49 protein-coding genes and 1 tRNA gene are annotated in these 57,218 nt (G+C 72.8%); 20 read left to right on the top strand and 30 right to left on the bottom strand.

Annotation, left to right across the window (positions count from 1 at the left end; genetic code table 11):
- Positions 1 to 5,922: DNRLRE domain-containing protein (locus VFJ21_14175; GenBank protein HET7408267.1), on the bottom strand; the 5,922-nt coding region annotated here is incomplete at its 3' end.
- 213 nt (positions 5,923 to 6,135) lie between these two features.
- Between VFJ21_14175 and VFJ21_14170 the strand changes: the two genes are divergently transcribed.
- From VFJ21_14170 to VFJ21_14155, 4 genes are all read left to right on the top strand, one after another.
- Positions 6,136 to 6,690, top strand: coding sequence for a helix-turn-helix domain-containing protein (locus tag VFJ21_14170; GenBank protein ID HET7408266.1), 555 nt, complete (start codon positions 6,136 to 6,138; stop codon positions 6,688 to 6,690).
- Between the two features lie 1,081 nt (positions 6,691 to 7,771).
- Positions 7,772 to 10,666, top strand: a complete 2,895-nt coding sequence (gene mobF / locus VFJ21_14165; protein HET7408265.1) for a MobF family relaxase — start codon at positions 7,772 to 7,774, stop codon at positions 10,664 to 10,666.
- A gap of 9 nt (positions 10,667 to 10,675) precedes the next feature.
- The gene (locus VFJ21_14160) at positions 10,676 to 10,972 is read left to right on the top strand and encodes a helix-turn-helix domain-containing protein (GenBank protein ID HET7408264.1); all 297 of its coding nucleotides are present in this window, start codon (positions 10,676 to 10,678) and stop codon (positions 10,970 to 10,972) included.
- Positions 10,973 to 11,078: 106 nt separating this feature from the next.
- Positions 11,079 to 12,329 carry a site-specific integrase gene (locus VFJ21_14155; GenBank protein HET7408263.1) on the top strand — a complete coding sequence of 417 codons (1,251 nt, stop codon included), beginning with the start codon at positions 11,079 to 11,081 and terminating at the stop codon, positions 12,327 to 12,329.
- Positions 12,330 to 12,381: 52 nt separating this feature from the next.
- On the opposite strand, the gene VFJ21_14150 is transcribed toward VFJ21_14155, so the two are convergent.
- The 7 genes from VFJ21_14150 to VFJ21_14120 form a co-directional block, all read right to left on the bottom strand.
- Complete coding sequence (locus tag VFJ21_14150; GenBank protein ID HET7408262.1) at positions 12,382 to 12,774, bottom strand: PIN domain-containing protein; 393 nt, start codon at positions 12,772 to 12,774, stop codon at positions 12,382 to 12,384.
- On the bottom strand, positions 12,774 to 13,016 hold the full coding sequence (locus VFJ21_14145; GenBank protein HET7408261.1) for a CopG family transcriptional regulator: 243 nt from the start codon (positions 13,014 to 13,016) through the stop codon (positions 12,774 to 12,776). Before VFJ21_14145 ends, VFJ21_14150 begins: the two co-directional genes overlap by 1 nt.
- A gap of 208 nt (positions 13,017 to 13,224) precedes the next feature.
- A tRNA-Thr gene (locus VFJ21_14140) sits at positions 13,225 to 13,297 on the bottom strand.
- A 34-nt stretch (positions 13,298 to 13,331) separates the two neighbouring features.
- Complete coding sequence (gene sigH / locus VFJ21_14135) at positions 13,332 to 13,982, bottom strand: RNA polymerase sporulation sigma factor SigH (protein HET7408260.1); 651 nt, start codon at positions 13,980 to 13,982, stop codon at positions 13,332 to 13,334.
- Positions 13,983 to 14,224: 242 nt separating this feature from the next.
- Positions 14,225 to 15,139 (bottom strand): 23S rRNA (guanosine(2251)-2'-O)-methyltransferase RlmB, encoded by a 915-nt coding sequence (rlmB, locus tag VFJ21_14130; GenBank protein ID HET7408259.1) that lies wholly within the window; start codon positions 15,137 to 15,139, stop codon positions 14,225 to 14,227.
- The gene (gene cysS, locus VFJ21_14125) at positions 15,139 to 16,539 is read right to left on the bottom strand and encodes a cysteine--tRNA ligase (protein HET7408258.1); all 1,401 of its coding nucleotides are present in this window, start codon (positions 16,537 to 16,539) and stop codon (positions 15,139 to 15,141) included. Before cysS ends, rlmB begins: the two co-directional genes overlap by 1 nt.
- A 1-nt stretch (position 16,540) precedes the next feature.
- Entirely contained in the window at positions 16,541 to 17,734 is a 1,194-nt protein-coding gene (locus VFJ21_14120) for an acetyl-CoA C-acyltransferase (protein ID HET7408257.1), read from the bottom strand.
- An 83-nt stretch (positions 17,735 to 17,817) separates the two neighbouring features.
- Between VFJ21_14120 and VFJ21_14115 the strand changes: the two genes are divergently transcribed.
- Complete coding sequence (locus tag VFJ21_14115; protein ID HET7408256.1) at positions 17,818 to 18,465, top strand: VC0807 family protein; 648 nt, start codon at positions 17,818 to 17,820, stop codon at positions 18,463 to 18,465.
- A 7-nt stretch (positions 18,466 to 18,472) separates the two neighbouring features.
- Here the strand turns inward: VFJ21_14115 and VFJ21_14110 are convergent, their stop codons facing one another.
- On the bottom strand, positions 18,473 to 20,950 hold the full coding sequence (locus tag VFJ21_14110) for a GNAT family N-acetyltransferase (protein ID HET7408255.1): 2,478 nt from the start codon (positions 20,948 to 20,950) through the stop codon (positions 18,473 to 18,475).
- A 46-nt stretch (positions 20,951 to 20,996) separates the two neighbouring features.
- On the bottom strand, positions 20,997 to 22,202 hold the full coding sequence (locus VFJ21_14105; protein HET7408254.1) for an acetoin utilization protein AcuC: 1,206 nt from the start codon (positions 22,200 to 22,202) through the stop codon (positions 20,997 to 20,999).
- Positions 22,203 to 22,736: 534 nt separating this feature from the next.
- Between VFJ21_14105 and VFJ21_14100 the strand changes: the two genes are divergently transcribed.
- Together VFJ21_14100 and VFJ21_14095 are read left to right on the top strand one after the other, a co-directional pair.
- Positions 22,737 to 23,276, top strand: a complete 540-nt coding sequence (locus tag VFJ21_14100; protein ID HET7408253.1) for a hypothetical protein — start codon at positions 22,737 to 22,739, stop codon at positions 23,274 to 23,276.
- A 161-nt stretch (positions 23,277 to 23,437) separates the two neighbouring features.
- A complete protein-coding gene (locus VFJ21_14095) occupies positions 23,438 to 24,142 on the top strand; it encodes a hypothetical protein (protein HET7408252.1) in 705 nt (234 codons plus the stop codon).
- 66 nt (positions 24,143 to 24,208) lie between these two features.
- Here VFJ21_14095 and ispF read toward each other — a convergent pair whose 3' ends face one another.
- The 4 genes from ispF to VFJ21_14075 form a co-directional block, all read right to left on the bottom strand.
- Complete coding sequence (gene ispF / locus VFJ21_14090; protein ID HET7408251.1) at positions 24,209 to 24,724, bottom strand: 2-C-methyl-D-erythritol 2,4-cyclodiphosphate synthase; 516 nt, start codon at positions 24,722 to 24,724, stop codon at positions 24,209 to 24,211.
- Positions 24,714 to 25,415 carry a 2-C-methyl-D-erythritol 4-phosphate cytidylyltransferase gene (gene ispD, locus VFJ21_14085; GenBank protein HET7408250.1) on the bottom strand — a complete coding sequence of 234 codons (702 nt, stop codon included), beginning with the start codon at positions 25,413 to 25,415 and terminating at the stop codon, positions 24,714 to 24,716. The genes ispF and ispD overlap by 11 nt, the downstream gene beginning before the upstream one ends.
- On the bottom strand, positions 25,412 to 26,548 hold the full coding sequence (locus tag VFJ21_14080) for a PIN domain-containing protein (GenBank protein ID HET7408249.1): 1,137 nt from the start codon (positions 26,546 to 26,548) through the stop codon (positions 25,412 to 25,414). The genes ispD and VFJ21_14080 overlap by 4 nt, the downstream gene beginning before the upstream one ends.
- Before the next feature lie 86 nt (positions 26,549 to 26,634).
- Positions 26,635 to 27,117 (bottom strand): CarD family transcriptional regulator, encoded by a 483-nt coding sequence (locus tag VFJ21_14075; protein HET7408248.1) that lies wholly within the window; start codon positions 27,115 to 27,117, stop codon positions 26,635 to 26,637.
- Positions 27,118 to 27,310: 193 nt separating this feature from the next.
- On the opposite strand from VFJ21_14075, the gene VFJ21_14070 reads away from it, so the two are divergent.
- Together VFJ21_14070 and VFJ21_14065 are read left to right on the top strand one after the other, a co-directional pair.
- Positions 27,311 to 28,051 carry a hypothetical protein gene (locus VFJ21_14070; GenBank protein ID HET7408247.1) on the top strand — a complete coding sequence of 247 codons (741 nt, stop codon included), beginning with the start codon at positions 27,311 to 27,313 and terminating at the stop codon, positions 28,049 to 28,051.
- 61 nt (positions 28,052 to 28,112) lie between these two features.
- Positions 28,113 to 28,895, top strand: a complete 783-nt coding sequence (locus VFJ21_14065; GenBank protein HET7408246.1) for a hypothetical protein — start codon at positions 28,113 to 28,115, stop codon at positions 28,893 to 28,895.
- Positions 28,896 to 28,929: 34 nt separating this feature from the next.
- Here VFJ21_14065 and VFJ21_14060 read toward each other — a convergent pair whose 3' ends face one another.
- Genes VFJ21_14060 through mshA form a run of 3 tightly spaced genes read right to left on the bottom strand, consistent with a single transcriptional unit; the run spans position 28,930 to position 31,511 of the window.
- Positions 28,930 to 29,673, bottom strand: coding sequence for a phosphoglyceromutase (locus VFJ21_14060; protein HET7408245.1), 744 nt, complete (start codon positions 29,671 to 29,673; stop codon positions 28,930 to 28,932).
- A 25-nt stretch (positions 29,674 to 29,698) separates the two neighbouring features.
- Positions 29,699 to 30,196 carry a YbjN domain-containing protein gene (locus VFJ21_14055; GenBank protein ID HET7408244.1) on the bottom strand — a complete coding sequence of 166 codons (498 nt, stop codon included), beginning with the start codon at positions 30,194 to 30,196 and terminating at the stop codon, positions 29,699 to 29,701.
- A 25-nt stretch (positions 30,197 to 30,221) separates the two neighbouring features.
- Entirely contained in the window at positions 30,222 to 31,511 is a 1,290-nt protein-coding gene (mshA, locus tag VFJ21_14050) for a D-inositol-3-phosphate glycosyltransferase (GenBank protein HET7408243.1), read from the bottom strand.
- A 105-nt stretch (positions 31,512 to 31,616) separates the two neighbouring features.
- Between mshA and VFJ21_14045 the strand changes: the two genes are divergently transcribed.
- Positions 31,617 to 32,357, top strand: coding sequence for an SDR family NAD(P)-dependent oxidoreductase (locus VFJ21_14045; protein HET7408242.1), 741 nt, complete (start codon positions 31,617 to 31,619; stop codon positions 32,355 to 32,357).
- The gene (locus VFJ21_14040) at positions 32,354 to 32,785 is read left to right on the top strand and encodes a hypothetical protein (protein ID HET7408241.1); all 432 of its coding nucleotides are present in this window, start codon (positions 32,354 to 32,356) and stop codon (positions 32,783 to 32,785) included. Before VFJ21_14045 ends, VFJ21_14040 begins: the two co-directional genes overlap by 4 nt.
- Positions 32,786 to 32,788: 3 nt before the next feature.
- On the opposite strand, the gene VFJ21_14035 is transcribed toward VFJ21_14040, so the two are convergent.
- From VFJ21_14035 to VFJ21_14025, 3 genes are read right to left on the bottom strand one after another with little or no spacing between them, the layout of a single operon-like run.
- Positions 32,789 to 33,298 carry an O-acetyl-ADP-ribose deacetylase gene (locus VFJ21_14035; GenBank protein ID HET7408240.1) on the bottom strand — a complete coding sequence of 170 codons (510 nt, stop codon included), beginning with the start codon at positions 33,296 to 33,298 and terminating at the stop codon, positions 32,789 to 32,791.
- Positions 33,299 to 33,312: 14 nt separating this feature from the next.
- Positions 33,313 to 34,050 carry a hypothetical protein gene (locus tag VFJ21_14030; GenBank protein ID HET7408239.1) on the bottom strand — a complete coding sequence of 246 codons (738 nt, stop codon included), beginning with the start codon at positions 34,048 to 34,050 and terminating at the stop codon, positions 33,313 to 33,315.
- The gene (locus VFJ21_14025) at positions 34,047 to 34,805 is read right to left on the bottom strand and encodes a GGDEF domain-containing protein (GenBank protein ID HET7408238.1); all 759 of its coding nucleotides are present in this window, start codon (positions 34,803 to 34,805) and stop codon (positions 34,047 to 34,049) included. The genes VFJ21_14030 and VFJ21_14025 overlap by 4 nt, the downstream gene beginning before the upstream one ends.
- A 355-nt stretch (positions 34,806 to 35,160) precedes the next feature.
- Between VFJ21_14025 and VFJ21_14020 the strand changes: the two genes are divergently transcribed.
- Genes VFJ21_14020 through VFJ21_14000 form a run of 5 tightly spaced genes read left to right on the top strand, consistent with a single transcriptional unit; the run spans position 35,161 to position 42,890 of the window.
- Positions 35,161 to 38,058 (top strand): AAA family ATPase, encoded by a 2,898-nt coding sequence (locus VFJ21_14020; GenBank protein HET7408237.1) that lies wholly within the window; start codon positions 35,161 to 35,163, stop codon positions 38,056 to 38,058.
- 9 nt (positions 38,059 to 38,067) lie between these two features.
- Positions 38,068 to 38,322, top strand: a complete 255-nt coding sequence (locus tag VFJ21_14015) for a hypothetical protein (GenBank protein HET7408236.1) — start codon at positions 38,068 to 38,070, stop codon at positions 38,320 to 38,322.
- A gap of 42 nt (positions 38,323 to 38,364) precedes the next feature.
- Positions 38,365 to 39,972: a glycerol-3-phosphate dehydrogenase/oxidase gene (locus tag VFJ21_14010; GenBank protein HET7408235.1), complete on the top strand. Its 1,608-nt coding sequence runs from the start codon at positions 38,365 to 38,367 to the stop codon at positions 39,970 to 39,972.
- Positions 39,969 to 41,435: an FAD-binding oxidoreductase gene (locus tag VFJ21_14005; protein HET7408234.1), complete on the top strand. Its 1,467-nt coding sequence runs from the start codon at positions 39,969 to 39,971 to the stop codon at positions 41,433 to 41,435. The genes VFJ21_14010 and VFJ21_14005 overlap by 4 nt, the downstream gene beginning before the upstream one ends.
- A gap of 12 nt (positions 41,436 to 41,447) precedes the next feature.
- Entirely contained in the window at positions 41,448 to 42,890 is a 1,443-nt protein-coding gene (locus VFJ21_14000; GenBank protein HET7408233.1) for an FGGY family carbohydrate kinase, read from the top strand.
- A gap of 101 nt (positions 42,891 to 42,991) precedes the next feature.
- Here the strand turns inward: VFJ21_14000 and VFJ21_13995 are convergent, their stop codons facing one another.
- Positions 42,992 to 43,948, bottom strand: coding sequence for an aldo/keto reductase (locus VFJ21_13995; protein ID HET7408232.1), 957 nt, complete (start codon positions 43,946 to 43,948; stop codon positions 42,992 to 42,994).
- A 50-nt stretch (positions 43,949 to 43,998) separates the two neighbouring features.
- Here VFJ21_13995 and VFJ21_13990 point away from each other — a divergent pair, with 50 nt between their 5' ends.
- Positions 43,999 to 44,799, top strand: coding sequence for an SDR family NAD(P)-dependent oxidoreductase (locus VFJ21_13990; GenBank protein HET7408231.1), 801 nt, complete (start codon positions 43,999 to 44,001; stop codon positions 44,797 to 44,799).
- A gap of 81 nt (positions 44,800 to 44,880) precedes the next feature.
- Here VFJ21_13990 and VFJ21_13985 read toward each other — a convergent pair whose 3' ends face one another.
- From VFJ21_13985 to VFJ21_13975, 3 genes are all read right to left on the bottom strand, one after another.
- Positions 44,881 to 45,288: a hypothetical protein gene (locus VFJ21_13985; GenBank protein ID HET7408230.1), complete on the bottom strand. Its 408-nt coding sequence runs from the start codon at positions 45,286 to 45,288 to the stop codon at positions 44,881 to 44,883.
- A gap of 52 nt (positions 45,289 to 45,340) precedes the next feature.
- Positions 45,341 to 45,736 carry a helix-turn-helix transcriptional regulator gene (locus VFJ21_13980; GenBank protein HET7408229.1) on the bottom strand — a complete coding sequence of 132 codons (396 nt, stop codon included), beginning with the start codon at positions 45,734 to 45,736 and terminating at the stop codon, positions 45,341 to 45,343.
- Between the two features lie 75 nt (positions 45,737 to 45,811).
- Entirely contained in the window at positions 45,812 to 46,372 is a 561-nt protein-coding gene (locus tag VFJ21_13975) for an aerial mycelium formation protein (protein ID HET7408228.1), read from the bottom strand.
- A gap of 144 nt (positions 46,373 to 46,516) precedes the next feature.
- Between VFJ21_13975 and VFJ21_13970 the strand changes: the two genes are divergently transcribed.
- Both VFJ21_13970 and VFJ21_13965 read left to right on the top strand, forming a co-directional pair.
- Positions 46,517 to 48,628: a DUF4388 domain-containing protein gene (locus VFJ21_13970; protein ID HET7408227.1), complete on the top strand. Its 2,112-nt coding sequence runs from the start codon at positions 46,517 to 46,519 to the stop codon at positions 48,626 to 48,628.
- A gap of 73 nt (positions 48,629 to 48,701) precedes the next feature.
- Entirely contained in the window at positions 48,702 to 50,816 is a 2,115-nt protein-coding gene (locus tag VFJ21_13965; protein ID HET7408226.1) for a S53 family peptidase, read from the top strand.
- Positions 50,817 to 50,823: 7 nt separating this feature from the next.
- On the opposite strand, the gene VFJ21_13960 is transcribed toward VFJ21_13965, so the two are convergent.
- Positions 50,824 to 51,456 (bottom strand): CoA pyrophosphatase, encoded by a 633-nt coding sequence (locus VFJ21_13960; GenBank protein ID HET7408225.1) that lies wholly within the window; start codon positions 51,454 to 51,456, stop codon positions 50,824 to 50,826.
- 16 nt (positions 51,457 to 51,472) lie between these two features.
- Here VFJ21_13960 and VFJ21_13955 point away from each other — a divergent pair, with 16 nt between their 5' ends.
- Entirely contained in the window at positions 51,473 to 52,174 is a 702-nt protein-coding gene (locus VFJ21_13955; protein HET7408224.1) for a phosphotransferase, read from the top strand.
- 7 nt (positions 52,175 to 52,181) lie between these two features.
- On the opposite strand, the gene VFJ21_13950 is transcribed toward VFJ21_13955, so the two are convergent.
- The 5 genes from VFJ21_13950 to VFJ21_13930 all read right to left on the bottom strand — a co-directional run.
- Positions 52,182 to 53,126, bottom strand: a complete 945-nt coding sequence (locus VFJ21_13950) for a folate-binding protein (GenBank protein HET7408223.1) — start codon at positions 53,124 to 53,126, stop codon at positions 52,182 to 52,184.
- 122 nt (positions 53,127 to 53,248) lie between these two features.
- Positions 53,249 to 53,992 (bottom strand): hypothetical protein, encoded by a 744-nt coding sequence (locus tag VFJ21_13945; GenBank protein HET7408222.1) that lies wholly within the window; start codon positions 53,990 to 53,992, stop codon positions 53,249 to 53,251.
- Positions 53,993 to 54,003: 11 nt separating this feature from the next.
- The gene (locus VFJ21_13940; protein HET7408221.1) at positions 54,004 to 54,609 is read right to left on the bottom strand and encodes an RNA polymerase sigma factor; all 606 of its coding nucleotides are present in this window, start codon (positions 54,607 to 54,609) and stop codon (positions 54,004 to 54,006) included.
- A gap of 32 nt (positions 54,610 to 54,641) precedes the next feature.
- On the bottom strand, positions 54,642 to 55,670 hold the full coding sequence (locus tag VFJ21_13935; protein ID HET7408220.1) for a phosphotransferase family protein: 1,029 nt from the start codon (positions 55,668 to 55,670) through the stop codon (positions 54,642 to 54,644).
- A gap of 30 nt (positions 55,671 to 55,700) precedes the next feature.
- Positions 55,701 to 57,218 (bottom strand): ATP-binding protein (locus tag VFJ21_13930; GenBank protein HET7408219.1); only part of this gene is annotated, 1,518 nt, incomplete at its 5' end.

Genomic DNA, 57,218 nt, shown 5'->3' with positions numbered 1-57,218 from the left:
CAGACCGCCGGCGTCATCGCCCGAGCGGCGTTTGCCGCCGAGCCAGCCGTAGCGGCTGCTGGTGCCGGTGGGGTTGTTGCCAAATTCGTCGTAGTCGGGCTGGATGGTGGGCGTGGCCGCGCCGGCTGCGGCGGTGGCGGTGATGTCGCCGTGCAGGTTGGCGTACTGGTAGGTGGTGGTGCCGGTCTGGTCGACGGTGACGGCGAGGCTGCCCAGGAGATCGCTGATGTTGGCGTCCCAGCTGGTGGAGTCGCTGCTTTCGGCGGTCCAGGCGGGTGAGTCGCTGCTGGCGTCGTCGTAGTGGTTTGTATTGGTGATGCCGGTGGTGCTGTTGGTCCAGCTGGCGAGCCGGTTGTTCGCGTCCAGATTCCAGGTGCGGGTGGTGCCGGCCTGAGTCTGGGAGTGGACGAGGTCGTTGGCGTAGTAGTCAGCTGTGAGGGCGGCGCCGCCGCTGACGTCGGCGGCCGGGAGGGTGGTGATGCGGCCGAACGTGTCGTAGGTGATCCCGGTGTCGGCGTTGGCGGGCAGGAGCCGGTCGGCGGTGTCGTAGCTGTGGCTGGTGGTGCTGCCGCCGCTGAGCGCGGTCGGGCAGCTGCCGTCGCCCGCCGGCCCGTAGCTGGTGGAGCTGAGCCGGTTGCTGTCGGCGTCGTAGCTGTAAGTGCGGGTGGTGCAGGTGCCGCCGGTGGGAGTGTCGGCGGTCTTGGTGAGCCGCCCGGCAGCGTCGTAGGTGTAGGTCTGGGACCCAGCCGGGCCGGTGTGGCTGAGCCACTGGCTGTGAATGGAGGGGGTGCCCCGGTCGTCAAGCCAGCTGCCGGTTCCGTTGGTGTCGTTGAGGTCGACGAGCTGTCCGTCTTCGTTGCGGGTCAGCGCGGTGGTGACGTTGTTGGGGTCGGTTTGGCTGACGAGTTGGCCGTCGGGGTCGTAGTTGGCGGTGAAGTTGCCGGTGTAGCCGGGGGTGCTGGTCACGGTGACGGTCAGTCCGGTGGGCAGGCCGCGGTGTTCGCCGCTGCCGTTGTAGGTGTAGCTGTTGGTGGTGTGGGCGTCGCTGCTGCTGGTGATCCAGCCGTGGGTCGGGTCGTAGTGGGTGCTGACGGCGTTCGCCGCGGCCCCGGTGGCGGCGGTGTTCTCGTTGTAGCTGACGATGCGGCCGAAGTCGTCGTAGCCGGTGGCGTCGCTGCTGGTGCCGTTGCTGACCGCGGTGGGCAGTCCGGTGTTCGGGTCGTAGCTGGTGGTTTGGGCGGGGACGGTGGTGCCGGTGCCGCCGCCGGTCTGGGTTTGTTGAACGGTGGTGGCGTAGGGGTTGGCGGTGCCGCTGGTGGGACTGTTGAACCCGTAGAGGGTGCTGGTCGTGCGCAGGATGCTGACGCTGCTGGAGGCGGCGACGCTTTCGCTGATCTGGGTGGGCCGGTTGAGATAGTCGTAGCTCGCGTCGCGGGTGGCGGCCAGGGCGGGTAGCCCGTCTGTCGGTGCTGTGCTGGCGGGGCTTGTGGTGCAGAGCAGCCCGTCCCACGCCGGCTTGTTGCCGCAGGTGGAGTCGCTGCTGTTGGCGCCGGCGGTCCAGTAGACGTTGTTGGTGGTGCCGGCGGTGGTTCCGCTGCTGTCGTTGGGCATCCGGGTTTGGGTGACCCGTCCGGTGGCCGGGTCGTACAGGGTCGTCGTGGTGATGGCCAGCCCGTTCGGGTCGGTGATGACCTGCATGGGGGCGCGGTAGGTCCATCCCGTGGAGTCGGTGCTGGCGCCGGTCGTCAGGTAGTACAGGGTCTTGGTTTCGCGTACGTCGCTGTCGCCGTTGCTGGCCGGGTCCGGGGAGACGCTGGCGCCGGTCTTGGTGTCGGTGAGCAGGTGGTAGGAGACCTGGTTGCCGGCGGCGTCGAGGGGGTGGCCGGGTTCGCTGCCGATGTCGTAGCTGTTCACGGTGTGTTCGCGGGCCTGCACGATCGACCCGTCGGGGAGCTGGATCCGGTGGTAAGGGCCGAAGGTTTCGGTCAGGTCGGGCTGCTTGTCGGTCGGGTTGGCCGTGTAGAGGTTGATGGTGGACAGCTCGAGGGCGGCCTGCGCGGTGTTGGCGGGCAGGCCCAGGGCACCACCGGCGCCGCTGGTCGGGGCGAGGGCTTCTTCCCGGTCGGCCGCGGTCAGGCTGCGGACCTGATGCCCGCCGCTGTCGTATTCGCTGGTGGTGATGTGCCAGCCGGCGGCGCCGCTGCCGGCGTAGCTGGCGGTGTTGACCCCCCGGCCGTTGGCGTCCAGATAGGTCAGGGTGCAGTCGCGCAGGTCGCCGCTGCTGTCCGCGGGGACGCTGGCGCCGGGTGGGCAGATCGCGGTGGCGCCCACCGTCGGATCCGGGGTGTCCTGTTGGGCCCAGCCGGCGGCGGTGGCGGCGGTCAGGTCGGGCCGATACTCGGGGTGGGTGGCGTCGGGTGCCACCGGGACCCGGTACAGCACGGTTTGGGTTTCGGTGCCGCTGCCGTCCAAGTGCGCGCGGCTCACGTTGCTGACCCTGCCCGTGACAGGGTCGTAGCCGATGGTCCAGCCGGCCAGGCTGTTGGTGCCGGCGGACGGGGTGATGCCGGTGATCCGTCCGCTGTTGTCGTAGTCGTAGTGGGTGGGCCGCAGCGGGCTGGCGCAGCTGATCGGGTGGCTGCCGGTGCCGGCGGTCGGGATGTTGCGCGGGTCCCAGGTGCCGGCGAGCCGGCCGGTCGCGTTGTAGTCGTAGCAGGCGACGTCGACCTGCAGCGGGTTGCTGCCGTCGCTGGTCAGGTAGGTGACCGCGGTCAGGTGGCCGTGGGTGTCGTAGGCCAGGGACAGGCCGCGGCAGCCCGGCATCCAGGTCGCGGCCGCGGTCGGGTCGGTGCAGGTGGCGCCGGCCGGGACGGGGGCGGTGATCCGGGTGGGACGGCCGGCGGTGTAGGTGAAGCTGGTGGCGGTGGGGGTGCCGGGTTCGATGACCTGGACCACCTGGTAGGCGACCGGGGCGGTGAGGCTGCCGGTCGGGGTGGGGGCGACGGTGGCCTGGAAGATGACCCTGTTGCCGTCGAGGTCGTCGAGTTCGTAGCAGCGGTAGCCGGCCGCGCAGCCAGTGCCGGTGGTGGTGGTGATCTTCAGGCCGGAGTCGGCGTCGTCGCCGGTGGGGGCGTAGCTGCCGTCGGGTTGGGCGGTGAAGCTGGTGGTGGACTGGTCCGCGTGGGTGGCGGTGAGCACGCTGCCGGTGTCGGTCAGGCCGGTCCAGTCCGCGCCGGCGGAGTCGACCGGCAGGCTTGCCGTCCAGCCGGGGCCGAAGATGCCGTCGACGCCGGTGTTGGTGCTGGTCAGGCTGCGCCCAACCGTGAGCGTGGTGTCGCTGCTGCCGGGGACGCTGACGTCGCTGGCCTGCACCTGGTAGGCGCCGGTGAGCAGGTTGATGCTGCCCGGGGTCAGGTCGTCGGTGGCGGCGATGTTGAACGCCTTCGTGTCCAGGGTCAGGGGCACGCCGGTGGTGGAGGAGCTGCCGGTGGGCAGGCTGCTGGCCGGGCCGGTGGGGCAGCCGGCGGCGAAGCAGACGGCGAGCTGCGCGGGTCCGTCGGTGCCGGCCAGGGTGGCGGCGGTGTTCCAGGTCAGCGACGGTGGGCTGGTGTTGCCGCTGCCCGCGCTGAACGTGTACGGCCAGCCGCCCACGGCGGCGCCGCTGGAGGTGACGGTGACGTCGGGCGGCGGCAGCGGCGTCCACGGGTCGGTGGCGGCGCGGCGGTAGTAGTAGGTGACCGCGGTGTTGGCGGGTGGGGCGATGGAGCCGAGCAGCACCGACTGCTGGGTGCTGGCACCGGCCGTGGGGCTGGTCAACCCGGGGGTGGTGCCGAACGCGAAGGTGGTGATCGCCGACTTGTTGCCGGCCTTGTCCACCGCCTGCACGAGGAACTGGTGCCAGCCGTCGCCGGGGTAAAGCGTGGGGGTGACGATCGCGCCGCTGCCCATCGCGGTGTTCGGCACCGCCACGTCCAGGCCGTAGACGTAGTGGTCGACGCCACTGCCGGTGTCGCTGCCGGCCAGGGTGAACGAACCCTGCGCCAAGGCCTTCCAGCCGCCCTGCACGTAGGTGGCGCTGCTGGCCGTGGGCGCCGCCGGGGCGACGGTGTCTACCGTGAACGACGCCCAGCCGGTGGACCAGGGTCCGTAGTCCGTGCCGTCGTAGGCGCGAACCCGGTAGCTGTAGGTCTGCCCGTCGCCCAGCGGGGTCGTGACCTTCCAGCCCACCCGCTGCCCGGAGGGGGCGTTGGCCACGCTGCCGGAGGCGGTCAGCGGGGTCGTGCCCGGGGTGGGGCTGGTGCCGGGGTAGACCTCGAAGTCATACCGCAGGGTGCCGCCGTCGGGGTCGGTGGTGTTCGCGGTCAGCGTCGGGGTGGCGCTGTTGGTGATCACGGTGCCGGCGCAGACCGACGCGCACGGGGTGATGGACCGGCCGGCGGGGGTGCCGGGGTAGGAGTTGTAGGAGACGGTGAGCTTTTCCGGGTTGTTGAGGTCGTTGAACCCGGCGGCCTTCTTGCCGCAGCACGTGGAGGACTCGTCCGCGGCGTACTCGATGCCGTAGTTCGCCGTGCTGCCCTTGACCCAGCCGTCGACCAGCTGTGCCAGGTTGCCCGACCCGCCCAGGCTGAGCCAGCTCGCCGCCGAACAGGTGCCGCCGGCGCTGTTCGTGCCGTAGGCGGCGGACCCGGTCGCCTTCACCGAGCTGGTGTTCACCGTCGGCTGGGTGTTCCACGTCATGCTGCTGCCCGACCAGCTGGAGGTGACCTGGTAGACGTTCACCGGCTGCGCGGTGCAGGTGTAGGAGAAGGTGTTGTAGATCGAGGTGGTGGCCCACAGGATGTGCTTGCCGGCGAGCAGAGAACTCAGGTTGGTCCACTGGGCGTAGGAGCGGTCGGACTCGGTGGAGAGCACCTTGCCGACGAACGTCTGCCCCCAGGACTGGAAGTTCGTCGTGGGGTAGGAGGAGCGCACCATCGTGCCCTGCCCGCCGGCGCCGAGCACCGACGGGTCGATGGTGACCGGGAAGGTGGTGGCCGGGTCGGCCAGGTACGCCGCGTCGGGGGTGAGGTCCAGCTCGTAGCCGCCGTTGCCGGTGGGGGTCAGTGCGGTGGCGACCTGACCCAGATGGGTCGGCTCACCGCTGCGGTCGCGGGCCGCGTCGAACATGACCGGCGGGGACACGGTGAACGCCCGCCCGCTGCGGGCGTCGGTCAGCGTCAGCGCGCCGCTGCCCGCGTCGCGCTGCACTGCCAAGCCCTTCAGGTGCAGAGGCAGGCGGACCGTCGCCGGCGTCGACGGGCGGTTCTTGAGCACCGCGGACAGCTCGAAACCGGTCGTCGTCGCGGTCACGTGCAGGTCGACGCCGGGGGCGACGTCGGCGTAGGTCGCGGTGGCGCCGGTCACCGTCGGGGCGGGCAGGTTGCCCAGCCAGCCCAACCCGAAGGAGCTGTCCCCGGCGGTCAGCGACGCGACCGGGGACCCGCTGCCGCCGGTCGCGAGCTGCGTCGCCACCGGGGTGGCCCGCGGGTGCAGCCCGGCACTGTCGCTCACCAGGGCAGTGTCGACCGCCACCAGATCCGCGCCGCGGCGCACCCGGATCGGCGCGGCGTAAAAGTCGGTCTGGAAGGTGCCGTCCGGCTCCACGAAGGTGGTCGTGTCCTGCGAGCGGGCGCCGGTCACCTCCACCTGATGCCCGCCCCGGCGGGCGGCCAGCTGCGCGGAAGCGACGTCCGGCTCCTGATCCGGCGGGGCCGGTGCGGGCTTGACCGCCGCGTGCGCAGGGGCCGGAGCCACCGCGGCCTCCGCGATCTGCAGTCCGCCGGCGAGCACCGCCGCCGCGCAGCCGAACGCGACCACCCTGGCGCGGGGCGAGTTGGAGGAGAACCAGGACAGCAGCGAACCACGAACCGCGGCAGCGGACACCAAAGCCCCTCAAAGGCAAACGCGCCAGGGCGCGGGAAATGGAAAGGGAGGTGAGCGCGCGACTCCGGACGGGTCGAGCGCGCAGGCAGAAACTAACGAGCGTTAGCCGCCTCGCGCATCGGCCGAACGGGCGATTCGTCCCTCGGATGATCCGGTCGACTGTTTCCTGACGACCAACCGTTCGTAGGGTGCTCGGGAGGGGCGGTGGTGGCCATGGCCGGTGCGGCCCGGCAGCGGATCATCGACGCGGCGATCGGCCTGTTCGCCGAACACGGCTACGCCGCCACCTCGATGCGGGACCTGGCCACACACCTGCACATCAAGGCCGGCTCGCTCTACACCCACTTCGCCAGCAAGGAAGAGATCCTCACGGCCGGCGTCGCACCCGTCCTCGACTGGATCGACGACCTGCTCACCCGGCCGCCGACCAGCCCGCCCGCCGTGCGCGACTGGCTGTCGGCCTACCTGGAGGCGCTGTGCCGGCATCCCGACGTCGTGCGCATCCTCGCCGCCGAGCTCGCGGTCAGCCCGCACAGCCGCGTCGGGCAGCGGCTGCGCGACCAAGATGCCCGCGTCCGCCGCATGCTCGGCGGGTTCGCGGTCGATGATGTGCATGCCGCCGCGAGCCTCGGCATCCTGTGGTGGCCGCTGCTGTGCCGTCCCCAGTTACCGACTACCGCGGAAGCCGCCGCACTAGTCGAATCGGCGCTCACTGTCGGCCCCATCCCGGCGCGGGCAGCTGTCGCCGCGAGCAGAGCGAGGAGGTAGAAATGCCAGGTGTAACGGTGAAATGCGCAGGATACGGCGCCCATCAGACTGTTGCGCGCCGGGAGCTTGCCGGCTTCGAGAACGCCCACGCACCTTGCGCGGCCGGCATCCAGCTCGAGGGGACATTGGAGGACCTGGAGGGTCTCCCCAGAAGTAGCCCAACCGGAGCGCCGACTGTGACCGCCTTTCACTGTGGGGCGCGTGGGCGACTGGGGGCTCGGCGACGTGGCCGGCGACGCCCGAGCAAACGGCATGACTAGCGCCTCCGGATCATTGATCCCACTGTGTCTGGTGGATTGCTGTTGACGTTGATCTTGTCTCCGTGGTCTATCTAATGCTTCGTTGTTGATCTTGCCCATCGCTGTTTTGATCGTTGTTCTGATCGCTGCTTTCGAGTTGTGGGTCGGGATCGTGATCATGCGCTGGCCCCCTCGGTGTCGTCACGGGCAACCGCGGCGCGCGGCGGTCATCGAGCCTTCGGCAGGGCGAGCCCTGCGGCGGCTGAGGGTCTGGATCAGGTGCGCCGGCGGCAGCACCCCTGACCCGCTCGCGTCACGCGAGCCCGGCCGTCGTGGACGAGGTTCTGGCTGAGGATCCGGATCAGGGCTCCGGCGCAGCCTGACCGGCATGAGCGGCACCGGCAACCGGCGCAGGCGGGGACGCCGGCGGGGACGCCCGTCCCGGGGTTGGGGCGCCGGTGGGGACGCGTGTCGCGCCCGTGTCCCCACGGCTGGGGCGCCCGTGGGGACGCGTGTCGTACCTGCCGGCTGGACCGTCGGTCTCTGTCTCGCCGGTGCTGGTGCCGGGGGCTGGGGACGCGGGTGGGGACGTCGGCGGGGACGCCCCGGCCGGCCGGCGTCGATCGTGGGGCGCGCGCGGGGACGGTGGTGGGGACGCCCCGGGACTGTGCTGCCGCCATGAACCGAGACAAGGACCTGTCCGCGCCGGCGCCGGCGTCCTGTGCGGCGCGCGTGGTGACGTTGGTGGTGACGGTCCGGCGCTGTGCTGCCGGCGTGACTGACAGGAGACAGGTCTACGTGACCGCCGCCCCGCCGGCTGGCCCCGGCGGGGGGTGGTGGCAGTGATCTCGGTGGCGATGCTGTCCGGGGGGACGTCGGGTGGCTACTACCTGGACCGGGGGGCGGACTGCGGCGCGGAGTACTACACCGACGAACGGGAGACGGCCGGCTGTTGGTGCGGTTCGGGTGCGGCGGCCGCCGGCTTGACCGGCGCGGTGGAGGGCGCGGCGCGGGAGGTGTTTGCCGGGCTCTTGGCGGGCCGGCTGCCGGATGGCACCCAGGTCGGCCGGCCGGTCCTGCGCGCCGACCCCCGGGGTCTGCTGCCGGCGCGGCTGCTGGTCGACGCGGTCCGCGTCCAGGCGGCCGGTCACGGGCTGGAGCCGGCGGCGGTCTTCCTCGACCCGACGGCCCGGGCCGCGTTCATCGCCTTGGCGGCGGAGGTGGACGCCTCGACCCGGCGGGCCGAGGTGAGCGTCGATGCCCGCACCGCTGGCGAGCTGGCGGCGGCGGCCGGCCTGGACCCGCACCTGATCTACACGACGGGCGGTGCGGACCGGTACACCGCCGCCCTGCCACATGCGCGGGGGAAGGTGGATCGGCGCCGTGCCGGGATCGACCTGACGGTCAGCCCGCCGAAGTCGGTGTCGCTGCTGCACGCCTTCGGTAACGCCCATGTCCGCGGTCAGGTGCGGGCGGCGCACGACACGGCCGTCGGCCACGCGCTGGCCTACCTGGAGACGCACACGGCGCACGGGATGCGCGGGCATCAGGGTCACGGGCAGCGGGCCACCCGGATCTCCACCCGCGGGTTCGTGGCAGCCGGGTTCACCCATCTGACGTCGCGGGCGGACGACCCGCAGCTGCACACCCATCTGGTGATCGCGAACCTGGTGCGGGGGGTGGACGGGGCCTGGTCGGCGGTCGACTCGTGGGCGGTGTTCCGCCAGGCCCGCACCGCGGGTGCGGTCTACCAGGCGAGCCTGCGCGGGGAGCTGACCCGCCGGCTCGGCGTGGCCTGGGAGCCGGTGCACCAAAGTGTGGCCGAGATCAGCGGCATCCCCCAGCCGGTGCTGCGGGCGTTCTCCACCCGCCGCCGGCACATCGAACGGGAATGCCAACAGGCCGGGGCGGAGTCCCGGGCGGCGCGGCAGCGCGCCGCCTACCTCACCCGACCGGCCAAGTCCCACACCAGCACGGCCGAGCTGCGGGCCGGCTGGCAGGAACGGCTCCACGACCAGGGCCATGAACCCGACCGGCTGGTCGCCGGCGCGGTCGACCGGGCTGTGCCGCCCGCGCTGCCGGACGTGGAGGTGCTGGCGGAACGGCTGTTCGGCCCGGACGGCGTCACCGCCCGGCAGACATCGTTCATCCGCCGGGAGCTGACCCGTGCGCTCGCCGACACCCTGCCGACCGGCGCGCCGGTGACCGCTGACCTGCTGGAAGGGCTGACGGACCGGCTGCTCACTCATCCCGCCGCCATCCCCCTTCTCACCCCTGCGGCCGGCGGGGAGTGGCAGTGGACCACCGCCGACCTGCTCGCCACCGAGCAGCGCGCCCTCACCCACGCCGGGCGGATGCTGAGTGCACCGCTGCCGGCAGCGGAGCTGGTCAGTCGCACCGTCGCCGCGACCGGCGCCGACCTCAGCCGCGGGCAGCGCCGGGCGGTGGTCAACCTGGCGTTCACCGCGTGGGCGGTGCAGGTGCTCATCGGCCCGGCCGGCTCCGGCAAGACCACCGTCCTGGCCACCGCGGCGGCCTGCTGGCAGGCCGACGGCCGCCCGGTGCTCGGTGCCGCGCTCGCCGCGGCCACCGCTGAGCGGCTGCAGACCGCGACCGGCATCCCGTCGGCGTCGCTGGCCCGGCTGCTCGCGTCTGCCGACCGGCCCGACCCGGCCACCGGCCGGGCGCGCGGCCTGCCGGCGGCGGTGGTCGTGGTCGTGGACGAGGCCAGCATGGTCGGCACCCGCCAGCTCACCCGCCTGCTCGACCACGTCGCCGCGGCCAACGGGCAGACGATCCTGGTCGGCGACCCGGCGCAGCTGCCCGAGGTCGAGGCCGGCGGGCTGTTCGCCGCCCTGGCCGCGGATCCGCTGCGCAGTCACGTGCTGCACGGCAACGCCCGCCAGCACCACGACTGGGAACGCGACGCCCTGGCCGCGCTGCGCGACGGGTCGATCGACGAGGCACTGGACGCCTACCTGGATAACGACCGCATCCACGTCCTGGACAGCCCGGCCGAACTGAGCTGGCGGATGGCCGTCGACTACACCACCAGCCGCGCCGCGCACGGCCCCTACGGTGTGGTCGCGCTCGCCTCCCGCCGCGCCGACGTGCACCGGCTCAACCAGAGCATCCGCGGCCGGCTGCAAGCCGACGGCACCATCGGACCGGACACGGTCAGCGTGCACGGCGGGGACCGGCAGCCGATCCCGCTCGCGGCCGGGGACCTGGTCATGGTCACCCGCAACGACCCGGCCACTGGCCTGTTCAACGGCACCCGCGCCCAGCTCACCACCGCCGACCCCCACGTGCTGGGCCTGCGGACCGAGGACGGCCGGGCCTTCACCGTGCCGACCGGCTGGGCGTCCGGCCGGCTGGTCCACGCCTACGCGCTCACCGTGCACAAGGCCCAAGGACTGACCACCACCGACTGCCTGCTCTACGGCACCGGCGCGCTGTGCCAGCAAGCCGGCTATGTCGCCCTGTCCCGAGGCCGGGAAGCCAACCACCTCTACACCACCCTGTCCGGCCTGGACGCCGACCGCAGCCCCGACCAGCCCGGCTTCCAACTCCTCGGCGGACCCGACCCGGCCTACGTCCTCGACGCCCTCGCCGACCGGCTCACCCGCGCCCACGCCCACACCCTCGCCAGCCAGCAGCAACCCGCCTTCACCGACGAGTGGCTGCACCGGATCGTCCTCGAACCACCCGCCAGGGGCTACGGAATCGAGAGGTGAAGGAGCGCCATGCCTTACCAACCGCTGTGTCTGCCGTTCGATGACGACGCCCCCGTCGCGCCCGTTCTCGCCGTGGGCCGCAGGGCAACTCCGGCTGACCGGTCCCCCACTCGGGCGGAGTTGCGCCGGCTGCCGCCGGTCATTGACCTCGTCACCGCCGCCCGGATTCTCGGCGTCGGTCGCACGAAGGCGTACGAGCTGGTGCGGACGGGCCGGTGGCCGACGCGGGTGCTGCGGCTGGACCGGCGGATCCGGATTCCCACGGCCGCGCTGCTTGAGCTGCTGGGCGAGGCCAGACCCCGGTGAGCAGCTTGCTCGCTGCGCCTGTCCACAGATTCCCGTTTACGACTGGGGTGGCCGCGGATCGGCACGAAGAATCGGCAGAAACCCGGCGAGCGGAGGGAGGCGATCGATGACCGGTTCGACGTACAAGCGCTGCGGCTGCACCGACGCGCGAACGGGCCGCCGGCTCGACCAGCGCTGCCCCCGGCTGCGCAACGCTCGACATGGATCCTGGTTCTACGTCCTGGAGTTGCCGCCCGGTCCAGACGGCAAGAGGCGGCAGCGACGACGCGGCGGCTTCGCCAGCCAGCGGGAGGCGCAGGAGGCGCTCGACGCTGCCCGGCGGCAGGTGCTCGACGGTGAGCCTGATGCCGACGGTCTCACGGTGGGCCGGTGGCTGGACGAGTGGATCGCCGGGAAGCGGCAACTGCGCGCCAACACGGCGCGCTCCTACCGCGGCTACATCACGCGGTACCTGAAGCCGCACCTGGGCGAGGTCCCGCTCGCGCAGCTACGCAGCGGTCACGTCGCGGCGATGTTCGCCGCGATCGAGGCGGCCAACGTCGACCGTCGCCGGCCGGTGGGTGCGGCCAGCCTGCAACGGATTCGGGCCACGCTGCGGGCGGCGTTGAATGCGGCCATCCGCGAGCGCTACGTCACCGTGAACGTCGCGTCGTTCGTGGAATTGCCCCGCGGCGACCGGCCGCCGGTCGAGGTCTGGACCGTCGACCAGTTGCGGCGCTTTCTCGCGGCGTCGGCTGACGACCGTCTGTTCGCCATCTACCACCTCATTGCTGCGGTCGGCCTGCGCCGGGGTGAGGCATGCGGCTTGCCGTGGGCCGACACGGATCTGGAGACCGCCAGACTGCGGGTGTCGCAGCAGCTCGTCAGTGTGGGCGGTCATCTCAGCATCGGCAGACCGAAGAGCGCCTACGGCTCTCGAGTGGTCGCGTTGGACACCCACACGGTGACCGTGCTCCGCAAGCATCAGCAACGGCAGCAGGAGGAGCAGGAGTTGTGGGGGGAGGGCTGGTCGGACAGCGGACTGGTGTTCACCCGCGAGGACGGCCGTCCGCTCGACCCGGCGTTCGTCACCCGCCGGTTCGCCACGTTGGCCCGCGCCGCCGGCGTTCCGGTGATCCGGCTGCATGCCCTTCGGCATACGTCGGCGAGCGTGGGCCTGCTCGCCGGGGAGTCGATGAAGGAGATCAGCGAGCGGCTCGGGCATAGCAGCATCACCATCACCGCTGACACCTACACCCACGTCAGTCCCGCGCTGGCGCAGGAGTCCGCCGAGCGCCGGGCGGCACTGCTACGTGCCGGCGACGTGACCGCTGGTGAGTCTCTCGAGAGCCTCGATGCGGGAACGCAGAAGGGGTAGCGACCGTACCTAAGGCGTCTGACAAGTCACGCCGTCACGGGGGGCCACGGGACTAGCGAAGCTCCGTAAAGCCAGCGGCACTGAAATCACCGTCGAAGGCAAGCGCCGTGTCGACCGCGAAGTGCCGCATGGTGGCGAAGCTGGTCGCGTCGACGAAGGAGAACTCCCGGTCGTCGCGTTGCCGTAGCCAGTCGAGGGCCTCGCGCTCGAGGCGCGGGTCGACATGGTGAACGCGCAGGCGTGGGGACCGAGCAAGCGCGTCCAGCACGGCCACCGCCGCGGCGTGTCCTTCTCGTCGGTTGACCAGCGTCCAGGTCTCGCCACGGACGTGGTTGGTGGTGAGCAGCGGATCAGCCGCGTGCGCGGCCAAGAGCTTCACCGCGCGCTCATGGTTCGGGTCCCGGCGCCGGCGCAGGGCGAACCAGAAGGACGTGTCGACGAAGATCAGTGCCGGTCCCCGTAGACGACCGCGTCGATGTCGACCGGCTTGCCGGCGTCCCCGGGATCGTCATCAGCGCCGACCAACTGCCACAACGGGTCATCTTCCACGGGCGGCAGCCGCTGCAGCCGTTCCCGCGCGTAGCGACGAAGCAGCTCCGCCTTCGACACCGACTCGCGGGCCGCCTGCCGCTCCAGGGCGTCGTCCAGCTCTTCGTCGAGCAAGATCTGGAACCGTCGCATTCCCATGAGACCGACCATACATCATCTAGCCAGAGTTGTGTATGGATGCGTTGGCGAGGCTAGTCGCGCAACACGATCACCGTGAAGTTCGCGGTGCGTCTCGCCAGCCTCTCCGAGTGCCTCTCTGAGCAGTTCCGTGACCACGCCGTGACCACGCCCGATCTTGTGGCGAGCCATGAAACCGTGATCATGCCTCTGACCAGGCACTTCGTAGAGCCGACGCCCGGACTCGAACCGGGAACCTGCCGATTACAAGTCGGCTGCGCTGCCAGTTGCGCCACGCCGGCGAGGCGACCCCGCCATCGTAGGTGGCAGCACGCGTCAGATGGCTTCGGCCTCGCGGCGGGCCTGCAGGTGCGCGTCGAGCTTACGCTTGATGCGCTGCAGCGCATTGTCGATCGACTTGACGTGCCGCTGCAGCATCTCGGCGATCTCCTGGTAGCTCTTGCCGTCGACGTACAGCGCCAGCACCTCCGCCTCGAGGTCGGACAGCGCCTCGTCGAAGTGCTCCTGCAGCGCGCGGATGCGCTCGGCCGACACGACGAGCTCGGCCGGGTCGCTGATCTGGATCGACGGCAGCACGTCGGCCAGGCAGCGCTCGCCCTCGTCGTCGGCGAGCACCGGGCGGTGGAAGGACACGTAGTTGTTGAGCGGCCCGTGCTTCTGCCGCGTCGCCGTCTTGATCGCGGTGATGATCTGGCGGCTCACGCAGAGCTCGGCGAAGCCGCGGAACGTCGACTGGCGGTCGGGGTTGTAGTCGCGGATGGCCTTGTAGAGGCCGATCATGCCTTCCTGCACGACGTCCTCGCGGTCGGCGCCGACGAGGAAGTAGGAGCGAGCCTTCGACCGGGCGAAACCGCGGTAGCGGTCGAGCAGGGCACCGAGGGCCTCGTCGTCGCCCTCCCGGGCCAGCGCGACCAGCTGCTCGTCGGACGCATCCGCGCTGGCGTCGTCACGCCGGGGGCGTCGCAAGCGCACAGCCTTCCGCCTTCCGTCGGATGCATCGTTCGTCACGATTCGCTCCCAACTGTACGGCGATGTCCGACCTGCGGGCTATCGGGCTACGTCACAACAACGACGCGACGGCACCCCTGGTTACGGGCGCCCACGCATGTCGTCCGAAGTGGTGTACGAGCATAGAAGTCGGACCTTTCGGCTCGAGCGGGGGTGGTGACCGACTTGTGCTCGGTCACGAAAGAGCGGTCCGACGGGCCTCAGCGACGGCGGCGGCGCGCGATCTCCGCGAGCGCGACGCCGGCCGCGACCGAGGCGTTGAGCGACTCGGTGCCGGCGGCCATCGGGATCGCCACCCTCAGGTCGCAACGCTCCGCGACCAGCCGCGACAGGCCGCGACCCTCGGAGCCGACGACGAGGACCAGCGGGTCGGTCGCCGCCTCGAAGTCGTCGAGCGTGACGTCACCACCCGCGGCCAGCCCGACCACGAGCAGGCCGGCGTCGGCGTACGACGTGAGCGCACGCACGAGGTTCGTCGCCCGGGCCACCGGCAGGCGCGCCGCCGCTCCCGCGCTGGCCTTCCAGGCGACGGCGGTCATGCCGGCCGCCCGTCGCTCGGGCACGACGACGCCCTGCGCGCCGAAGGCCGCCGCCGAGCGCACGACCGCGCCGAGGTTGTGCGGGTCGGTGACGCCGTCGAGCGCCACGAGCAGCGGCGCGGGCGACTCGAGCGCGCGCGCGAGCAGGTCGGCCGGATCGGCGTAGGAGTACGGCGGGACCGCGAGCGCGAGCCCCTGGTGCACCGCTCGGCCGGACAGCCGGTCGAGCTCGGGCTTGCCGACCTCGAGCAGCGGGATGCCGAGGTCCCCTGCGGCGCGGACCGCCTCGACCACCCGGTCGTCGGTGTCGATGCTGGCGAGGACGTACATCGCGGTCGCGGGCACCCTGGCGCGCAGCGCCTCCACGACCGGGTTGCGGCCGACGACGACGTCGGGCCGCTCGTCGCGACGGCCCCGGGCCCCTCGGGCGCTGACGTTGCGCCGTGCTGCCGCGGCCGCCCGGCGCTGGGCCGGATGGCCGGTGCGCTCCTTGGCCGGCGGTGTCGGGCCCTTGCCCTCCAGCCGGCGCCGGCCGTGCCCGCCGGTGCCCTTGCCGGCGCCCTTCTTCGTCGCCATCAGGAGATGCGCCAGCGGGGGCCCTGGGCGGTGTCCTCGACCACGATCCCCGCGGCGGTCAGCGCGTCGCGGACGCGGTCGGCCTCGGCGAAGTCCTTGCGTTCGCGGGCCGCCTGCCGGGCCTGCAACGCAACCCCGACCAGCGCGTCGACCACGGGCGTCAGGTCGGAGCCGGCGGCCGGCCACTGGGAGACCGGGTCCAGGCCGAGGACGGCGAGCATCCGGCGTACGACGGCGAGGACGGCGGCCAACGCCTTGCGGTCGCCGCCGGCGAGCAGCCCGTTGCCGTCGCGAACGGCGCCGTGCAGCACGCCGAGGGCGCGGGGCACGGCCAGGTCGTCGTCCATGGCCTCGGCGAACGCCTGCCAGGTCTCGGTCGCCTCGCCGGCTTCGAGCGCGAGCGCCTCGGCGTCACCGGGGCCGTCGAGCAGGTCGAGCGCGTTGCGCACGAACGTCTCGAGCCGGGCGTAGGCAGCGTCGGCGTCGGCCAGCCCCTCGGGCGTCCAGTCGATGATCGACCGGTAGTGCGCGGCGCCGAGGACGTAGCGCACCGCCTGCGGCCGGACACGTTCGAGGACGTCGGCGACGACGAGGGAGTTGCCGAGCGACTTGCTCATCTTCTCGCCGCCGGTGTTGACCAGGCCGTTGTGCAGCCAGAACCGGGCGAAGCCGTCACCGGCGGCGCACGACTGCGCGATCTCGTTCTCGTGGTGGGGGAAGACGAGGTCGAGCCCGCCGCCGTGGATGTCGAAGGTCGGTCCGAGGTACTTCGTCGCCATGGCCGAGCACTCGAGGTGCCAGCCCGTCCGGCCCGGCCCCCATGGCGTCTCCCAGGTGGGCTCGCCCGGCTTGGCGGCCTTCCACAGTGCGAAGTCGAGCGCGTCGCGCTTGTCGCCCGGGTCCTCGGACGCCTGCATGGCGTCGATCCGCTGCCCGGACAGCTCGCCGTAGGACGGGAACGACCGGACGTCGAAGTAGACGCTGCCACCGGCGGGGTAGGCGTGCCCGGCATCGATCAGCCGCTGCATCAGCACGATCATCTCCGGCACGTGGCCGGTCGCCCGGGGCTCGACCGTGGGCGGGAGTACGCCGAGCGCGTCGTAGGCGGCCGTGAACGCGCGGGTGTTGCGCTCGGCCAGCGCCCACCACGAGATCTCCTCGTGGCCGGCGTTGTGCAGGATCTTGTCGTCGATGTCGGTGACGTTGCGGGCGAAGACGACCTCGTGGCCGGAGGCGAGCAGCCAGCGGCGCAGGAGGTCGAAGGCCACCGCGCTGCGGGCGTGCCCGACGTGCGGCGGCGACTGCACGGTGGGCCCGCAGACGTAGACCGTGACGACGCCGCGGGTGAGCGGCTCGAACGGCCGCACCGACCGGGTGCGGGTGTCGTGGAGGCGGAGCACGTCAGACGGTCTCGACGACCATCGAGTTGCCCTGCCCGACACCGACGCACAGGGTCGCCAGCCCGCGCCTCAGGCCACCCCGCTCCAGCCGGCCGAGGAGGGTCACGACGAGGCGGGTGCCGGAGCAGCCGAGCGGGTGGCCGAGGGCGATAGCGCCGCCGTCGGCGTTGACGGTCTCGGGGTCGAGCCCGAGCCGGCGCTGGCAGGCCAGGGCCTGCGGGGCGAAGGCCTCGTTGAGCTCGACGGCCTCCAGGTCGCCGACGCTCCAGCCGGTGCGGCCGAGCAGCTTCTGGGTGGCCGGCACCGGGCCGAGGCCCATCGTCGACGGGGCGACGCCCGCGCTGGCGGACCCGACGACACGGGCGCGTGCCGTCAGCCCGTGCCGCTCGACGGCGGCCTCGCTGGCGACCACGACGGCGGCCGCCCCGTCGGTGAGGGGTGAGCTCGACCCGGCAGTCACGATGCCGTCCGCGGTGAAGACCGGCTTGAGCTTGGCGAGGCGCTCGGGGGAGGTGTCGGCGCGCGGCCCCTCGTCGACGGTCACCTCGCCACCGCCGGTCGGGACGGCAACGATCTCCGCGTCGAAGTAGCCGTCCTTCTGCGCCGCCGTCGCCCGCTCGTGCGAACGCAGCGCGAAGGAGTCGGACTCCTCGCGGGTGATGCCGTCGAGGCGGGCGACCTTCTCCGCGGTCTCACCCATCGACAGCGTCGCCTCGCCGCCGTCGACCTCGCGCATCCGCGGGTTGACCAGCCGCCAGCCGAGCGCGGTGTCGGCGACCTCGCCCGGTCGGGCGAAGGCGCGCTCAGGCTTGGCCATCACCCACGGGGCGCGGCTCATCGACTCCACACCGCCGGCGACGACGAGGTCGGCCTCGCCGGCGCGCACCATCTGGGCGGCCGTCGCCACGGCGGTCAGGCCGGAGGCGCACAACCGGTTGACCGTGAAGCCGGGCACCGAGTGCGGCAGGCCGGCGAGCAGGACCGCCATGCGCGCGACGTTGCGGTTGTCCTCGCCCGCCTGGTTGGCCCCGCCGAAGACGACCTCGTCGATCGCCTCGAGGTCGGTGACCCCGGCACGGTCGAGCGCCGTGCGGAGAACGAGCGCGGCGAGGTCGTCGGGACGGACGCCGGCAAGGGCGCCGCCGTACTTCCCCATCGGAGTGCGCACCCCGCCGACCAGGAATGCCTCGCCCATAATCGCCTCCGCTGCTCCGTTTGCCTCTTCAACCGTAGCGACCGGCACTCCAGCAGCGGGGGTCGTCGACCGAGACAGAACCCGTGCACCTCGCCGAGCAGGTCGTCCACCTGCCGTCCGCGCGCGTGATCGCCCGCCGCACCACGGCAACCCTGATCGAGTCGACCATCATTCCGCTCGCACTCTTCTACGCGGTGCTCGCGACCGCCGGCACCCGCTGCGGGATCATCGCGGGCCTGTCCTGGTCCTACGCCGCAGTGCTGCGCCGCATCGTCTCCGGACGTTCGGTGCCCGGCATGCTGATCCTGGCCACGATGCTCGTGACGGCCCGGGCGGCGATCGCGTTCGCGACCGGCAGCGCGTTCGTCTACTTCCTGCAGCCGACGCTCGGCACGTTCGTCATCGCCGGGCTCTTCCTGCTCTCGGTGCCGATGGGCCGGCCGATCGTCGCCAAGCTGGCCGACGACTTCTGCCCCCTGCCCGAGTCGATGCGCACGCACCCGCACGTCGAACGGTTCTTCCTTCGGCTGTCGGTGCTGTGGGGGTTCGTGCACCTGATCAACGCGACCGTGACGCTGTGGCTGCTGTTCCACGAGCGGATCGGCACGTTCCTCGTGGTGAAGAGCATCGGCTCGATGGCGCTGACCTGCCTGGCCGCCCTGGGGTCGTTCGTGTGGTTCCGGGTGAGCATGCGCCGCGGCGGTCTCGTGCTGCGCTGGTCGCTGGGCTGACCCAGGCCTAACCCTCTTCGTCCGGCGGCCGCAGCCGACGCGGCCCGGTGTCGAACCGTTCGCCGGGTGGCGCGACCTCCACCGCCGCCTGCCGGACCGCGACCCCACGCTCGGCCACGAGCACCGGGTCGAGCGACAACCCGCACACCTCCGGCAGGTGGTCGGCGAGCCGCCCGATGCGAAGGATCAGGTCCTCCAGCGCCGCGACGTCGGCGAGTGGTGCCCCGTGCCAACCGAAGAGGAGTGGCGCGGCTCGCGGCGCCCGCACCAGGTCGGCCGCGTCCACGTCGGTGAGCGGCACCGCGCGGTAGGCCCGATCCCCCATCAGCTCCGTCGCCACGCCCCCGATCCCGAGCGACACCAGCGCGCCGAACGACGGGTCCTCCGTGACGGCGACGACCGCCTCGACCCCGTCGGCGCCGCCGTCGCCGTCAGGGACCAGCGGCACGCCGTACGCCGCGAGCAGCTCCGCGACCTCGTCGGCGGCGAGCGGCCCGGCGCCGCCCAGCCGGGCGAGCGCGGTTTCGACGACGTGCCGGCCGGCCGCATGGTCGACGCCCTCGAGCGGTGGGAGATGGCCGCCCGGACGCCGCCGCCACTCGGCGTACGCCGCCGCGCGGGCCAAGGCCAGCACGGCCGTCTCCGGCGACCGGTAGGACGGGACCGAGCCGCGCGCCGGCATGCCCTGCTCACCCGTGCGCCGCAGCTGCTCGGGTACACCCTCGAAGGCGAGGAACGTCGCCACGACCGGCTTCGTGGTGCCGGTGATCGCCTCGGCGATCGCCTGGCCGACGTCGTGCTGGCGGGTGACCAGCGGCGGGATGAAGACGGTGACGACCGCGTCGACGTCGTCATCGGCGAGAGCGGCGGCGAGCTCGCTGCCCACCTCCTCGGCCGTGCCGGTGGCGCCGACGTCGACGCTTCGGGTGACGGTCAGCCCACTGGTCTCGCAGGCGTCGGCGGCGAGCACCGCCAGCGCCGCGGAGTTGCCGACGATCCCGACCCTGCGGCCCTCGGGCAGCGGCTGGTAGGCGAGCACCTGGGCGACGTCGAAGAGCTGGGCCAAGGTGTCGACCCGGATGACCCCGGCCTGGCCGAACAGCGCGTCGACCGCGGTCTCGGGGAGGTCGACCGCGTAGCCGGCGTGGCCCGGCGGCAGGCCGGCCAGCGACCGGCCGCTCTTGACCGCGACGACCGGCTTGACCCGCGCAAGCCGCCGGGCGAGCCGCCCGAACTTACGCGGGTTGCCGAACGACTCCAGGTAGAGGAGCACGACCTCGGTGGGGGCGTCGTCCTGCCAGTACTGCAGGAGGTCGTTGCCGGACACGTCGGCCCGGTTGCCCGCGGAGACGAACGTCGACAGGCCGATCCCGCGTCGGGCGACCGACTCGAGGATCGCGATGCCGAGCGCCCCGGACTGGCAGAAGAAGCCGACGTTGCCCCGGCCCGGAGCGACCGGCGCGAGGGTAGCGTTGAGCGCGACGGCGGTGTCGGTGTTGATGATGCCGAGGCAGTTCGGACCGATGACGCGCATGCCGCTGGCCCGCGCGTCGGTCACCAGGTCTCGCTGGGCCGCCGCACCTTCGGGCCCGGTCTCGGCGAACCCGCTGGAGACGACGACCAGACCGCGCACGCCCTTCTGCGTGCACTGGTGCACCACGTCGCGCACGGTGTCGGCCGGGGTGGCGACGACCGCCAGGTCTACGTCGTCGGGGATGTCGAGCACGGTCGGGTAGGCCCGGATGCTCGCCACATAGGGATGGTGCGGGTGCACCGGGTAGACCGGGCCCTGGAAGCCGGCGGCGAGGATGTTGTCGAGCAGCACCCGGCCGACGCTCTGCTTGTCCTGACCCGCACCGATCACGGCGACCGAGCGGGGCGTGAGCAGCCGCTGGATCGACCGGGCCTCGGCCCGCTGCTCGCGCGCTTGCATGACCCGGAGCGACTCCTCGGTCTCCTCGATCGGGAACTCCAGGTGCACGACTCCGTCGGCGAAGGACCGCTTCGCCTCGTAGCCCGCGTCGACGAAGACGCCGACCATGGCCCGGTTGCCGGGCAGCACGTCGGCGACGAACTTGTGCAGGCCGCGCTCCCGCCCCGCCGCCGCGAGGTGCTCGAGCAGGACCGATCCCATGCCGCGCCCCTGGTGGCGGTCCTCGACGACGAAGGCGACCTCGGCCTCGTTGGTGCCGGGTGCCCGGTCGTAGCGGCCGATCGCCGCGAGCTCGCCGCCGATCGTGCAGACCAGCGCGACCCGGTCGCGATAGTCGACGGTGGTGAACCGCTCGACCTCGCGATCGGACAGCTGCGGGCGGTGGCTGAAGAACCGGAGATATATCGTCTCGCGGGACAGCCGGCTGTGAAACGCCCGCAGCCCGTCGGCGTCGTCGGGCCGGATCGGCCGCAGGTGCGCGGTGCCGCCGTCGGCGAGGACGACGTCGGCTTCCCAGTGCGCGGGGTAGCTCGCAGGCGCCGGCTCGGTCACGGGCGGCGGCTCCGATCCCGGCGTCGGCTCGGTCACAGGCGTCGGCTCAGTCACGGGCGTCCAACGGGTCGAGGCCGTACAACGGCCAGATCGCGGTGCGGGTGGCGGCGATGGCCCGGTCGACTGGGTCGTCGGGATCGCCGGTCCCCCCGTGCCATGGATTCCACACCGCCGGGGCACCGTCCGTCATCACCGTCGGGGGCTCCTCGTAAGGAACGTGCGAGCGAGCCTCCGCGCGCCAGGTCTCGGGGACCTCGGTGTGAGCGTCGAGCGGGCGGCCGGCCATCTCGGCGACGAGCCGGGTCCAGGCGCGCGGCACGACGTCGGCGTGCACGTAGCCCCCGCCGCCGGTCGCCACCCAGCGCCCGTCGCAGATCTCGTGGGCGAGCGCGTGCAGCGCGGCGTACACCTCCGCCATCGCGTCGACGGAAACCAGGAGGTCCGCCAGCGGGTCGCGGCGGTGCGCGTCGGTGCCGCACTGCGACACGAGGACCTGCGGCCGGACGGCACGCAGCAGCGGGGGTACGACGGCATGGAAGGCGCGCAGCCAGCCCGCGTCCCCGGTGCCCGGCGGGAGCGCCACGTTGACGGCAGCACCCTGCCCGCCATCGCGGCCGATCTCCGTCGGGGCCCCGGTGCCCGGGAACAGCGCCTCGCCCGACTCGTGCAGGCTGATCGTGACGACGCGAGGGTCCGCGTCGAACGCGGCTTGTACGCCGTCGCCGTGGTGCGCATCGACGTCGACGTACGCGACGCATCTCGCGCCCTGGTCGAGCAGATCGGCGATCGCGACCGCCAGGTCGTTGTAGAGGCAGAAGCCAGAGGCCCGGTCACGCATCGCGTGGTGCAACCCGCCGGCCAGGTTGACCGCATGGTCCACCTCGCCCTGCCAGACGGCCCGCGCGGCGGTCACCGTGCCGCCAACGATGAGGGCCGCGGCCTCGTGCATGCCGGGAAACGGCGGGTTGTCGGGCGGGCCCACTCCAGCGGCGAATACCGGGTCATCGCGCAGCGTGTTGACGTAGCGAAGGTCGTGGACGAGGCCGAGCAGCCGATCGTCCGCAGGTGTCGGCGCAGGTTGCCGCATGCCGTCGAGGACGCCGAGGCACGCGGCCAGATCTCTCGCGAGCAGCGCGCGCACCTGCCGCATCGGGTGCTGTCGGCCGAAGTCGTAGCGGACGTAGGCGTCGTCCCACACGAACATCGCCCGGCCGCCCATGACGGCCAGCCTTCCACCGGACCGATCCGCCACTCACGCGCAACCTGGGACCGCGAAGGCAAGCGCCGCCGTCATGGCCTCTCCCGCCACGTCCCGCGTCCGCCACCGCCGGCACGCCCCGCGTCGCCCGCTGCCCGCATGTCCCGCATCGCCGTTGCCCGCACGTCCCGCGTCGCCGCTCCGGCCTGCCCCTCATCACCATTGCCCGCACGTCCCACGTCGCCGTTGCCCGCACGTCCCACATCACCGTTGCCCGCACGTCCCGCGTCGCCGTTGCCCGCATGTCCCACATCACCGTTGCCCGCATGTCCCGCGTCGCCGTTGCCCGCATGTCCCGCGTCGCCGCTCCGGCCTGCCCCCCATCACCACTACTGCCGCGGTGTGGGGCCAAATGGAGATCGTTTGACCCCCACACGGCGGCAGAAGACGAGCACCTGAGCCAGGTCTTGCAGCAGCCGGCGCCGCCGGGCGGCGAGCTAGAGACTGGGCCGACTGTCGAAGGGCGGTGACGGCCGCCTGTGGAACGGCGGTTTCGCTCCGGGCGTGACGCCCATATGCTCCCCCGGCATGACGAACCGGACGCGCTCGGCCACACTGCTCGGCGCCGCCTGCCTCGTAGCCGTCGCGGGTTGCGGCTCGGATCCCAAGCCGAAGGTCTTGCCCTCCCTGTCGTCGACGCCATCCACTACGGCGACATCGACGACATCGCCCGGCTCAGTAGAGGCGGAGGTAGAAGCCGCCGTCCGCCACTACTTCGACGTCGCGCAAAAGGCCGCCAACACCGGCAACACAACCGAGCTCGAGTCGTTATCGACGCCCACTTGCGGCTGCCGCCAACTAGTCCAATCGATTAAGAAGACCTACGCCCACGGCCGATCCCTAGGGGTCCAATTCCTCGTGCATTCGACTCAAGTGCACGATGTGCGTAATAGAACCGCAGGAGCGATAGTCGAATTTTCAGTGTCGGCCTACCGCGACGTGGATGAGAGCGGTCGAGTAGTGCAGACCTATGAGCCGGTCATTGGTCGCGATGACATGTCATGGGTTTCCTCGCAGGGCCGCTGGCTTCTCACAAATGAGGTGCGCCTCGAAGGACCGGGCACGTGAGGACAAAGCGCTGGCTACTCCTTCTCGTCTCGCCACTGTTCTTCACCATTCTCCCCGAGACTCACGCGATTGGTGAACCTCCGGCATTTGCCTGCGGCTATGGCTGCGACACCGGCGTGAACGCGGATGCCGACGACACGGGTGTTGGCGTTTCGAGACATGTGCCTGGGGAGCACTCGGGTGAGCTTGCGGGCTTCGGCGGCTCGGCCTCGGGCAGCTCGTGCACGAACTGCGAGTGGGCGGCGGTCCCGGCGTGCGCCACCTCCGGCCAGGTCGGCTCCGCCAACGGCGACCTTTGCTCCACCTCGGTGACCGGCTGCCCGACGGGCCAGGTGCTCTACCGGGTCTACTTCCGCCAAGAGCCGGCCGCACCGTGGACAGTCGTCGGCACCCAGTGCGTCGGACAGGGCCGGCAGCCGACCCTCACTGCGAACGTCGCCACCTTGGCCGCGGACTTCTTCCGGCACATGCCGTTGCCGGCACCCGGCCCGTCGTTCCAGCCGGCCGACGGCGCGGTCGTCAACCAGGCCACGATCTTCAGTGCGGGCAGCCCGGACGGCCAGCAGGCGACCTTCAACCTGGGCGGCGTCGCCGTGACGGTCTCGGCCACGCCGGCGTACTGGGAGTGGTCCTTCGAGCCGGGCGTGACGATGCGCTTCACCACGCCCGGCGGCCCATATCCGGACAAGGGCGTGACCTACACCTACCGGTCGCCCGGCGAGCGGATGGTCACGGTCACGACCGTGTGGACGGCGACCTACACCGGGCCGACCGGCACCGCGGCCGTCGACGGCGTGGTCAGCCGCACGTCGGCGCCGATGCGCGTCCCGGTCTACGAGGCTCGCTCGGAACTCGTCAGTCCATGATCAGGGTCGTTTCTGCAACGTTCGAACGCAGCAGAAGTGACCCTGCCGACGGCACGGGGCCCAGCTTCAGCGGCGGATGACCAGCGCGGTCGCTATCGCCGCCACGCCCTCCCCGCGCCCGGTCAGCCCGAGCCCGTCGGTCGTGGTGGCGCTCACCGTCACCAACGCGCCGGCCGCGGCCGTCAGCGCGGCCTCCGCCTCGGCCCGACGCGGCCCGATACGGGGCCGGTTGCCGATCACCTGGATCGCGATGTTGCCGACCGCCCAGCCGGCGCCGCCCAGCCGGCGCACCGTCTCGCCGAGCAGCTGTGCACCGGACGCGCCCCGCCAGGCCGGGTCCGACGTGCCGAACTGACCGCCCAGGTCCCCGAGCCCCACGGCCGACAGCAGCGCGTCGCAGGCCGCGTGCGCGGCGACGTCGCCGTCCGAGTGCCCGGACAGCCCGGTCTCGTCCGGCCAGTGCAGCCCGGCGAGCCACAGCTCGCGCCCGTCCGCGAACGGGTGTACGTCGACGCCGACGCCGACGCGCGGCAGCACCGGCAGGCCCTGCGCCAGCGGCACGACCCGGTCGTCAGCGGACACCGGCCGCCCTCCGCCGAGACACCACGGCCTCGGCCAGCACCAGGTCGAGCGGCCGGGTCACCTTGAACGCCTCCGGGTGCCCCGGCACGACCCGCACCTGCAGGCCGAGAGCCTCGACCAGCCCGGCGTCGTCGGTCGCGTCGAGGGTGCCGGCATGCGCGTGTGCACGAGCGAGGACCGTACGCCGGAAACCCTGCGGCGTCTGCACCGCCCGCAGCACCCCCCGGTCGACGGTCTCGAGGACCACGTCGGTGTCGGGATCGACCCGCTTCACCGTGTCGACGACCGGCAGCACCGGGACGACCGCGTCGGCGCCGCCGCGGACCGCGGTGACCACGCTGTCGGCCAGCTCGCTCGGCGCGAGCGGCCTGGCCGCGTCGTGCACGAGCACGACGTCGACGTCGTCGGGCAACGCGGCCAACGCCCGGAAGACCGACTGCTGACGGGTGTCCCCGCCGGCGACGACCTCCACCTGGGCAGGCACGTCGAACGACGCCAGCAACGAGCGCACGTCACCGAGCTCCGACGGCGGCGCGGCCACCACGACGAGGTCGACACTGCGCGCCTGGGCCAGTGCACGGACGGCGTGCACGAGCATCGGGGTGCCGCCGACCTCGCGCAGCGCCTTGGGCGCGCCTGGCCCCAGGCGTTCACCGCGACCGGCCGCGGGGACGACCGCGGCCGCTCTCATGCCGGCGACCGGCGCGGCGGGATCGAGAGCGGCGACGGCGCCGACGGGGTGAGCAGCTGGCCGAACACCATCCGCCCGTTGGCGGTGGTCAGCACACTGCTGACACGGACATGGGCTTCGCCGCCGACGCGGTCACGGGCACGTTCCACGACCACCATGGTGCCGTCGTCGAGATAGCCGACCGCCTGCCCGGGCTCCTTGCCGGGCTTGAGCAGCAGCACGCTGATGTCGTCACCGGCACTCACGGGCGGCCGAAGGGCCAGCGCCAGCGCGTGCAGGTTGAGGACCGAGGCGCCGGCGAGCGACGCCGCCTTCGCGAGGTTGGTGTCGAGAGTCAGCAGCGAGCCCTCGTGGTCGAGAGCCAGCCGCACCAGCTTGGCGTCGACCTCGGGCACCTCCGGGTGCTCGTCGTCGACGACGTCGAGCTCGACGGCAGGCTCCCGCCGGAGCGCGTCGAGCATCTCGAGGCCACGCCGACCCCGGGCCCGCCGGGTGTCGTCGGCGGCGTCGGCCAGACCTTGCAGCTCGTCGAGCACCGCCGTGCTCACGAGGAACGTGCCGTGCAGGAAGCCGGCGCGCACCACGTCGAGCACGCGCCCGTCGATCGCGACCGACGTGTCGAGCACCCGCAGCCGCGCCGACGGCGCCTGGCGACGGGGCGACACCCCGGCCCGGCCGCCGAAGATCGTGAGGACGCCGTCGCGCTTGCTGGCCCCGACGCGGAAGCCGACGTAGCCGAGGATCGCGACGACGAAGCCGAACAGCGGCACGGCGACCATCGGCTCGGGCACCAGGAACAGCGGCCAGGCGATGCCCGCACCGACCAGCACGCCGACGACGGTGCCGATGGCGCCGGCGACCAGGGTGTCGGCGGGGACCTCGTGGAGTGCCGCCTCGGTGCGGTCGGCCGCCTGCAGGGCGCTGCGGCCGAGCATGCCGCCGACGACGTAGCCGATGCCCGACCCGACGATCACGCCAGCGGCCGCGCCGTTGAGCGCGCCGAGGACGTTGTGGTCGCGGCTGCCGATCACGCCGGCGACCTGGTAGCCCACCCCCGCGAAGAACAGCACGACGAGCAGCCGCAACAGCTCGACCAAGCCCTGCGGCGGCGTACGCCTGCGGGTGTCGCCCACCGTGACTGCACCAGCCCCTCTGTCCGGCCGACGGCCGGGGACCGGTCGCGGCGCGCTGCTCTGCCAGGCGCCGCCCCTAGCGGGCGCTAGGAGGAGAGCACCTCGTCGAGGATGGCCTCAGCCTTGTCCTCATTGGTTCCTTCGGCCAGAGCGAGCTCCGACACAAGGATTTGACGGGCTTTCGACAGCATTCGCTTCTCGCCGGCGGACAGGCCGCGCTCCCTGTCGCGCCGCCACAGGTCGCGCACGACCTCGGCGACCTTGTTGACGTCGCCCGACGCGAGCTTCTCGAGGTTGGCCTTGTAGCGCCGCGACCAGTTGGTCGGCTCCTCGGTGTGGGGGGCACGCAGGACCTCGAAAACCTTCTCCAAGCCGTCCTGGCCCACCACGTCGCGGACGCCCACGAGCTCGACGTTGTCCGCGGGGACGCGCACGGTGAGGTCACCCTGGGAGACCTTGAGGACGAGGTAGGTCTTCTCCTCGCCCTTGATCGTGCGCTGCTCGATCGCTTCGATGAGTGCGGCCCCGTGGTGGGGGTAGACGACGGTCTCGCCGACCTCGAAAGTCATGTGCCTCGTACCCCTTCCGACGGCCTCCAGGGTAACACGCGATATCCGCCTCCGGCACGGGGTCCTCCCGCATTCTCGCAGGTCAGAGGCCATATTCGGGCCGAATGCAACCCGACGGAACCCTTGACAAGCCGCCCGATCGATGCATGCCGGCAACCTCTGGACCACCCGCGGGAAGTGGCCATACTGGGGTATGCGGACCGATGGGCCGGACCACGACGCGGGCGACCTGCCCGACTGGGCCGCCGGTCTACGGGTCCCCGACGACGCCCGCGAGCTCGACGCGGACCTCTACCGCTGGCGCCGCGAGCAGCAGGCGATCCACCGCCGCGCACGGTCGCTGCGCCGCCGCCGGCCGATCGCCTTCGCCGCCGGCGTCTGCCTGCTGAGCCTGCTCGTCGCGACCGGCACCGGACTGATCGCGACGATGCTGCCCTCGGCCCCCGACACCACCCGGCACGCCGCCGCGCTGGCAACCGTGACCCGTGCCGCTCCCGGCGACGTCGGCGGCCTCCTCCCCGACGTCACGCTGCGCCTCGGCGACCGGCCGGTCCGGGCCCGGGCCGTGCGGCCGGCGCTGCTCGGGCTGCTGCCCGCTCACTGCGGTTGCCAGCGGATCGTCAACGACCTGGCCGCGCAGGCAGCGGAGTTCGGCGTGCCCCTGGTCCTCGTCACGTCCGGCAACCCGGGCAGCGACCTGGCCGGCGACCCCGCCGAAGGGCAAACCCTGGCAGCCGCGACGCACCGCGGCACGGTGGAGGCCGCCTACGACGAGCAGGCTGCGCTGTCCACGGGCTACGGCGCGCGCGGGGTGACGGCCGTCGTCGTCGCGGACGACGGCGTGGTGACCGCGGTCGCGCGCAGCCTCGCGCCGCCGCTGCGCCTGGAGCCCCTGCTCACCCGGGCATACCTGGGCCAGGCCACCTCCGCCTGAGCGCGAGGCCGGTCAGTACGCTGTCCCCCGCTGCGCAGCCACACGGAGGAGTGAACGACGCGTGACCAGGTTCCGGGGGACGGCGCTGACCGTCACTGGCCTTCTCCTCGTCGTCGGTGCCGCGGCCGGCTGCGCCGACGGGCAAGGATCCGAGACCTCCGTGATGTTCAGCCGCACGTCGGGTGTGTCGGCCGACCTCGGTGACATCGCCATGCGCGACGTCTACGTCTACTCCGACGACGCGTCGGGCATCGAGCCGGGCAAGACGGCCTACCTGCGGATGACGATCGTCAACGGTGGCATCCAGGCCGACGAGCTGGTCGGTGCCGACCCGGCATCGGGAAGCATCTCGATCAGTGCGGCCGGCGCGACGCCGTCATCGACGGCCTCGCCGACGCTCGACCTCTCCCGCTCCCCGAAGCCGGCCGAGACCGTGCAGGCCGCGCCGACCAACGGCGCACCGCCGCCGACCACCGGCTCCACCCCGGTGACCCTGGCGCCGTCCCAGGTGGTGCGGTTCGACGACCCGGCCACGGGGACGTCCGGACCGTTCATGCAGTTCACCAACACGACCGGGCGGTTGCTGCGCACCGGCAGCACACTGACGGTGACCTTCACGTTCCGCGACGCCGGCTCCGTGTCGGTGCTGGTGCCGGTCGAGAACCCGCTCGACACGACGCTCACGGCCACACCGGTGCCGAGCCCGACGTCCGAGACGCCGACGCTGCTGGTGCCGCCGGGCGGATCTCCGACGCCGTCGCCGACCGAGACACCCGCCGAGATCAACATCTCGACGTCGCCCTCGCCGTTCACGACGATCGTCCCGGCCACGCCCACGCCGTGATTCGTCGGCGGGTTCAGCCGGCTGGCCCGCCGCCCTAGCGGCCCTGGTTCTTCACGGCTTCGATCGCCGCGGCCGCCGCCTCCGGGTCGAGGTAGGCACCACCGCGCTGCGTCGGCCGGAAGTCGTCGTCGAGCTCGTAGCGCAGCGGGATCCCGGTCGGGATGTTCAGCCCGGGGATCTCCTCGTCGCTGATGCCGTCGAGATGCTTGACGATCGCGCGCAGCGAGTTGCCGTGAGCGGCCACCAGCACGGTCAGCCCCGCGGCGAGGTCGGGCACGATCGCGTCGTACCAGTAGGGCAGCAGCCGGGCGACGACGTCCTTCAGGCACTCGGTGCGGGGCACCAGCTCGGTCGGCAGGGTCGCGTAGCGCGGGTCACCGACCTGTGACCACTCGGCGTCGTCGGCGAGCGGCGGGGGCGGCACGTCGTAGGAGCGCCGCCAGACCATGAACTGCTCGTCGCCGAACTGCTCGCGGATCTGCGTCTTGTCCTTGCCCTGCAGGTCGCCGTAATGCCGCTCGTTGAGCCGCCATGACCGCCGTACCGGCACCCACATCCGGTCGCACGCCTCCAGCGACAGCTGGGCGGTGCGGATCGCCCGCGTCAGCAGAGAGGTGTGTACGACGTCGGGCAGCAGACCCGCCTCGGCAAGCCGCTCCCCGCCACGGCGCGACTCCTCGCGGCCCTGCGACGTCAGGTCGACGTCGACCCAGCCGGTGAAGAGGTTCTTGGAGTTCCATTCGCTCTCGCCGTGGCGGAGCAGGACAAGCGTGCCGATCACCCGGACAGTCTCCCAGGCGGGATCAGGGCCGCCGGTCGGGGTCGGCGAACCGCGCGAAGGCCTGCAGGTTGCGCAGGCTCTCGCCGCGCTTGACCCGCCACTCCCACTCGCGGCGGATCGAGCTGCCGAAGCCGAGCTCGAGCGCGCGGTCGAAGTTGTCGTCGGAGTAGGTGAGGACGCTGCCCAGCAAGGTGTCGATCTCGTCGGGGCTCACTGCGCACAGCGGCAGCCGGCCCACGAGGTAGACGTCGCCGAGGTTGTCGACGGCGAAGGCGACGGCGTACATCCGCGCGTTGCGCTCGAGCAGGAACCGGTAGAACTCCGCGTGGTTCTCGTCCGGGCGGCGGCAGAAGAACGCCTCGACCAGCAGGCTGTGCGCGCCGACGACCAGCCAGCACATCGTCGCGAGCTTGTGCCGACCCTCGAGCTTGACGAGGTAGGAGCCGGGGGCGGTGCGATCGTAGCCGAGCTCGCGCTCATCGAGCGTCTCGCGCAGAACGGCGTCGAGGTCGGCGCTCATCGCGCCCCGCCGCAGCCGTGGCCGGTCATGCCGAGCGGGCGGCGTCCTCGTCACCGGCCTCGGCGATCGCCGACTCGTAGGTCGCGAGCACCTTCGCCGCCGTCACCGACCAGCCGAAGCGGGCGGCGTGCTCGACCGCTCCCCTGGACATCCGGGCCCGGCGCGACGGGTCGGTGATCAGCGGCAGCAGCGCGTCGGCGTAGGCGTCGGGCTCGTGCTCGTCGACGAGCAGACCCGAGAGGCCGTGGGCGACGGCGGTGCGCAGGCCACCGACCGCTGCCGCCACCACCGGCGTCCCGCACGCCGCCGCCTCGACCGCGACGAGTCCGAAGGACTCGTTGTAGGACGGCATGACGACGGCGGTCGCCGCGCGGTACCAGTCGGCGAGCATAGGTTGCGGCACCGGGGGCACCAGGCGCAGCGAGACCCCCAGCCGGTCGGCGAGCTGGTGCAGGTGCCTCGGGTAGTCGACGTCACCCGACGGGCCGCCGACGATGGTCACGACGAGCCGGTCACGCAGGGACGGGTCTCGCTCCACGAGCCGGGCCGCCGTGCGCAGCAGGACGTCGGGTGCCTTGAGCGGTTGCAGCCGCCCCGCGAACAGCAGCACGACCGCGTCACCGGCCAGGCCCAGCCGGGCGCGAGCCGCACGTCCGTCACCGGGACGGAACACCTCGAGGTCGACACCCGGCGCCACCGTGACCACCCGGTCGGGGTCGGCGTCGTAGAGGTCGACGAGCTCACGCGCCTCCTCGTCGGTCGACGCGACCAGCCGGTCGGCGGCGTCGACCACCTGCTCCTCGCCGATGACGCGGGCCGGCGGTTCGGGGGCGTCGCCGTCGGCGAGCAACGCGTTCTTGACCTTGGCCAACGTGTGCGCCGAGTGCACGAGCGGCACACCCCAGCGTTCCTTGACCAGCCAGCCGACCTGTCCGGACAGCCAGTAGTGGGAGTGCACGACGTCGTAGTAGCCGGGATCGTGGGCGGCCTCGGCGCGCAGCACGCCGGTGGCGAACGCGCACAGCTGGCCGGGCAGGTCGCCCTTCGCCAGGCCTTCGTAGGGGCCGGCCGTGATGTGCCGCACGACAACTCCGGGGGCCAGCTCGACGACCGGTGGGAGGTCGCTGCTCGTCGCCCGGGTGAAGACCTCGACCTCGATGCCGAGTGCCGCGAGCCGCCGGGAGAGCTCGACGACGTAGACGTTCATGCCGCCGGCGTCACCGGTGCCCGGCTGGTCGAGCGGCGAGGTGTGCAGCGAAAGCGTCGCGACGCGGCGGACGGCGGCGCGCGCGGGGAAGACGAGCGGCAGCGACACCTGCCCGTCACCTCCTCGCGCCCGGCGGTCCGCCGTCCAATCCTGCCGGATCACCCGGCGACGGCGCACATCGGCCGTCAACGCCTCGCACTACCCTCGGATTCCATGGGCAGGACGGCGGTGGTCACCGGGGCGAGCAGCGGCATCGGCGCGGCGACCGCCCGGCGGTTGGCCGCCGAGGGCTTCGACGTCGTGGCCGCCGCCCGGCGGCGCGACCGGCTCGAGACCCTCGCCGCCGAGATCGGCTGCCGAGCGCTCGCCCTCGACGTGACCGACCCGTCGTCGGTCGCGGCGCTGGCGACCGAGGTCGGCGACTGCGCGGTCCTCGTCAACAACGCGGGCGGCGCCATCGGGCTGGAAGCGATCGCGGAGGCCGACGAGGACGCCTGGCGGCAGATGTACGACGTCAACGTGCTCGGCACCATGCGGGTCACGAAGGCCCTGCTGCCGGCGCTGATCACCGGTGGCGACGGGCTGATCGTCAACGTCACGTCGACCGCAGGGCACGCGGTCTACGAGGGTGGCGGCGGCTACACGGCCGCCAAGCACGCTGAGGCCGCGGTGACCGAGACCCTGCGGCTCGAGCTGTGCGGGCAGCCGGTCCGGATCACCGAGGTCGCGCCCGGCATGGTGCACACCGAGGAGTTCTCGCTGGTGCGCTTCCACGGCGACCAAGCGCGCGCGGACGCCGTCTACCGCGGGGTGCCCGACCCGTTGACCGCCGACGACGTGGCCGACTGCATCGCGTGGGTGGCCACACGGCCGGCGTACGTCAACATCGACCTGCTCGTGGTGAAGCCGCGCGCGCAGGCGTCGGTCTCCAAGGTGCACCGGGTCTCGACGTGACCGACCACACCCATGTCGTCAACAACGGCAAGCGTGACCTGACCCTCGACGAGCTCGCGACGATGCAGCCCGGCTTGGACCGGCTGATGGCCGAGCTGACGCCGCGGATGCAAGGGCTTTACCACGCGGCCGGCGCGGGCAACTGGCCGCTCGCCGCCTACTTCTACAAGTCGGTGGTCAAGCAGCTGCGGCTGTGCGTGCAGTCGAGGCCGAAGTACGACCCGGAGATGACCGCCTACATCGCCGAGGACTGCGACCCCGTGCGGCAGGCCATCAAGGCCTGCGACGCAGCTGCGTTCGAGGCGGCGTACGCCGTCATGGTGGAGCGGGCCAACGACTACCACGTGCACTTCGGCAAGGCGTTCATCCGCTGGGTGACACCGCCCGAACCGCCGCCCGGGCTCGACCTGGCCGCAGGCGTCGACTGAGCCCTAGGCCGTCAACGCGGTAGCGAACGCCGTGTAGGCCTCGGCACTGAACAGCACGAAGCGGGCCTCCTCGACCCGCGTCGCCGTTGCGCGCACGGTGTGCACCGCGACCCGGGCCGCGTCGCCCATCGGCCAGCCGTAGACGCCCGCCGACACCGCGGGAAACGCGACGCTGCGGCAGCCGAGCTCGTCGGCGACCCGCAGGGCCTCGCGGTAGCAGGACACCAGGAGGTGCGACCTGTCCTCGCGGGTCGAGTGGACCGGACCCACGACGTGGATGACCCAGCGGGCGGCCAGGTCGCCCGCCTCGGACGCCGCCGCCTGCCCGGTCGGCAGGCCGTCGGGCCAGTCGGTCTCACGCAGCCGCAGCCGGCCCTGCATCTGCACGTCGCCGCCGGCCCGTAGGAGGGCCCCGTCGACACCGCCGCCGCCCAGCAGCGAGTTGTTGGCCGCGTTGACCACGGCGTCGACCTGCTGGTCGACGATGTCGCCCTGGACGAGCCGGATCTGCACGCGCCCAGTGTGCGTCAGGAACCGACGACGCCGCCGAGCACTCCGTCGACAGCGCCGAGCGGCAGGCCGAGCAGCGGGTCGAGCGACGGGGACGGCAGTGGCAACGACGGCACCAGGGTCGACGGCAGCACCGACGGCAGCGCCGAGGGGAGCACGGACGACGGCGCCGGCAGCGACGGCAGGACGCTGGGCAGCGTGGACAGCGCCGGGAGCCCGCCTCCGTCGGTGGTCAGCGGCGCGTCGAGCGTCCCTCCCAGCTGATCGGTCAGCGGCTTGGCGGCGGGCGTCGGCGAGGCGGTCGGTGCGACGCTCGGGAGGTACGACGGAGCGGCCGACGGGACCAGCGTCGTGGGGATCGCCCCGACGTTGCCGGCGTCAACGGTCGGAGTGGCCCCGGAGGTCGCGCGCTGCACCGGCGCCCGGTGGTGGTGGGCCGGCGACGACACCGCGCCGTCGACGGCAGCGACCCCGCCCGCGGCGGCGACCGCCCCGATCGCGAGCGCGATGCCCGCCTTGGCCGCTGTGCTCGCAGCAGCACCGGTCAGCAGGGACACCCCGGTGCCCGCACCTGCGCCGGACACCGCGACCGAGGCGCCGGCGGCAGCCGCCCGACGGGCGCGCCGCTCGGCCGCCAGCTCGGGCCCGCACTGCGTGCAGAGGACGAGATGCCGCTGCGCCGCGGCCTGCTCGTCGGGCGCGAGTCGGCCGGCCAGCCGCACCAGCAGCCAGCCACGACAGCGCTGGCGGCTCACCGCTGCTCCGGGATGGGGACGTCGATGGCTCGGTCCGAGGTCCGGCCCACCCCGAGGTCGTCTCCGCCCGCGTCCTTGACCCGGTAGAGCGCGGCGTCGGCGACGGCGATGAGCTCGGCCGGGTCGACGGGGTCACGCAGCCACGCGACACCGAGGCTGAACGTCACCCGAGCGTGCTCGCTCGCAAGCCCCGGCGCCGTCCGCGACGCGTCGACGATGCGGCGGGCCACGCCTGTCGCCCGGCGCCGGCCGGTGCGGGGCAGCACGATCGCGAACTCGTCGCCGCCGAGCCGGGCGACAACGTCGCCCTTGCGCACCGCGCCGGTCAGCACCTCGGCGACGGCGACCAGAACCGCGTCGCCGGCGAGGTGCCCGTCGGTGTCGTTAACGGCCTTGAACGCGTCGAGGTCAACCAGCAGCAGCGCCGGCGCCGTGCCGCGCGCAGCCGCGTCGACCTCGTGCCGAAGCGCCTCGGTGAAGGCCGCGCGATTGGGCAGTCCGGTGAGCGGGTCGCGGGTCGCCTGCTGCTGCAGGATCGCCGTGAGCTCGTCGACGTACGCCTCGATCGCGGCCAGCGTCGCGACATCGGCGGCTGCCTCCTCCGCGACGCCCCGGAGGGCGAGCAGCTGCTCGACCAGGCCGGTGACCGCGTGGCCCTGCTGGGCCCGCAGGACGCCGAGCGCCGCGGCCGCCTCCCGCACGGCGGGAAGCCCACTGCCGCCCATCCGCTGGAACAACACCTGGGCGAGTGCCATAGGTCTGGACTCGGCACGTTGCGCGCGCACTCAAGGGCCGAACGGCGGTGACATCCGGCGCGTTCACGTGCCTCTCACCACAAATAAGGACCAACCCAATTGGCCTAGTCCGCCGAGAAATAAGGACTCTGCCCGATGTGCGGGGCCCCACCTCAGATCGAACCTGGACACAGAGGCAAGGACGACCGGGAGGCAGCCATGTACGACGTCGGCGCAGTCGTTGACCAGCGACGCAGCCAGCTGATGCGGGAGGCAGCGCGCCATCGGCAGGTCCGCAAGGCGCGGCTGGCCCGTCGCGAAGCTCGCCGCGCAGCAGCCGCTGCGTGCAACGATCGAACGGATGGATGGTCGCTTGGTGAGCCCGGTGTTCGTGGGGCGTCGCGAGCAGCTGGCTGCACTGCGTGACGCCCTGGCCGACGCTGCCGCCGGCCTGCCCTCCACCGTGCTCGTCGGCGGGGAGGCCGGCGTCGGGAAGAGCCGGTTGGTCGAGGAGTTCCTCGCCGGGCTGACCGGCTCCGACGTGCAGGTGCTCCGCGGCGGCTGCGTGGAGTTCGGCGGCGACGGCGTGCCGTTCGCGCCCGCCGTCGCCGCCCTGCGCGGCCTGGCCCGCGGGCGCGGTCTCGACGCGGTCGCCGAGCTGGCCGGCACCCGGCGGGCGGAGCTCGCCCGGCTTCTGCCTGAGATCGGTGACGGCGCCGCCGCCGCGCCGTCACCGGCCGACCCTTCGGGCGGCACCGCCGGGCTGTACGACGCGCTGCTGCAGCTGCTCGCCCACCTCGCCGACGAGCGACCCGTGGTGCTGGCGGTCGAGGACCTGCACTGGGCGGACGGCGCGACCCGCGACCTGCTCTCCTACCTCGCGCGGGCGGCGGGCGACATCCGCCTGCTGGTGGTCGCCACCTACCGGACCGACGAGCTGGGCCGAGGCCACCCGCTGCGGCGGTTCGTCGCCGAGATGGACCGGCTGCGCGGCATCCGTCGGATGCAGCTCGAGCGGTTCACGCGGGCAGAGGTCACCGAGCTCCTGCGCGGCATCAACGGCACCCTCCCGAGCGCGGCGGCCGTCGAGCAGATCTACCAGCGGTCCGAGGGCAACGCGTTCTTCGTCGAGGAGCTCGTCTGCTGTCGGGACGAGGCGGCCGACTGCGTGCCCGAGACGTTGCGCGAGGTGCTGCTCGCCCGCGTCGACCGGCTGCCCGACCGCACCCAGCAGGTGCTGCGCGTCGCGTCGGTCGGCAGCCGGCTCATCGGCTACCAGCTGCTCGCCCGGGTCGCCGGGCTGCCCCACGACGACCTCACCGCCGACCTGCGCGAGGCGGTGTCCGCCGGCGTGCTGCGCATCGACGACGACAACGACGGCTACACGTTCCGCCACGCGCTGGTGGGCGAGGCGCTGCACCAGGAGCTGCTGCCAGGCGAGCACGCCCGCCTGCACACGGCCTACGCCGACGCGTTGCAGGACGACCCGGCGCTGGCGGGCCGCACGCGGGTCGCGATCGAGATCGCCCACCACCGCTACGCCGCCCACGACACCGCCCGCGCGCTACCCGCGCTTCTCACCGCTGCCGACGAGGCGCACGACGTGTTCGCCCACGCCGAGGAGCACAAAGCGCTCGAACGCGCCCTCGAGCTGTGGGACGCCGCGCCGCACGGCGACACCGCGCGGTCCGACCTGGTCGACCGAGCTGCCCAGGCGGCGATGCGCGCGGGTGTCCACGACCGGGCGCTCGCACTGACCGACGCCGCGCTCGCGGACGTCGACCCCGCTGCAGACCCCGCCTGCGCGGCGCTGCTGACGGCCCGCCGCGGCTGGTTGCTCAACGCGCTGGGCCGCCCCGACGCACTCGATGCCATCCGGGCCGCCGAGCGGTTGATGCCCGCGACCCCGCCGACCGCCGAACGCGCGGATGTGCTGGCGCGGCTGGCGGCGGCACTCATGCAGGCCTCCGACTTCGAGGAGTCGCGGGACGTCGCGGCGCGGGCGCTCGCGGTCGCCCGCGAGGTCGGTGACGTGCGCACCCAGATCGATGCGCTGGTCACGCAGGGCCTCGACGTGGGTGTGCTCGGCGACAGCGAGGCAGGCCTCGCGGCCTTCGACGAGGCGCGACGATTGCTGCCCGAGGTCGACGACCCGTGGCTGCACACCCGGGTGCTCACCAACCTCGGTGCGCTGCACTCGGCTCTCGGTCGCTACGAGGACGCGGCCGCGGCGACCCGGCAGAGCATGGCGGTCGCCCGCAGCGTCGGCTACATCCGCACCCACGTGGCGTTCGCGGCCGGCAACCTCGCCGGGTGCCTCTTCGCGCTCGGCCACTGGGATGCCGCCGCCGAGGTGATCGACGACGCGTTGTCGCAGGACCCGCCCGGCATCAACGCGCTGACGCTGCTCGAGGTCTCCGCACAGCTCGCGCTCGCTCGCGGCGACGACGACACCGCCCGCGAGCGCATCGCGGCGACCCGCCCGCTGCTGGCCCGGGCCTACCGCGGCCGTCAGTTCCTGCTGCCGCTGGCGGCGGTGACGGCGGAGCTCACGGCCCGCACCGACCCGGCGGCGGCACTCGCCCAGCTACGACCGGTCTACGCCGACCTCGACCGGCCGGTCGGCCTCGACGGGTGGGCACTGCTCGCCGCCGCCGCCGGAATCGTCACCGACCTGCCGCCGGGCGAGGTCGCGGCGGCGGGCGCCACCGAGATCCGCACCGCCGCCGCCGGGCTGCGCTGCCTCACGGCCCCGGGCCACGCCTATGCCGCGTTGCTCGAGGCGCAGCTGGCGCTTGCGGCCGGTGACCACCGCGACGAACCTTGGGCCGCAGCGGTCGGCGCCTGGGCGATCGTCGACCAGCCCTACCTGCGGGCGCAGGTCCTCTACGGGCGCGCCCGCGCCGCCGCCTTCGACGGTCGCCGCGGCGAGGTCGGCCCGCTGCTCGAGCAGGCCACCACGCTGGCCGAACCGCTGCAGGCTCGGGTGCTGCTCGACCGCATCCGTGCGCTGGCCCGGCGGACGGGCGTGCTCGCGACGCTGCCCGCCAGCCGGGCGCCGGCCGACGACCCGCTGACCCCGCGCGAGCACGAGGTGCTGCTGCTGGTCGCGGCCGGACGCAGCAACCGGCAGATCGCGGAGGAGCTGTTCATCTCCGCCAAGACCGCCAGCGTGCACGTCTCCAACATCCTGGCCAAGCTCGGCGTCGCAGGCCGGGGCGAGGCCGCGGCCTACGCCCACCGGCATGGACTGGTAGCCGCCGACCGCGGGTAGGTGGGCCTCATGGCAGATCGCATCGTGGTGCTGCGCGGCGGCGCGCGAGACGGCAACACCCTCACGGTGGCGCCGGAGGTGACCCGGGTCATCGTCGCCTCCGAGGCGCCGGGGCTCGTCGACATCTACGAGGACACCGGCGAGCAGACCCAGGTGCGCGGCAACGACCAGCCCGGCGTCGTCTACGACTTCGTCGGGCAGGAAGCAGCCAGCGACGAGCACCTGCAGGTGCTCCGCCGGCCGATGACCGGCCGGCCGCAGTAGGTCTGGGGCGGCCCGCCTCCTCGATGCGGGAGGATGCCGCCCGTGACGTTCGACCGGACCATTGCGCTGCGCCGTCTCGCCGACGAGCAGTTCGACGTGCTCGTCGTCGGTGGCGGCATCACCGGCGTCGGCTGCGCACTCGACGCGGCGGCCCGCGGGCTGCGCACCGCCCTCGTGGAGAAGGACGACTTCGCCTCGGGCACGTCGTCGCGGTCGTCGAAGTTCGTGCACGGCGGGCTGCGCTACCTGCAGCAGGGCGACGTCCGTCTGGTCTACGAGGCGTTGCGCGAACGCCGCCGGCTCATGCGCAACGCCCCGCACCTGGTGCAGGTGCTGCCGTTCCTGCTGCCGATGTTCGGCAAGGGCGGCATCGTGCCGGCCAAGGTCGCCCGGGTGCTCGGTACCTCGATGTGGATGTACGACGTCACCGGCGGCGCCCGCATCGGCAAGGTGCACAAGCGGCTGTCCGCCGCCGAGGCGCACGCCCACATGCCGACGCTGCGGCGCGGCCGGCTGGTCTCGGCGTACCTCTACTACGACGCGGCCGCTGACGACGCTCGGCTGACGCTGACGATCGCGCGCACCGCGGCGCTGGAGCACGGCGCCGTGCTCGCCAACGGCTGCCGGCTGGTCGCAGTGCGCAAGGACGCGGCCGGCCGGGTGTGCGGCGCGGTCGTCGAGGCCGACGGCGAGCGCATCGACGTGACCTGCCGCGCGATCGTCAATGCCGCCGGGGTCTGGGCCGACGAGGTGCGGACCCTCGACGAGGGGCACGATCCCGACACGATCCGGCAGGCCAAGGGGGTGCACGTGGTGCTGCCCCGACGGCTGCTCGGCAACGACATCGCGGTGATCCTGCCGGTACCCGGCGACCGGCGCTCGATCTTCGTCGCCCCGTGGGGCGACCACGCCTACATCGGCACCACCGACACCGACGACGACGGCCCGCCCGACACGCCCCGGACGACGAGCGAGGAGGTCGACTACCTGCTCGGGGCGGTCAACGCGTCCCTCGCCGAGCCGGTGTCATCGCAGGACGTCGTCGGCACGTGGGCCGGGCTTCGGCCGCTGGTGCGCGGCAGCACGGCCCGCACTGCGGACCTGTCACGGCGGCACCAGGTCGTGACCTCGCCGTCCGGGGTGGTCACGGTCATCGGCGGCAAGCTCACCACCTACCGGCAGATGGCGGAGGACACGATCGACGCGGTGCAGAGGTCGCTGGGAGTGCGCCGAGGACGATGCCCGACGGTGCGGCTGCGCCTGGTGGGCGCCGGCGGCCACGAGCCGTTCGCGCGGTCCGGGGACCCGGTGCGCACCCATCTCGCCGGTCGTTACGGCGGGGAGGCCGCGGCTGTGCTCGGGCTGACCTACGAAGACGCGACGCTCGCCGAGCCTCTGGTGCCGGGCCTGCCCTACCTGAAGGCGGAGGCCGTCTACGCCGTGCGCGCCGAGATGGCCCGCAGCGTCGATGACGTGCTGTCGCGGCGCACCCGCGCCCGGCTGCTCGACCGCGCCGCGGCAGTGGCCGCTGCCGACGCGGTGGCCGACCTCGTCGGGCCAATTCTCGGCTGGTCGGAGGACGAGAAGGCCAAGCAGGTCAAGGATTTCCGAGCGACGGTGGCCGCCGACCACGACCTGGTCCGCGCATGAGGGAGCTGCCGATCGGGCTCGCCGACCCGGCAGCCGCACCGGCCCGGCTGCCCGCCGGCGTCGACGTGCCCGACCCGGTCCTGCAGCGCTTGCGCGACGGCTGCGCGACCGTGCTTGTCGACGGCATCGACGAGGCCGGCCGCGACTGGTGGCCGCTGTCGCTGATCTGGGCCGCGCAGGGCAGGACGACCGCGCGACCGGCAGCGGTGGCCGTCCCCACGTCGGCCCAGGAGGTCGCGGCCGTCCTGCGCGTCTGCGACGACGCGCGCATCCCGGTCACGCCCGCGGCCGGCCGCAGCGGCGTGTGCGGCGCGGCGGTCCCGGCGTACGGCGGGGTGCTCCTCGACCTCCAGCAGCTCGCCGGCATCCGCGACGTCGACGACGCGTCACTGCTCGTCGACGTGCTGCCCGGCACCTACGGCGACGTGTTCGAGGACGAGCTGCGCAGCGAGCACCGGCTGACCGTCGGGCACTGGCCGCAGTCGGTGGCGATCTCGACAGTCGGCGGCTGGCTGGCGTGCCGCGGTGCGGGGCAGTACTCCACCCGCTACGGCAAGATCGAGGACATCGTGGCCGGCCTGGACGTCGTCCTGGCCGACGGGCGCCACATCACGACCGGTGACCAGCCCAGGCAGGCGGTCGGGCCGGACCTGACCCAGCTGTTCGTCGGCTCGGAGGGGACGCTCGGCGTCATCGTCGGGGCACGGCTGCGCGCCCACCCGCTGCCGACGGCGGAGCGCCGGGGCGCGTGGGGCTTCCCGTCGTTCATCGCAGCACTCGACGCGATGCGCCGGGTGCTGCGACGCGGCGCGACGCCGGCGGTCTTCCGGCTCTACGACGAGGTCGAGTCGAAGCGGTCGTTCGACGTCGAGACCAACGTGCTGCTCGCCCTCGACGAGGGCGACCCGAGGCTGGTCGACGCGGTGCTGCACGTCGTCGGCGAGGAGTGCGCGCAGGCGCAGCGGCTCGACGACGCGCTGGTCGACCGGTGGCTTACCCACCGCAACGACGTCTCCGCCCTCGAGGCCCTCATCAGCCGCGGTTACGTCGTCGACACCATGGAGGTCACCGGCCCCTGGTCGGCGCTGCCGGCGATCTACGAGCGGACGGTCGCCGCGATGCTCGCGGTCAAGGGCACGGCGGCGGCCTCGGCGCACCAGTCGCACTCCTACGTCGACGGCGGCTGCCTCTACTTCACGTTCGGGGCCATGGTCGAGCCCGACGCGCGCGAGGACTACTACCGTGCCGTGTGGGACGCCGGCACCCGCGCCGTCCTCGAAGCGGGCGGGTCGCTGTCGCACCACCACGGGGTCGGTCTCAACCGGTCCCGGTTCGTGGGCGAGGCGCTGGGCCCTGCCTACGACATGCTCGTCGCCGTCAAGCAGGCACTGGACCCGCACGGCATCCTCAACCCCGGCAAGCTCGGACTGCCCTCGCCGTTCGGCGAGGTGCCCTGGCCCTAGGAGCCTCCGCACATGAGCGTCCTCGTCGTCGACGTCGGCACCAGCGGGCTGCGTGCAGCCGTCGTCCGTCCCGACGCGACGATCGCCGTCGAGCACTACCGCGAGCTGCTGCCGGACTCGCCGGCACCAGGCATGGTCGAGTTCGACGCCGCCGCGATGGCCCGGGCGGTGCTCGACGTCGCGCACCGGGCTCTCGACGACGCCGGGCCGGTCGACGCCGTCGGCATCACCAACCAGCGCGCGTCGACGATCCTGTGGGACCGGGCTACCGGCGAGCCCGTCGGTCCCGGCATCGGCTGGCAGGACCTGCGCACGGTGTTCACCTGTCTCGAGCTGCGCGGCCAGGGCATCCTGCTGGCGCCCAACGAGTCGGCCACGAAGCTGGCCGCGCTGCTCGACGCGGCCGACCCGGGCCGGACCCGCGACCTCGCGTTCGGCACCGTCGACACGTGGGTCGCCTGGACGCTCTCCGGCGGCGCGGTGCACGCGACCGACCACACCAACGCCGGCGTCACCGGCCTGCGCACCCCGGACGGGACCGGCTGGAACGACAAGGTGCTCGCCGCGCTGAACATCCCCGTGTCGTACCTGCCAACCGTGCAGGACTCCGCGTCGGCGTACGGCGCAGCGCTCGCCCTGCCCGGCGCACCGCCGATCACCGCCCTCGTCGGCGACCAGCAGGGCTCGCTGGTGGGGCAGGGCTGCCTGCACCCGGGCCTGGCCAAGGCGACGTTCGGCACCGGCGCGATGCTCGACGTCTGCGTCGGCCCGGAGCGGCCGACCTTCGACCGCCGCGGGGGGCAGGGCTGCTTCCCGGTCGTGGCCTGGTCCCGGGACGGCCGGCTGACCTGGGGCACGGAGGCGGTGATGCTCGCCGCCGGCACCTGCGTCTCGTGGCTGCGCGACGACCTCGGCCTCATCGACACACCGGCGCAGTCGCACGACGTGGCCGCTCGCTGCGAGACCTCGGAAGGCGTCGTCTTCGTCCCGGCACTGCTCGGGCTCGGCGCACCGGCGTGGGACTACGGCGCCCGTGGCGCGCTGCTCGGGCTCAGCCGCGGGTCGGGCCGGCCGCAGGTCGTGCGGGCCGTGCTCGAGGGCATCGCGCTGCGGGGCGCCGAGCTGGCCGACGCGGCCGAGGCCGACGGCCAGATCGAGATCCGCAGCCTGCGCGTCGACGGCGGGATGTCGCAGAACCCGACGTTCGTGCGGGCGCTGGCCGACGCGACGCAGCGGCCGATAGAGCTCTCACCGGTGCGCGACGCGACGACGCTCGGGGCCGGGTTCCTGGCCGGGTTGTCGACCGGGGCCTGGAAGGACGAGGACGACATCGCCGCCGCCTGGAAGCCCCGCGCCGTGGTCGAGCCGGCAGGGAGCCTCGACCGTGACCAGTGGAAGGAAGCCGTACGCCGCGCCGGCGGTTGGCTGCCCGACCTGTCCGCCCTGGAGTTCTGACCGCTGCGCCACCCCGAACTTGTCCGCCGGTAAGGGGGTCACAAGGGCCCGCGCAGGCCCGCTACCGACGGACAAGTGGGCGCCGGGTGGACCGGTAGGGCTCAGGTGCCGACCAGGTTCGCCGGCAAGTGGGACGGGACGATCTTGTGCAGGGCGGCGAGGTCCTCGTCGGTCGGGATCCACTCGCCCGCGCGGCAGTTGTCACGCACCTGGTCCGGCTTCGTCGCGCCCGCGATGACGCTGCCGACGGTCGGCTGCGCGGCCAGCCCGCCGATCGCGACGTCGAGGATCGTCACGCCCCGGGCGGACGCGTAGTCGTCCAACGCCTCGATCGTGTCGAAGGTCTTGTCGTTGAAGGCCTCGGGCCGGTCGGCCAGGCGGGTCCCGGGTGGCGGGGTCTCACCGCGGTGGTACTTGCCGGTCAGCAAGCCGTTGGCCAGCGGGAAGAACGGCAGCATCCCGACGCCGAACCGTGCGCAGGCCGGGATCAGCTCGCGCTCGGCGTTGCGCTGCAGCAGGCTGTAGTGGTTCTGCGCGCTGACGAAGCGGGTCAGCCCACCGGCCTGCGCGGTCCAGTCGGCGTCGGCGACCTGCCAGGCGGTGAAGTTGGACGAGCCGACGTAGCGCACCTTGCCCTCGCGCACGAGGTCATCGAGGGCCGACAGCGTCTCCTCGATCGGCGTGATGCCGTCGGGACGGTGCAGCTGGTAGAGGTCGATGTAGTCGGTGCGCAGCCGCCGCAACGACGACTCGACGGCGCTGCGGATGTAGCGCCGGGACGCCCGCGCCTCCCGGTCCGGGCCGAGCCGCCCGCCCAGGTAGGACCCGAACTTCGTCGCCAGCACCACCTGGTCGCGGCGGCCCTCGAGCACCTCGCCGAGCAGCGTCTCGGACTCCCCGTAGGAGTCCGACGTGTCGAGCAGCGTCACGCCCTCCTCGAGCGCCGCGTCGACGACCGCGTGCGTCGCGTCGAGGCCGATGCGGCGGCCGAAGTTGTTGCAGCCGAGACCGACGACGGAGACGGTCAGGCCGGAGTCACCGAGCTGGCGGTAGCGCATACGCCGACCTTAGAGGCCCGACCGGCCGCCGCTGCCGTAGCGTGCGCCGGGTGACGGACCGGTTGGCGGGCAAGGTGGCGGTGGTCGTCGGCGCGGGCCAGACACCCGGTGCGACGATCGGCAACGGACGGGCGACCTCGATGCTGTTCGCCCGCGAGGGCGCGTCGGTGGTCTGCGTCGACCGGCACGGCGACAGTGCCGCGGAGACCGTGCGGATGGTGGCCGGCGAGGGCGGCACGGCGTACGCCGTCACCGCCGACATCACCCGCGAGGACGACTGCCGGCGGATCGCCGCCGAGTCGGTCGAGCGGTTCGGTCGCATCGACGTGCTGCACAACAACGTCGGCATCGGTGCGGGCGACAACAGCGCGGTGAAGCTCAGCGAGGACAACTGGCGGCGGATCGTCGACACCAACCTGACCGGCATGTGGCTGACCTGCAAGCACGTGCTGCCGGTGATGCGGGAGCAGCAGGTCGGCGCGGTCGTCAACGTCTCGTCGCTGGCCGCCATCGCGGCCACGCCGCTGTTCGCCTACAAGGTGACGAAGGCGGCGGTCAACGCGATGACCCAGCAGCTGGCGATCAGCAACGCGCGCCACGGCATCCGGGTCAACGCCATCATGCCGGGGCTCATGGACACCCCGATGGCCGTCGACGCGCCGGCCGCGGCGCTCGGCGTCGACCGGGAGGACTACGCCTCACGACGGGCCGCGATGGTGCCGCTCGGCCACCGGCAGGGCACCGCCTGGGACGTCGCCTACGCGGCCCTCTACCTGGCGAGCGACGAAGCCGGCTTCGTGACCGGCGCGCTGCTGCCGGTCGACGGGGGCCAGGGCGTCAACGTCGGGTAGCAGCGAGCCGCTCGCAGCCCAGGAAACGGACGAGGCTCCCCGGGAGCTGGTCCCGGAGAGCCTCGCGCGAGGGGTGGCCCGTCAGCTGGCCTGGGCCCGCTCGGCCGCCGACTTCGTGGTGTTCTTGGCGGCGGTCTTCGCCCGACCCTTGGCCTCGCGGCGCAGCTGGCCGATCGCCTTCTCGCCGCGGGTCGCGAGCTCGCCGTAGAGACCGGTCGCGATCGCCTGGACGACGGTGGCGCGGTTCTGGACCTGGCCCGGCAGCTTCTGGCCCTCGGCGAAGCGCTGCTGCACGGTCTTCTGGACCTGTGCGGCACCCTGCTGCACCTGAGCGGGCAGCTTCGCCAGCTCGACCGGGACCTTGGCCAGCTGCTTCTGCAGCTCGACCGGCAGGTCACGCAGCTTCGCGACGGCGAGGTCGCCGGCGCCGGCCAGGGCGTAGAACGGCTTGCGCTCGGCCGGGATGGTCTTCTTGGTGGCGGTTGCCATGTGGTGCTCCTTCACTGTGGTCTTTCGACAGGGGGGTCTGAGGTGGCCGCGGTCAGCCGGCCTGCGTGTCTGCGTGGGGCGATGTCGCGGGCGGCTCGGCCGCACGGGCGTCGTTCTCCTTGCGGAACGACTCGTAGATCTCGATCAGCACCTGCTTCTGCCGCTCGGTGATCTGCGGGTCGCTGAGGACGGCGACCGGCACGTCGCTGTCGACGAAGCGCTCCTCGAGGATGCCGGCCTGCACGTAGAGCGCCTCGGCGGAGATGCGCAACGCCTTGGCGATCTGCTGCAGAATCTCGGCGCTCGGCTTGCGGACGCCCCGCTCGATCTGCGACAGGTACGGGTTCGACACGCCGGCGAGCTTCGCCAGCTGGCGCAGCGAGATCTGAGCGTTGTTGCGCTGCTCGCGGATGTACTCCCCGAGGTCGCGCACGTTCAGAGTCGCCATACGGCAACCGTACGCCGAAGTGCTAGCAGTTGCAAGCGTGCAGCAAGCACCTGGGGCGTGACGTGTCTCACTCCGTCAGGAGCGCTCCCTGAGCAGCTGCGAGACATCGGCCTCGCCGTCGCGGTAACGGCGCGCGATCTCCGCCGTGCACGCGTCCATCACCTGCTGCACCCGCCGCCGCTGGTCGGAGACGTCCCGCTCCTCGCGCTCGAAGAGGCCGAGCGCGCGCTCGAGCTCCTCGACCGGGAGGGCCGCCACGTCGGAGAGCTCGACGTCGGCGACCAGCGCCTCCACGTAGCGGCGGTGGGCGTCGGCGCGCGAGGGTTCGAGTGCTGCGTGACGGCCCATGCCACGAGCCCCCCCACGGCCATCGTCGGCGAGGATCTTCGGCAGGTCCTCGACGAGGCTGCTGGTGGAGGTGCCGGCGCGGCGGGCGAGCTCCGCACGCAGGATGTCGACCCGGCCTTGCAGCAAACGGCGCAGGTAGGAGAGATCGACCTCTTCCTGCTCGGCGTCGGCGCGCATGGCGCGCACCTCCTCGAGCGTCCGGGCGGACAGCCCCTTGAGGTAGCCCGCGGACAGCACCCGGTCGATCCGGCGGTTGCCCGCCGGCTGCCCAGTCGTGTCGTCTGCCACGTCGCTCCCTCCGGTCCGCTGCCGCACAGCGTAGGCCCCAGGACGCTCAACACCCGACCGGTTGCTGCCGATGCCTCACCTACATCCACCGTGATACGTCCCGCCCGCGTCCGGGACGTGCGTGAGCCGGCGAGGAGGCCGTACGTGCGGAAGGGCGAGCTGACGACCGCACCCCTCCTGCCGGTGCTGCGGTCGCTCGCCGACGACGCCGTCACGGGCTGCCTGCACGTGGTCGACCCGGAGGACCGGGAGGCTCGCGTCTACCTGCGCTCGGGCTGCATCTACTCGGTGAACGTGCCCGGACGCTGGCGCCGGCTGGGCGCCCGCCTGGTCTCCTCCGGAGAGCTCGCGCCCGACGCGCTCGCCGAGGCCCTGGAGGTGCAGCGCACCGAGCTGCAGGGCTGGCGGCTGGGCGAGCTGCTGGTCTACCTGGGCTTCATCGACCAGGGCGTCATCGAACGGATCGTCGGCGAGCAGCTGCGCGACGCGGTCTGGGACCTGCTCGGCTGGCAGTCGGGCACCTGGCGCTTCCGCCAGGAGGAGGCGACGCGCGACGAGCTCGTACCGCCGACCTCGGTGGAGGAGCTGGTCGACTCGCTCCAGCAGCGGTCGACGACCTGGGGCGAGATCTGCACGGTGGTGCCCGGCCCGTGGGTCGTGCCCATGCTCGCCACCCGTGGCGGCGCGGCCGAGATGGCGCTCGACGCCGACGCCTGGTCGTTGCTGTGCAAGGTGGACGGCCGGCGGACGGTGGGCGAGCTCGCCTACGAGTGCGGGCACACGCTCTTCGAGGCCGGCCGGGTGCTGCTGCGGCTGATGGAAGCGGGCCTCGTCGAGTTCTCCGACGGCCGGCCCCGCGAGGAGGACACCGACTTCGGTACGTCGCTGGCCCGGGTCTCCCAGGCGCTGGCCAACGTGCTGGGCCCGGCACCCGACGCCTCACCCGACCCCTACGCCGTACCGGCGGAGCTGCGCCGCCAACCGGCGGCAGCGGCGACCGTCTCCGACGACGAGGACCGGCGCCGCCAACAGCAGATCCGTGCGGCTGCGGCAGCCGAGCTCGCGGCCGCCCATGCGATGGCCGAGGCGATGCACCACCAGGCGCTGGAGGAAGTGGCCGCCCACCGGGTGGACACGGAACCCCTGGCGCCGGTGATCTCGCTCGTGCCCGGCCAGGCAGCCGGCGCCGAGGAGCCGACCGACGTCGCAGCCGACCGGATTCCCGAGCCGTTCGACGACGAGGCTCCGGCAGAGCCGGCGGGTGCCGCTCTGGACGAGGTGGCCGAGGAGACGTCCCGCGCCGCCACCGGCGATGTCACCGACGACGTCGCGCGGGAGTCCGGCCAGGAGGCCACGGACGAGCCGCCGACGTTCGATTCCTTCGAGGTCGAGGACTCGTGGGCGACCGAGCTGGTCGAGCCCGTGGACCCGGTCGAGCCCGTGGACACGGTCGAAGACGTGGACACGGTCGAAGACGTGGACCTGGTCGAGCCCGTGGACACGGCCGACGATGCTGACTGGGGCGAAGATGTGGACCCGGTCGAGTCCGTGGACACGGTCGAAGACATGGACCCGGACGCGTCCTTGGCGGCCGTCCAGGACTTCTTCGACGACACCGCCCTCGAGGACGACCCGTCGAACGACAGCGCCGCCGAGAACGACGACGACGGCGCCGTCTTCGACCTCGCTGCGTTCCAGGAGGCCGCGGTCGAGGACATGACCGTGGCCGAGTTCGCGGACACGTACTTCACGGTCGGGACGCCGGCGCCCGCGCCGAATCCTTCGGCACTCGCGGAGTTCGCCGCCCTCGCCGCCCTCGACGAACCGCTCGTGGCGGCACAGTCCGAGGAGCACAGCGAGCCGGAGACCGCGGCCGAGCTCGTCCTCGACGAGCCGCAGCTGTCACCCGACGACCTGCGCCAACGGGCCGAGCAGCAGAGCGCCGCCGCGGCACTGCTGTCGGAGCTGGCCGCCCGCGAACCCGTGGACGAGCCGACCCCGGCTCCCGAGCACGACGCGCACGACGCGCACGACGAGTTCGAGCCGTCCGCCGCCCGGACCGTCGAGCCGCCGCCGGCGCGCCCGGCGGTCGACCGCGAGCACACCGACACGGCTGCCCTGCTGCGGGAGCTCTCGTCGCTCGGCATCGACGATGAGCCCGCGCCCGCACCGACTCCGGCACGGGTCGCGCCGCAGCAGCGGACCGCCACCACCGCCGATCGCAAGACGAAGAAGCGCGGCTTCTTCGGGCTGTGACCGGAACGCCGCGACGTGCGGTGGTTTCGCGGAAACGCGTAATAACGGGCGGTCCACCCCCGATAGTCGGTGTGTGCATCCGCTCCACCGTGTCGCCGGCGCGCTGCTGTCCGGACTCCTGGCCGCGCCCCTCACGCTGAGCGCGCTGCCCGCGCACGCCGACCCCGGCCCCGACGTCGATGTGACGATCGCCCTGACGCCGAGCAACCCGGCCGGGCTCGACGCCCTCGCCACCCACGGCCCCCACGCGCTGGCCGAAAGGATCGCCGCCCTGCAACACGTCGCCCCGTCGAGCGCGGCCCGCGACCGTGTCACCCGGTGGCTGCGCGCGCACGGCCTGGCCGTGACCAGCTCCAGCCCGTGGACGGTCACCGCGTCGGGCGGCGCCGAGCAGGCGGCCGCGGTGTTCCCGCACGGGCAGCTCCCCGCAGCGCTCGTCGCGGACGCGCGCGCGGTGATCGGCCTCCAGCAGCGGCCACTGTTCCGGCACCGCGCGACGGCCGACGGGCCGCTCGGGCCGCGCCTGTCGAGCACGCTCGCGCCGACCCAGATCAACGCGGCCTACGGCTCGTTCGCCCCGGCGGCGGCGGGCACCGGCGCGACCGTCGCCAGCGTGCAGTTCAGCGGCTGGCCGCAGCTCGCCGGTACGGCGAACGGCGGCGACCTGGTCAACTACGCCAACGCCAACGGGCTGCCGGTGCCGACCTTGACCGCGATCTCCGTCAACGGCGCCTCGGTCACCCGACCGGCTGCTGCCGGCGACGACTTCGAGGTCGCCCTCGACCAGGAGGCCATCACCTCGGCGGCCCCCGGAGCGGCGCAGCGCGTCTACGTGAGCACGAACGACGCCACGGGCGGGGTGCTCGTCTGGAAGCGGATCGCCGACGACGTGCAGGCCGGAGTGCCGATCAGCGTCGTGACGACGTCGTGGGGCGACTGCGAGCAGGACCTCGGGCGCACGCAGATCCTCGCCATGAACGACCAGATCGCCCGGCTCGCCGCGCTCGGCGTGACGGTGTTCGCCGCCTCCGGCGACGCGTCGGTCTGGGACTGCCCGGCCGGCACGCCGTACGCGGACGCCGTGTCCGTGGACTTCCCGGCATCCTCGCCGTACGTAGTCGGCGTCGGCGGCACCACGCTGCGCCAGTCGAGCACGGGCTGGGCGGAGACGGCGTGGGGGCCGAGCCTGCTCAGCGCGACGCCGGTCGCCGGCAGTGGCGGCGGCGTGTCGGCCCTGTTCACGAGGCCCGCCTGGCAGCGCGGCGTGCCCGGCCTGCCGGACCGGCGGCTCGTGCCGGACATCTCCGCCGTCGCCGACCCGCAGAACGGCTTCGCGGTCTACTGGTCGGGCGGCGGCCCGGGCAGCGAGCTGTGGTGGGCGGCCGGCGGGACCAGCCTGGGTGCACCGCTGCAGGCGGGCATGTTCGCCGGTGCGCTCGCCGCGCGCGGCGTGACGACGGGGATCGGTGACGTGCACCCGGCGCTCTACGCGCACCCGGAGGCCTTCCGTGACGTGGTCACCGGGAGCAACGGGCTGTTCCCGGCGGGTCTCGGCTACGACCTGGTGACCGGGCTCGGCAGCCCGCAGTGGGACACACTGACCGGCGATCTCCTGCAGCCGGCGATCGTCGCGCCGTCCGGCACCCGCGCGAGCACGGTCAGCGTGGCGCTCGGTGTGCCGACGACGGTCGGCGGCACGGGCTATGCGGTCGGTCAGGGAGTGACCGACTGCACGTCCGCGGCCGCGGGTTCGCCTCCGCAGACGGCATCGACGACCGTGTCGCCGGGCGGGCAGCCGATCGGCTTCGCGCTGCGCACGTCCGGCGGTTGCGACGTGACGACGGCGCCGGTCGTGCTCGACACCACCACGCCCGTCGGCACGGCAACGCTCAGCAGGTACGCCGACGGCCTGCTGACCGCCGGTTGGAGCGCGACCGACGGCGGCACGCCGTCGGGGCTCGGTTACACGATCGTGCTGCTGCGCAACGGCTCGCCGTGGTTGACGACCTACGCGAGCGACAGCCGCTCGCTGCTGGTGGGCGTGCCGCCGAGCGGTATCTACCAGCTGCAGGTGCAGGCGGCCGACGGCGCCGGCAACACCGACGTGTGGCGCACCAGCGAGGCGGTCGGCCCGCGCGGCACCTGTCCGGTGCTGCTCGACGGGCAACCTCGGTGCTGGGCGCGCTGACCGCCGGTCAGCGCCAGGTGAAGCGGGGCTGGCCGAGGTGCGCGACCCGCGTCGCCCGCCCGCACAGGCAGACCTCGGCGAACTGGTAGAGGACCGCCGCCGTCGGCGCGTGGATGAAGCGGTTCTGCAGGCGTAGCCGCATGACCGGGTCGGGGTTGCCCGGCTCGTCGACGATGATCGGGTTCTCCGGCCGGGTGATGTGGTCGAGCGGCACGTAGTGGACCGACGCCACCTCGTCGGGGTTGGGCACCGGGTGCCCAGCGCCCGCTCCCCAGACGACGACCGGCGTCATGACGTAGCCGGACCGAGTCACGTAGTCGTCGAGCAGGCCGAGCACGCAGTCGACCGGCAGCGCGATGCCGAGCTCCTCGTGCAGCTCCCGCAGCGCCGCCTGCACCGCTGTCTCGCCCTCGTCGAGCCGCCCGCCGGGCAGCGCCCACTGGCCGGAGTGGCGGCGCAGCCTGGTCGAGCGGTGCGTCAGCAGGAACGCCGCCCGTCCGGTGCGGGCGCGCACCACGGTGATCGCGACGGCCGCCTGCTTGAGGTCGCCGGCATCGGACGCGGGGCGTCGCTCGAAGCCCTGCAGCGCCCGCGCCACCTGCGCACGCAGCTCGTCGTCGAGGGCCCACACCGGGCCCATCCTGCATGATGCTCGCGTGGATCTGCTTGCCTCCGGCCGCGCCGCCGACGTCTACGACCTCGGTGACGGGACGGTGCTGCGCCGCTACCGCGACGACTTCCTCGCCCGATGGCAAGGCACACCGGACTGCGCCCGCGAGGCGGAGGCGATGCTGTGGGCGGCCCGGCACGGAGTGGCGGTGCCGCACGTGGTGCACGCCGAAGGCGGCGACATCGTCATGGAGAAGGTCTCGGGGCCCACACTGCTCGACGACGTCGCCCGTCGCCCGTGGCGCGTGCGGGCGGGCGGGCGGCTGCTCGCTCAGCTGCACCGCCAGCTCGACGCGGTGCCGGTGCCGGAGGGAGCGCCGTTGCCCGCGCCGTACGGCATCGGCACCGGCCTGCTGCACCGCGACCTGCATCCGGGCAACGTGATCCTCAGCGACCGGGGGCCGGTGCTCATCGACTGGAGCGGCCTGGCAAAGGGGCCGAGAGACGCTGACGTCGCGGAGTCCTGGGTGATCCTCGCCTGCTTCTCCCCGCCGCCGGCGCAGCTGGCGCAGCGCCTGGTGACGGCGGCGGGACGGTCGCTGTTCCTCAACGCGTTCCTGGGCGCGGTCGACCGGCAAGGTGCGGCGCGCTGGCTGGGGCCGGTGGCGGCGCTGCGCGAGGGCGACGTGAACGCCTCGGCACGGGAGCGGGCAGCGATGCGGGCGCTCGTGGCGCAGGCCGCCGGCTGAGCGCCGGTCAGACGTCGACGACGCGCTCCACCTTGGCCGGGACGCCGCCGGCGATCAGCTCCGCGTCGTCGGGGGTGTTGCGCTTCACGACCGCGAGCGCCACCGGACCCAGCTCGTAATGGCGTACGGCGGTGCCGACGTAACCGACCTGGCGATCGTCCGACGACACCGGGTCGCCGGTCGCGGGCAGGGTCGAGTCACTGCCGTCGAGGTGGAGGAAGACCAGACGCCGGGGCGGGCGGCCGAGGTTGTGCACCCGGGCGACGGTCTCCTGCCCGCGGTAGCAGCCCTTGTCGAGGTGGACGGCGGTGCCGATCCAGCCGAGCTCGTGCGGGATCGTGCGGTGGTCGGTCTCCTTGCCGAGCCGGGGCCGATGCGCGGCGACGCGCAACGCCTCGAACGCGTCCATGCCGGCGACCGGCAGACCGAGGTCTTCCTGGAACCGGCGCATCTCTGCGCGTGGCACCAGAACGTCGCTGCCCCACGGCAGGTGGCGAGCTCCCTCGATCGCGGGCGACTCGGGCCCACCGACGGTGAGCAGCGCCCATGCGTCGGTCACGTCCGCCGGCTCGACCCGCAGCATGAACACCATCGACTTCAGGTAGCCGAGCAGTGACTCGGCCGTGCCTGGCTCGACGTCGAGCCAGGTGGACGTGCCGTCGTCGTACGCCGTGAAGTGGTGCTCCACGTGGCCGTGCGGGTCGAGGACGAGCCCCTGCACCGGCTCGTGCGGCGGCAGGTGGCTGAGGTGCTGGCTGGTCAGCGAGTGCAACCAGGACAACCGGTCGGGGCCGCTGACCCGCAGGATGCCCCGGTTGCTGCGATCGACGAGTGCCGCATGCTCGGCGAGCTGACGCTGCTCGCGGTAGGGGTCGCCGTAGTGCGCGGCGACACCGCGGTCAGGCGGGTCCGCCTCGACCGCGCCGGCTAGCTCGAGCAGCGGGCTGATCACGCCACCAGGCTACGTCGGACCGGCAGGTCCTCGATCCGACAGTTACCCCGACGGTGCGGGGGTGCCGGGGCGAGTCGGCACCCCCACAGCGTCGAGGTTGCGGTGAGGCGGGCAGTCCGTGATCAGCCGTGCGAGCCGGGCGCGTGGCCGGAACCGAGCCCCGACGGAGCACCGGACGTGTCGGTCTCCGGCGCCTCGGAGGTCTCGTTCTCCTGGGGCTCGGGGGCGCCGTCCCCGGCCTGGGACTGGTTGGTCGCGCCGTGGTCGGTGGCGTTGGCGTCAGGGCCGTGGCTCTGTGCCGGCGTCGGCTTGCCGTCCTGGCTGTGCGCCGCGTCAGAGACCGTCTTTCCGTGGCCCGGGCCAGGGGAGGCGCTACGGGCGACACCGGAGACGTAGGCACCGTGGTTGTCGGGCTGGTTGCCGTTGTCCTTGTTGCCGTTGTCGGTGCCCTGGTTGTCGTTGCCGTTGCCTTGGTGGTGCGGGTTGTTGCTGTTCTGCCAGCCGTGGTGGTTGCCCTGGGCATGGCTCGGGAAGTCGAGCCCGACGTGGCTGGCTGCGCCCGAGATCGCATTCTGGGCGGGTACCGGGAGAGTGTCGGCGGCAGCGGCCGCGGCGACACCTCCGCCGAGGACCAACGTGCCGGCGCCGAGCATGGCGAGAGTCTTTGCGGCCAGGGCCTTACCGAGCATGCGCTTCCTACGCGGGGGGGCGGCCACCCCGCCGGCGCGGAAGGCGGCGAGCGCCGCCTCCTGACCGGCAACGGGACCGAGGTCGGTCGGGTAGGTCGATGCGGCGGCGAGCAGCATGGCCAGCTCCGGCGCCTCCTCGGCGGCCGTCGCGGGCGAGGCCAGAAGGCGCTCGATCATCTCGTCGTCCATCACACCCGTCCAACCGTCGGGTGGTTGCGCTGCGTTACAACGTGGCCCGACCCGGCGGGATCTTGCACGAGCACGGCGAGACGCTTCAGCCCCCGGTGGGACAGCACGCGGACGTGGCCGGGACGCTTGCCCATGATCGCGGCGACGCGGTCGACGTCGAGCCCGCCGACGACCCGCAGCAGCACGGCCTCGGCCTGGTCCGGCGGAAGCGTGGCGATCAGCTGAAGCGCTGCTTCCGTGGACATCGCCTCCTCCACGGCGTCGGCCACGACCTCGCTCGACGGGATCTCGGCGAGGGCCTCGCCCCCGTCGTACACCTCCGGCGGACGGCGCGCAGCGGCGCGGCGCGCATCGAGCCAGCGGTGCCGGGCGATCGTGAACACCCAGGCGCGGAAACCGTCCTCGTCGCCCTCGAACCGCGCGAGGTCGTGTACGACGCGTAACCAGGTTTCCGCCGCGACGTCCTCGGCGAGCGGGCCGGCGAGCGCGCCGAGGTAACGCAGCAACGCCGGTTGCACCGAGCGGAACAGCTCGACGAAGCCCCACTCGGAGCCGTCGCGAGCAGCGTCGAGCGCGCGCGCGAACTCCTCGCCCAGAGTGGTCACTCGTTCATCATCGGCCGACATCGCGGCCAGGTTCACCGATCGCGCAAGGTGGCCACCGCAGCCTCGGCGCGCTCGACCGTGAGCGAGCCCAGCGCTTCGACGTCGACGTCGGACTGGTCACCCATGACGCCCGCCTTGAAGCGGGCGTATACCCCCTCCATGATGCAGGCCATCCGCCACTGCGCGAACGCGACGTAGTAGGGCATGTCCGAGAGGTCGCGGCCGGTGTCGGCGGCGTAGCGGTCGAGCATCTCGGCCCGCGAGACGAAACCTGAGGGATACGGCGCCACCAGACCAGCCGCGTCGTCGGTCGAGGTCGCCCAGTAGGCGAGCATCCAGCCGACGTCGGCCAGCACGTCACCGAGCGTGCACAGCTCCCAGTCGAGGACGGCCTTCACCCGGCCGTCGGCAGCCCCGACGAGCACGTTGCCGAGCCGGTAGTCGCCGTGCACGATCCCGGTGTAGCGCTGCGGGGGCGCCTGCGCCGACAGCCGCTCGAAGGCCTCGTCGACCGCGGGGATGGAGCGGCTCTCGACGCTCTTGTACTGCTTCGACCAGCGCCGCAGCTGGCGGCCGAGGTAGTCCTCGCGCTTGGCCAGGTCGCCGAGGCCGACCTCGTCGACGTCGACGGCGTGCAGCGCGGCGGCCACCCGGGCCAGGTCGAGGCCCGCCTCACGGCGCGCGGGTTCGTCGAGTTTCTCGGCGGCGATCGGCCCGTCGACGACGACACCCTCGACGAAGTCCATGAGATAGAAGTCGGCGTCGTTGACCGACTCGTCGGTGCACAGCCCCAGTGGCGCGGGGACGGGGACGGGCGTCGGGTGCAGCGCCGAGATGAGCCGGAACTCCCGCCCCATGTCGTGCGCGGTCGCCAGCACGTTGCCGGTCGGCGGGCGGCGCAAGACGAGATTGCGACCCGCGGCGTCGGTCAGCTGAAAGGTGAGGTTCGATCGGCCGCCGGCGATCAGGCGCGCGGTGATCGGCCCCTTGACGCCGGGGACGTGGTCGACGAGCCAGGGCGTGACCCGGTCGAGGTCGAGGCCACGGAGCTGTTCGGTCATGGGGTCGATCTCACCATGACGCCCTCGACGTCAGTCGACGAGCCGTAGCCTGCTGGTCCAGGTGTCCGCGCGCATCTGTTCCGGGACGCGCAGGGCGGCCGCCTGGAGTCGCAGCGTGAACACGCTGCCGCCGACCGGGTTGGGGTGCACGTCGACCGTGCCGTTCATGGCGCCGACGAGCTGGCGGGTGATGTAGAGGCCGAGGCCGGTACCGGTCTGGGTCTGCGCCCCCGGCAACCTCTCGAAGCGCTGGAAGATGCGCTCGGTGGCGTCCTGGGGGATGCCGGTGCCGCGGTCCGTGACGACGATCGACACCTCGGTGCCGACCCAGTCGACCTGCACCTCGACCGGCTGGTCCTCGGGTGAGTACTTCACCGCGTTGAACAGGAGGTTGGCCACCGAGCGCTCGACCCACACGTGCTGGCCCAGCGCGAGGGTCGGCGCGTCGATCCCGGCGGCCCGGATGAGGCGGCTCGGGAAGAGCGCGGTCACGTCCTCGACGACCTTGCGGACGACGTGGGAGACGTCGACGGTTTCGTCGACGCCGCGCATCCCGGCCTCGATCCGCGAGGCCTCGAGGATGTTGAGCACCAGCTGCTCGAGCCGGTGCGCCTGGCGCGAGATCGCCTGCAGCCCGTCGGCCTGTTGCTCCGCGGTCATCCGCTCGCGGCGGGTGATCAGTGTGTTGGTCCAGCCCTTGATCGACGACAACGGCGTCCGCAGCTCGTGCGAGACCACCGCGACGAAGTCGTCCTTGAGCCGCTCCAGGTCGCGCAGCTGGGTGACGTTGCGGGCGACGATGATGCAGGTCCCCGGGCGCCCGTCGGACGTCGGCACCGCCGTGTAGGAGCAGGACAGCCACACCGTCTCACCGGCAGCCGTGATGACCTGCATCTCGGTCGGCAGCGCGCTGTCGCGGCTGGCCCAATGCTCGAGGTAGAGGTCGTTGCCGGCCGCGTCACGAGGGCGCAGCTGGCCGAAGTGGGCGGTGCCGACCATGTCGCCGGCCGGGTAGCCGGTGATCGCCGCCATGCCGGTGTTCCAGCTGTCGATGGTCCCGTCGGCCGCCAGCGTCAGGATCCCGTCGGAGGTGGACCCGATGATGTCGGCGAGCTTGCGACGCTCGTCGCGCAACGACTCGACCAGTGCCGTCCGGTCGAGGAAGCCCACCACCTCGGCTGCGATCGCGGACGCGACCGCGAGCTCGCCGTCCTCGAACGCGACCATGCCGGTGCGGTCGTAGAGGCACAGCTGGCCGACCAGACGCCCCTCGCTGTGCAGCGGCAGCACGATCGCGTCCTGCCGGCCGGCGGTCTGGAGCGCCTCCCGCAGCAGCTCGTCACCGTGCTGAGGGCCGACGCGGGTAGGTACGGCGACGTCGTGCAGCAGTGCGAGGAACTCGTCCGGGGCCTCGTCGAGGTGCTGGTAACCCTCGCGGGTCAGCCGGTGCAGCTCGTAGTGCCCGAGGTCGCGGAAGAGCGCGAGGTCCGCAGCCCGCACCTCGAACGCCGTCCGCACCGTGCGCAACAGCTCGGGGTACGCCGCCGC

Source organism: Mycobacteriales bacterium, assembly GCA_035690485.1.
Taxonomy (GTDB): Bacteria; Actinomycetota; Actinomycetes; order JAFAQI01; family DASSKL01; genus DASSKL01.
The sequence above is the reverse complement of the archived record's forward strand: the minus strand, read 5'-3'. Positions and strand labels throughout refer to the sequence as shown.

Coding starts and splice junctions, on each gene's coding strand:
- VFJ21_14170 (HET7408266.1), top strand. CDS start 6,136: ATGGCCGGTGCGGCCCGGCAGCGGATCATCGACGCGGCGATCGGCCTG.
- VFJ21_14160 (HET7408264.1), top strand. CDS start 10,676: ATGCCTTACCAACCGCTGTGTCTGCCGTTCGATGACGACGCCCCCGTC.
- VFJ21_14155 (HET7408263.1), top strand. CDS start 11,079: ATGACCGGTTCGACGTACAAGCGCTGCGGCTGCACCGACGCGCGAACG.
- VFJ21_14145 (HET7408261.1), bottom strand. CDS start 13,016: ATGGGAATGCGACGGTTCCAGATCTTGCTCGACGAAGAGCTGGACGAC.
- rlmB (HET7408259.1), bottom strand. CDS start 15,139: ATGGCGACGAAGAAGGGCGCCGGCAAGGGCACCGGCGGGCACGGCCGG.
- VFJ21_14120 (HET7408257.1), bottom strand. CDS start 17,734: ATGGGCGAGGCATTCCTGGTCGGCGGGGTGCGCACTCCGATGGGGAAG.
- VFJ21_14100 (HET7408253.1), top strand. CDS start 22,737: ATGACGAACCGGACGCGCTCGGCCACACTGCTCGGCGCCGCCTGCCTC.
- ispD (HET7408250.1), bottom strand. CDS start 25,415: ATGAGAGCGGCCGCGGTCGTCCCCGCGGCCGGTCGCGGTGAACGCCTG.
- VFJ21_14075 (HET7408248.1), bottom strand. CDS start 27,117: ATGACTTTCGAGGTCGGCGAGACCGTCGTCTACCCCCACCACGGGGCC.
- VFJ21_14070 (HET7408247.1), top strand. CDS start 27,311: ATGCGGACCGATGGGCCGGACCACGACGCGGGCGACCTGCCCGACTGG.
- VFJ21_14055 (HET7408244.1), bottom strand. CDS start 30,196: ATGAGCGCCGACCTCGACGCCGTTCTGCGCGAGACGCTCGATGAGCGC.
- VFJ21_14045 (HET7408242.1), top strand. CDS start 31,617: ATGGGCAGGACGGCGGTGGTCACCGGGGCGAGCAGCGGCATCGGCGCG.
- VFJ21_14025 (HET7408238.1), bottom strand. CDS start 34,805: ATGGCACTCGCCCAGGTGTTGTTCCAGCGGATGGGCGGCAGTGGGCTT.
- VFJ21_14015 (HET7408236.1), top strand. CDS start 38,068: ATGGCAGATCGCATCGTGGTGCTGCGCGGCGGCGCGCGAGACGGCAAC.
- VFJ21_14005 (HET7408234.1), top strand. CDS start 39,969: ATGAGGGAGCTGCCGATCGGGCTCGCCGACCCGGCAGCCGCACCGGCC.
- VFJ21_14000 (HET7408233.1), top strand. CDS start 41,448: ATGAGCGTCCTCGTCGTCGACGTCGGCACCAGCGGGCTGCGTGCAGCC.
- VFJ21_13995 (HET7408232.1), bottom strand. CDS start 43,948: ATGCGCTACCGCCAGCTCGGTGACTCCGGCCTGACCGTCTCCGTCGTC.
- VFJ21_13985 (HET7408230.1), bottom strand. CDS start 45,288: ATGGCAACCGCCACCAAGAAGACCATCCCGGCCGAGCGCAAGCCGTTC.
- VFJ21_13980 (HET7408229.1), bottom strand. CDS start 45,736: ATGGCGACTCTGAACGTGCGCGACCTCGGGGAGTACATCCGCGAGCAG.
- VFJ21_13960 (HET7408225.1), bottom strand. CDS start 51,456: ATGGGCCCGGTGTGGGCCCTCGACGACGAGCTGCGTGCGCAGGTGGCG.
- VFJ21_13945 (HET7408222.1), bottom strand. CDS start 53,992: ATGATCGAGCGCCTTCTGGCCTCGCCCGCGACGGCCGCCGAGGAGGCG.
- VFJ21_13935 (HET7408220.1), bottom strand. CDS start 55,670: ATGACCGAACAGCTCCGTGGCCTCGACCTCGACCGGGTCACGCCCTGG.